This window comes from Pseudomonas sp. GW822-FHT05A08, from assembly GCF_058800485.1.
Genome location: NZ_CM179511.1, coordinates 6682268 through 6738287, shown reverse-complemented (window position 1 = coordinate 6738287; position 56020 = coordinate 6682268). Strand labels below are relative to the sequence as shown.

General features: G+C 62.9%; 50 protein-coding genes and 2 pseudogenes (2 of these 52 cut by a window edge). 33 read left to right on the top strand and 19 right to left on the bottom strand.

The annotated features are described in order from the left end of the window. Window positions 1-402, bottom strand: the 5' portion of a protein-coding gene (locus AC3RCP_RS30540) for a hypothetical protein (RefSeq protein WP_007928255.1). The gene continues 282 nt to the left of window position 1, outside the view; 402 of the gene's 684 nt are visible here — the first part of the coding sequence; the start codon lies at window positions 400-402; the stop codon falls past the left edge of the window. Window positions 403-786: 384 nt separating this feature from the next. Continuing rightward, complete coding sequence (locus tag AC3RCP_RS30535; protein ID WP_492570600.1) at window positions 787-1929, bottom strand: DegT/DnrJ/EryC1/StrS family aminotransferase; 1143 nt, start codon at window positions 1927-1929, stop codon at window positions 787-789. A gap of 174 nt (window positions 1930-2103) precedes the next feature. On the opposite strand from AC3RCP_RS30535, the gene gcvP reads away from it, so the two are divergent. Beyond that, window positions 2104-4977, top strand: a complete 2874-nt coding sequence (gene gcvP, locus AC3RCP_RS30530; RefSeq protein WP_492570601.1) for an aminomethyl-transferring glycine dehydrogenase — start codon at window positions 2104-2106, stop codon at window positions 4975-4977. A gap of 77 nt (window positions 4978-5054) precedes the next feature. Here gcvP and AC3RCP_RS30525 read toward each other — a convergent pair whose 3' ends face one another. Then, entirely contained in the window at window positions 5055-5369 is a 315-nt protein-coding gene (locus AC3RCP_RS30525) for a DUF2388 domain-containing protein (RefSeq protein ID WP_007928261.1), read from the bottom strand. 155 nt (window positions 5370-5524) lie between these two features. Between AC3RCP_RS30525 and AC3RCP_RS30520 the strand changes: the two genes are divergently transcribed. Beyond that, a complete protein-coding gene (locus AC3RCP_RS30520; protein WP_492573461.1) occupies window positions 5525-6538 on the top strand; it encodes a hypothetical protein in 1014 nt (337 codons plus the stop codon). 56 nt (window positions 6539-6594) lie between these two features. Here AC3RCP_RS30520 and AC3RCP_RS30515 read toward each other — a convergent pair whose 3' ends face one another. The 4 genes and pseudogenes from AC3RCP_RS30515 to AC3RCP_RS30500 all read right to left on the bottom strand — a co-directional run bounded on the left by AC3RCP_RS30515 (window position 6595) and on the right by AC3RCP_RS30500 (window position 10500). Then, window positions 6595-7308, bottom strand: a complete 714-nt coding sequence (locus AC3RCP_RS30515) for a methyl-accepting chemotaxis protein (RefSeq protein WP_370686844.1) — start codon at window positions 7306-7308, stop codon at window positions 6595-6597. A gap of 141 nt (window positions 7309-7449) precedes the next feature. Continuing rightward, a pseudogene (locus tag AC3RCP_RS30510) lies at window positions 7450-7776 on the bottom strand (HAMP domain-containing protein); the annotation flags it as partial. A gap of 498 nt (window positions 7777-8274) precedes the next feature. Continuing rightward, a complete protein-coding gene (tfpB, locus tag AC3RCP_RS30505; protein WP_085532928.1) occupies window positions 8275-10053 on the bottom strand; it encodes a type IV pilus assembly ATPase TfpB in 1779 nt (592 codons plus the stop codon). 126 nt (window positions 10054-10179) lie between these two features. Next, on the bottom strand, window positions 10180-10500 hold the full coding sequence (locus AC3RCP_RS30500; RefSeq protein ID WP_009046101.1) for an ACT-like domain-containing protein: 321 nt from the start codon (window positions 10498-10500) through the stop codon (window positions 10180-10182). 124 nt (window positions 10501-10624) lie between these two features. On the opposite strand from AC3RCP_RS30500, the gene AC3RCP_RS30495 reads away from it, so the two are divergent. Next, window positions 10625-11095: an Lrp/AsnC family transcriptional regulator gene (locus AC3RCP_RS30495; protein WP_007928270.1), complete on the top strand. Its 471-nt coding sequence runs from the start codon at window positions 10625-10627 to the stop codon at window positions 11093-11095. A gap of 85 nt (window positions 11096-11180) precedes the next feature. On the opposite strand, the gene AC3RCP_RS30490 is transcribed toward AC3RCP_RS30495, so the two are convergent. After that, window positions 11181-12548: a CYTH domain-containing protein gene (locus AC3RCP_RS30490; RefSeq protein WP_101336229.1), complete on the bottom strand. Its 1368-nt coding sequence runs from the start codon at window positions 12546-12548 to the stop codon at window positions 11181-11183. Window positions 12549-12707: 159 nt separating this feature from the next. Here AC3RCP_RS30490 and argE point away from each other — a divergent pair, with 159 nt between their 5' ends. The 10 genes from argE (at window position 12708) to AC3RCP_RS30440 (ending at window position 23051) form a co-directional block, all read left to right on the top strand. Next, window positions 12708-13856, top strand: coding sequence for an acetylornithine deacetylase (gene argE, locus AC3RCP_RS30485; protein WP_492570690.1), 1149 nt, complete (start codon window positions 12708-12710; stop codon window positions 13854-13856). A gap of 145 nt (window positions 13857-14001) precedes the next feature. Further along, window positions 14002-15300 carry an amino-acid N-acetyltransferase gene (argA, locus tag AC3RCP_RS30480; RefSeq protein ID WP_009046098.1) on the top strand — a complete coding sequence of 433 codons (1299 nt, stop codon included), beginning with the start codon at window positions 14002-14004 and terminating at the stop codon, window positions 15298-15300. Between the two features lie 507 nt (window positions 15301-15807). Further along, window positions 15808-17181 carry an OprD family porin gene (locus tag AC3RCP_RS30475; protein ID WP_101336228.1) on the top strand — a complete coding sequence of 458 codons (1374 nt, stop codon included), beginning with the start codon at window positions 15808-15810 and terminating at the stop codon, window positions 17179-17181. Window positions 17182-17453: 272 nt separating this feature from the next. Then, window positions 17454-18092: a peroxiredoxin gene (locus AC3RCP_RS30470; RefSeq protein ID WP_492570603.1), complete on the top strand. Its 639-nt coding sequence runs from the start codon at window positions 17454-17456 to the stop codon at window positions 18090-18092. A 208-nt stretch (window positions 18093-18300) separates the two neighbouring features. Beyond that, window positions 18301-18894: an NADPH-dependent FMN reductase gene (gene ssuE, locus AC3RCP_RS30465; protein ID WP_007928287.1), complete on the top strand. Its 594-nt coding sequence runs from the start codon at window positions 18301-18303 to the stop codon at window positions 18892-18894. 89 nt (window positions 18895-18983) lie between these two features. Beyond that, window positions 18984-19952 carry a sulfonate ABC transporter substrate-binding protein gene (locus tag AC3RCP_RS30460; RefSeq protein ID WP_101336227.1) on the top strand — a complete coding sequence of 323 codons (969 nt, stop codon included), beginning with the start codon at window positions 18984-18986 and terminating at the stop codon, window positions 19950-19952. Window positions 19953-19977: 25 nt separating this feature from the next. Beyond that, on the top strand, window positions 19978-21126 hold the full coding sequence (gene ssuD, locus AC3RCP_RS30455) for an FMNH2-dependent alkanesulfonate monooxygenase (protein WP_492570604.1): 1149 nt from the start codon (window positions 19978-19980) through the stop codon (window positions 21124-21126). Window positions 21127-21135: 9 nt separating this feature from the next. Next, on the top strand, window positions 21136-21924 hold the full coding sequence (ssuC, locus tag AC3RCP_RS30450) for an aliphatic sulfonate ABC transporter permease SsuC (protein ID WP_007928299.1): 789 nt from the start codon (window positions 21136-21138) through the stop codon (window positions 21922-21924). Further along, the gene (gene ssuB, locus AC3RCP_RS30445) at window positions 21921-22727 is read left to right on the top strand and encodes an aliphatic sulfonates ABC transporter ATP-binding protein (RefSeq protein ID WP_007928301.1); all 807 of its coding nucleotides are present in this window, start codon (window positions 21921-21923) and stop codon (window positions 22725-22727) included. The genes ssuC and ssuB overlap by 4 nt, the downstream gene beginning before the upstream one ends. A 108-nt stretch (window positions 22728-22835) precedes the next feature. Continuing rightward, complete coding sequence (locus AC3RCP_RS30440; RefSeq protein WP_007928303.1) at window positions 22836-23051, top strand: TOBE domain-containing protein; 216 nt, start codon at window positions 22836-22838, stop codon at window positions 23049-23051. Between the two features lie 65 nt (window positions 23052-23116). Here AC3RCP_RS30440 and AC3RCP_RS30435 read toward each other — a convergent pair whose 3' ends face one another. Next, window positions 23117-23752, bottom strand: a complete 636-nt coding sequence (locus AC3RCP_RS30435) for a TetR/AcrR family transcriptional regulator (protein WP_101336225.1) — start codon at window positions 23750-23752, stop codon at window positions 23117-23119. Between the two features lie 211 nt (window positions 23753-23963). Further along, a complete protein-coding gene (locus AC3RCP_RS30430; protein ID WP_007928314.1) occupies window positions 23964-25340 on the bottom strand; it encodes a glutamine synthetase family protein in 1377 nt (458 codons plus the stop codon). Window positions 25341-25608: 268 nt separating this feature from the next. Between AC3RCP_RS30430 and AC3RCP_RS30425 the strand changes: the two genes are divergently transcribed. The 8 genes from AC3RCP_RS30425 to AC3RCP_RS30390 all read left to right on the top strand — a co-directional run bounded on the left by AC3RCP_RS30425 (window position 25609) and on the right by AC3RCP_RS30390 (window position 34797). Then, the gene (locus AC3RCP_RS30425; RefSeq protein WP_007928316.1) at window positions 25609-26406 is read left to right on the top strand and encodes a gamma-glutamyl-gamma-aminobutyrate hydrolase family protein; all 798 of its coding nucleotides are present in this window, start codon (window positions 25609-25611) and stop codon (window positions 26404-26406) included. 30 nt (window positions 26407-26436) lie between these two features. Next, entirely contained in the window at window positions 26437-27795 is a 1359-nt protein-coding gene (locus AC3RCP_RS30420) for a glutamine synthetase family protein (protein ID WP_007928318.1), read from the top strand. Between the two features lie 57 nt (window positions 27796-27852). Next, a complete protein-coding gene (locus AC3RCP_RS30415; protein ID WP_053263035.1) occupies window positions 27853-29217 on the top strand; it encodes an aspartate aminotransferase family protein in 1365 nt (454 codons plus the stop codon). Window positions 29218-29403: 186 nt separating this feature from the next. Further along, entirely contained in the window at window positions 29404-30498 is a 1095-nt protein-coding gene (locus AC3RCP_RS30410; protein ID WP_492570691.1) for a polyamine ABC transporter substrate-binding protein, read from the top strand. Window positions 30499-30684: 186 nt separating this feature from the next. Continuing rightward, window positions 30685-31779 (top strand): polyamine ABC transporter substrate-binding protein, encoded by a 1095-nt coding sequence (locus tag AC3RCP_RS30405; protein ID WP_009051375.1) that lies wholly within the window; start codon window positions 30685-30687, stop codon window positions 31777-31779. A 71-nt stretch (window positions 31780-31850) separates the two neighbouring features. Continuing rightward, window positions 31851-32993 carry an ABC transporter ATP-binding protein gene (locus AC3RCP_RS30400; protein WP_007928322.1) on the top strand — a complete coding sequence of 381 codons (1143 nt, stop codon included), beginning with the start codon at window positions 31851-31853 and terminating at the stop codon, window positions 32991-32993. 35 nt (window positions 32994-33028) lie between these two features. Next, window positions 33029-33910 carry an ABC transporter permease subunit gene (locus AC3RCP_RS30395; protein ID WP_169916015.1) on the top strand — a complete coding sequence of 294 codons (882 nt, stop codon included), beginning with the start codon at window positions 33029-33031 and terminating at the stop codon, window positions 33908-33910. Then, window positions 33907-34797 carry an ABC transporter permease subunit gene (locus AC3RCP_RS30390; protein WP_023967929.1) on the top strand — a complete coding sequence of 297 codons (891 nt, stop codon included), beginning with the start codon at window positions 33907-33909 and terminating at the stop codon, window positions 34795-34797. Before AC3RCP_RS30395 ends, AC3RCP_RS30390 begins: the two co-directional genes overlap by 4 nt. A 143-nt stretch (window positions 34798-34940) precedes the next feature. Here AC3RCP_RS30390 and AC3RCP_RS30385 read toward each other — a convergent pair. The 3 genes and pseudogenes from AC3RCP_RS30385 to AC3RCP_RS30375 form a co-directional block, all read right to left on the bottom strand. Further along, a pseudogene (locus AC3RCP_RS30385) lies at window positions 34941-35126 on the bottom strand (hypothetical protein); the annotation flags it as partial. 44 nt (window positions 35127-35170) lie between these two features. Continuing rightward, entirely contained in the window at window positions 35171-37582 is a 2412-nt protein-coding gene (locus AC3RCP_RS30380; protein ID WP_492570605.1) for a penicillin acylase family protein, read from the bottom strand. A gap of 106 nt (window positions 37583-37688) precedes the next feature. Further along, window positions 37689-38267, bottom strand: a complete 579-nt coding sequence (locus AC3RCP_RS30375; RefSeq protein WP_053263031.1) for a DUF6436 domain-containing protein — start codon at window positions 38265-38267, stop codon at window positions 37689-37691. Between the two features lie 108 nt (window positions 38268-38375). Here AC3RCP_RS30375 and bipL point away from each other — a divergent pair, with 108 nt between their 5' ends. Then, entirely contained in the window at window positions 38376-39299 is a 924-nt protein-coding gene (gene bipL, locus AC3RCP_RS30370) for a phospholipase BipL (protein WP_492570606.1), read from the top strand. A 136-nt stretch (window positions 39300-39435) separates the two neighbouring features. Here the strand turns inward: bipL and AC3RCP_RS30365 are convergent, their stop codons facing one another. Then, window positions 39436-40188: a DUF2059 domain-containing protein gene (locus AC3RCP_RS30365; protein ID WP_053263029.1), complete on the bottom strand. Its 753-nt coding sequence runs from the start codon at window positions 40186-40188 to the stop codon at window positions 39436-39438. A 171-nt stretch (window positions 40189-40359) separates the two neighbouring features. On the opposite strand from AC3RCP_RS30365, the gene AC3RCP_RS30360 reads away from it, so the two are divergent. Next, window positions 40360-40992, top strand: coding sequence for a 2OG-Fe(II) oxygenase (locus AC3RCP_RS30360; RefSeq protein ID WP_037034054.1), 633 nt, complete (start codon window positions 40360-40362; stop codon window positions 40990-40992). Between the two features lie 2 nt (window positions 40993-40994). Further along, window positions 40995-41477 carry a 2-thiouracil desulfurase family protein gene (locus AC3RCP_RS30355; RefSeq protein ID WP_277589802.1) on the top strand — a complete coding sequence of 161 codons (483 nt, stop codon included), beginning with the start codon at window positions 40995-40997 and terminating at the stop codon, window positions 41475-41477. 109 nt (window positions 41478-41586) lie between these two features. Here AC3RCP_RS30355 and AC3RCP_RS30350 read toward each other — a convergent pair whose 3' ends face one another. Further along, the gene (locus tag AC3RCP_RS30350; protein ID WP_007932862.1) at window positions 41587-42360 is read right to left on the bottom strand and encodes a transporter substrate-binding domain-containing protein; all 774 of its coding nucleotides are present in this window, start codon (window positions 42358-42360) and stop codon (window positions 41587-41589) included. A gap of 133 nt (window positions 42361-42493) precedes the next feature. Between AC3RCP_RS30350 and AC3RCP_RS30345 the strand changes: the two genes are divergently transcribed. After that, window positions 42494-42928, top strand: coding sequence for a DUF4399 domain-containing protein (locus AC3RCP_RS30345; RefSeq protein WP_492570607.1), 435 nt, complete (start codon window positions 42494-42496; stop codon window positions 42926-42928). A gap of 89 nt (window positions 42929-43017) precedes the next feature. On the opposite strand, the gene serA is transcribed toward AC3RCP_RS30345, so the two are convergent. Next, complete coding sequence (gene serA / locus AC3RCP_RS30340; protein WP_007932850.1) at window positions 43018-44247, bottom strand: phosphoglycerate dehydrogenase; 1230 nt, start codon at window positions 44245-44247, stop codon at window positions 43018-43020. Window positions 44248-44451: 204 nt separating this feature from the next. On the opposite strand from serA, the gene AC3RCP_RS30335 reads away from it, so the two are divergent. From AC3RCP_RS30335 to AC3RCP_RS30320, 4 genes are all read left to right on the top strand, one after another. Then, window positions 44452-45846 carry an FAD-binding oxidoreductase gene (locus AC3RCP_RS30335; RefSeq protein WP_492570608.1) on the top strand — a complete coding sequence of 465 codons (1395 nt, stop codon included), beginning with the start codon at window positions 44452-44454 and terminating at the stop codon, window positions 45844-45846. A 55-nt stretch (window positions 45847-45901) separates the two neighbouring features. Continuing rightward, the gene (locus tag AC3RCP_RS30330; RefSeq protein ID WP_492570609.1) at window positions 45902-46567 is read left to right on the top strand and encodes a fumarylacetoacetate hydrolase family protein; all 666 of its coding nucleotides are present in this window, start codon (window positions 45902-45904) and stop codon (window positions 46565-46567) included. 188 nt (window positions 46568-46755) lie between these two features. After that, window positions 46756-47685, top strand: coding sequence for an SdiA-regulated domain-containing protein (locus tag AC3RCP_RS30325; RefSeq protein ID WP_101336218.1), 930 nt, complete (start codon window positions 46756-46758; stop codon window positions 47683-47685). A 115-nt stretch (window positions 47686-47800) separates the two neighbouring features. Beyond that, window positions 47801-48712: an SdiA-regulated domain-containing protein gene (locus AC3RCP_RS30320; RefSeq protein WP_492570610.1), complete on the top strand. Its 912-nt coding sequence runs from the start codon at window positions 47801-47803 to the stop codon at window positions 48710-48712. Window positions 48713-48894: 182 nt separating this feature from the next. Here the strand turns inward: AC3RCP_RS30320 and AC3RCP_RS30315 are convergent, their stop codons facing one another. Both AC3RCP_RS30315 and rpiA read right to left on the bottom strand, forming a co-directional pair. Continuing rightward, a complete protein-coding gene (locus AC3RCP_RS30315; protein WP_492570611.1) occupies window positions 48895-50847 on the bottom strand; it encodes an autotransporter domain-containing protein in 1953 nt (650 codons plus the stop codon). A gap of 297 nt (window positions 50848-51144) precedes the next feature. Further along, on the bottom strand, window positions 51145-51816 hold the full coding sequence (gene rpiA / locus AC3RCP_RS30310) for a ribose-5-phosphate isomerase RpiA (protein ID WP_087092479.1): 672 nt from the start codon (window positions 51814-51816) through the stop codon (window positions 51145-51147). A gap of 286 nt (window positions 51817-52102) precedes the next feature. Here rpiA and ilvA point away from each other — a divergent pair, with 286 nt between their 5' ends. Together ilvA and AC3RCP_RS30300 are read left to right on the top strand one after the other, a co-directional pair. Then, a complete protein-coding gene (gene ilvA / locus AC3RCP_RS30305; RefSeq protein ID WP_101336215.1) occupies window positions 52103-53617 on the top strand; it encodes a threonine ammonia-lyase, biosynthetic in 1515 nt (504 codons plus the stop codon). Window positions 53618-53657: 40 nt separating this feature from the next. Further along, window positions 53658-54086: a DUF2269 family protein gene (locus tag AC3RCP_RS30300; RefSeq protein WP_007927342.1), complete on the top strand. Its 429-nt coding sequence runs from the start codon at window positions 53658-53660 to the stop codon at window positions 54084-54086. A 49-nt stretch (window positions 54087-54135) separates the two neighbouring features. Here the strand turns inward: AC3RCP_RS30300 and AC3RCP_RS30295 are convergent, their stop codons facing one another. Further along, the gene (locus tag AC3RCP_RS30295) at window positions 54136-54792 is read right to left on the bottom strand and encodes a histidinol-phosphatase (RefSeq protein WP_492570612.1); all 657 of its coding nucleotides are present in this window, start codon (window positions 54790-54792) and stop codon (window positions 54136-54138) included. 143 nt (window positions 54793-54935) lie between these two features. On the opposite strand from AC3RCP_RS30295, the gene AC3RCP_RS30290 reads away from it, so the two are divergent. Both AC3RCP_RS30290 and ptsP read left to right on the top strand, forming a co-directional pair. Further along, window positions 54936-55415, top strand: coding sequence for an RNA pyrophosphohydrolase (locus tag AC3RCP_RS30290; RefSeq protein ID WP_007927344.1), 480 nt, complete (start codon window positions 54936-54938; stop codon window positions 55413-55415). Between the two features lie 22 nt (window positions 55416-55437). Beyond that, window positions 55438-56020, top strand: partial view of a phosphoenolpyruvate--protein phosphotransferase gene (gene ptsP / locus AC3RCP_RS30285; RefSeq protein ID WP_007927345.1) — the beginning only. It continues 1697 nt past the right edge of the window; the window shows 583 of its 2280 coding nt (coding positions 1-583); its start codon is at window positions 55438-55440; its stop codon lies beyond the right edge, outside the window.

Below are 56020 nucleotides of genomic sequence, written 5' to 3'. Positions count from 1 at the left end.
GGAGTCCAGGAGGATTTGATGTGGATTGCCTTGCAGCAAGTTGTTGATCAGCACGTCCGAGGGTACGCCGCCATTCTTGGCCGGGGTGAACACACCATTGGCATCGAGGGTGGTGATCTGGCCGGTACTGATCGGCAGGTTCTTGCCGCCGGAGGTGAAGGTGACATCGCCACTGCTGACCGGGTCATTGGTGTAGTTGACCATGAACGACGGGGTGGTGACATCGAAAGTGTTTCTATATTGGTAACTAGGGTTGTTGACGGTGGCAATAGGTCCTTTTGATTGCCAGATGACAGTGAAGTCATTGTTTACTTTCTTGGCCAGATAAAGGCTGTAGTTGTTGTTTTTTTGTGCAATCAACTGCTGTTCTTCGATGTATAGAATTATTTGTTGGCTGCTCATTTCTTGAACTCCATTTCGAATAGATTGAAACATGGATTTTGTAACGGTCTTTGCAACTACGTAGTGGCCTTTTGTCTCAACTGCGCAGTCATCAGTAAACATAGCATGCAAAAAATTGAACTATAGAACTATTGGCTATTGTCTTTGGTGCTGTCTGTATTGCGGAAATTCAATGTTTTGAATCGTGCTGGCTTATCATGTGTTTATGTGCGCAGTTAGACAAAGTTCTGTCGGGAGTCTGGTTTTTGGCACAAGGAAGTTGGCCGGTGGCGCTGATATATAGCGATTGGCAACTATCTTTATCGCTGAAATAAAAACGCCCAATGCAGGGCATTGAGCGTCTTGAATAGTGCAAGGGCTGGCCGTTCAGGGGCCGGTATCTGTTTATGCCTCTTGCAAGACCGCCTTCACCGCCGCTACCGAGCGTTCGACATCACCCTTGCTCATGGCCGTGAACATCGGCAACGAGACGATCAGGCGTCCCACCCGTTCCGCCACCGGGAACATCCCCTCCTTGAAACCGCGCTCGCGGTACAGGCTCAGCAGGTGAATCGGCGGGTAGTGATAGCCGATGCCGATCCCGCGCTCCTGCATCTGCTCCATAAAGGTCGCCCGCGCCGGTTTGCCGTCATGCCGCTCCGGCAGTACCAGCTGGAACAGGTGCCAGTTGCTGTTGCTGAAGTCCGCCGGGGGCAGCTGGGCGCCGTAGCGGGTTTCGAAGTCGCTGCCCAGGCATTCGAAGTAATGCCGGGCCAATTCGCGGCGATGAGCGGTGAGGGTTTCGAGGTGGGCGAACTGGCCCAGGCCGATGGCGGCCGCGACGTCGGTCATGTTGAATTTGCCGCCCAGCACGTCCACGTCCAGGCCGTCGAAGCCGTGGCGGGTCACGCCCTGCAGTCGATACTTCTCCGCCAGGCGAGCCTCTTCGGCGGTGTTCAGCACCAGGGCGCCGCCTTCGCTGCAGGTGACGTTCTTGTTGGCCTGGAAACTGAAAGAGACCAGGTCGCCGCCAGCGCCGATGCGCTCGCCATTCCAGCTTGAGCCCAACGCCTGGGCGGCGTCTTCCACGACCCGCAGGCCGTGCTTGCGCGCCAGGGCGTAGAGGCGTGCCATATCGACCGGCAGGCCGGCGAGAAACACCGGGATGATGGCCTTGGTCCGGGGCGTGATGGCGGCTTCCACCTGGGCCAGGTCGATGTTGCGGGTGATCGGGTCGATGTCGGCGAACACCGGGGTGGCGCCGACTTCGAGAATCACGTTGGCCGTGGCCACCCAGGAGATCGGCGTGGTGATGACTTCATCGCCAGGGCCGATGCCGGCGATACGCAGGGCGATCTCCATGGTGCAGGTGCCGGAATTGAAGGTGCGCACCGGGCGCCCGCCGCAGTACTGCGAGAGTTGCGCCTCGAAGGCCTGGACCTTGGGCCCGCTGGTGATCCAGCCCGAACGCAGCACTTCGCCGACGCTGGCGATGGTGGCTTCATCGATGGTGGGTTTGGAAAACGGCAGGAAAGGCAGCTGGCTCATGACGATGGGATACCCGATAAACAGTGGTCGAGGCAGGGCGGCGGGCCGCGCCGGAGTCGAGCATCATGCTACCGGTTCGCCCGGGGTGCCATACCGTCGGCGTGCGGGATCGGCTGCTATGCTGCTTTGACCGTGTTCCATCGACGCCGAGCGCCGCCTGAGAGAGAGCCCGTCATGTCCCAGTTGCCGTCCTTGAGTCAGTTACGCGATCCCAATGCCTTTCTGCGGCGTCACCTCGGGCCCGACGCCGCCGAGCAGCAAGCGATGCTCGACAGCCTGGGCCTGGGCAGCCGGGTCGAGCTGATCGAACAGACCGTGCCGCCGGGCATCCGTTTCAACCGTCCGCTGGACCTGCCGCCAGCGCTGGACGAGCAGGCCGCCCTGGCCAAATTGCACGGTTACGCCGAGCAGAACCAGGTCTGGACCAGCCTGATCGGCATGGGTTATCACGGCACCCTGACCCCCACGGTGATCCTGCGCAACGTGCTGGAAAACCCCGGCTGGTACACCGCCTACACGCCCTACCAACCGGAAATCGCCCAAGGCCGGCTCGAAGCCCTGCTCAATTTCCAGCAACTGACCATCGACCTCACCGGCCTGGAACTGGCCAACGCCTCGCTGCTGGACGAAGCCACGGCCGCCGCCGAAGCCATGGCCCTGGCCAAGCGCGTGGCCAAGTCGAAAAGCAATCTGTTCTTCGTCGACCAGAACTGCCATCCGCAGACCCTCTCGGTGGTGCAGACCCGCGCCGAAGGGTTCGGCTTCGAACTGGTGGTCGACAGCCTGGACAACCTCAAGCGGCACCAGGTGTTCGGCGCCTTGTTGCAATACCCGGACACCCACGGCGAGATTCGCGACCTGCGGCCGCTGATCGATCACCTGCACGCGCAGCAGGCGCTGGCCTGCGTGGCGGCCGATCTGTTGAGCCTGTTGCTGCTGACGCCGCCGGGCGAGCTGGGGGCCGACGTGGTGTTCGGTTCGTCCCAGCGCTTTGGCGTGCCCATGGGCTATGGCGGGCCCCACGCGGCGTTCTTCGCCAGTCGCGAGGAGTACAAGCGGGCGATTCCGGGACGGATCATCGGCGTGTCCAAGGATGCCCGGGGCAACGTGGCGCTGCGCATGGCCCTGCAGACCCGCGAACAGCATATCCGTCGCGAGAAAGCCAACTCGAACATCTGCACCGCCCAGGTGCTGCTGGCCAATATCGCCAGTTTCTACGCGGTCTATCACGGCCCGGAAGGCTTGCGGCGCATCGCCCAGCGCGTCCATCGCCTGACCTGCATCCTCGCCGCCGGCCTTGAACGCAAGGGCATCGAGCGGCTGAACCGGCAGTTCTTCGACACCCTGACGCTGGAGGTCGGCGGTAGCCAGACGGCCATCATCGAGAGCGCCAAGGCCGCGCAGATCAATCTGCGGATCCTCGGACGCGGGCACCTGGGCCTGAGCCTGGATGAAACCTGCAACGAGAGCACCGTCGCCCGGCTGTTCGATGTGTTCCTCGGCGCCGACCACGGGCTGGACGTCGCGCAACTGGATGCTGAAACCCTGGTCCCGGGCATCCCCCAGGACCTGCTGCGCAGCACGTCTTACCTGAGCCATCCGGTGTTCAACAGCCATCACAGCGAAACCGAGATGCTGCGCTATCTCAAGCAACTGGAGAACAAGGACCTGGCGCTGAACCAGTCGATGATCCCGCTGGGCTCCTGCACCATGAAGCTCAATGCCAGCAGCGAGATGATCCCCATCACCTGGCCCGGCTTCGCCAACCTGCATCCCTTTGTCCCGCCGGAACAGGCCCTCGGCTATTCGCTGATGATCGAGGAGCTGGAGCGTTGGTTATGCGCCATTACCGGCTTCGATGCGATCTGCATGCAGCCCAACTCCGGGGCCCAGGGCGAGTACGCCGGGTTGCTGGCGATCCGCAAATACCACGAGAGCCGCCAGCAGGGAGAACGCAGTATCTGCCTGATTCCCGCCTCGGCCCACGGCACCAACCCGGCCTCGGCGCAGATGGCCGGCATGCAGGTGGTGATCGTCGATTGCGACGCCGCCGGCAACGTCGACCTGCAAGACCTCAAGGACAAGGCGCAGATTGCGGGCGGACACCTGGCGTGCCTGATGGCCACTTATCCTTCGACCCACGGGGTGTACGAAGAGGGCATCAGTGAGATCTGTGAGGTGATCCACAGTCACGGCGGCCAGGTGTACATGGACGGCGCCAACCTCAATGCCCAGGTCGGGCTGACGCGGCCGGCCGATATCGGCGCCGACGTTTCCCACATGAACCTGCACAAGACCTTCTGCATTCCCCACGGCGGCGGTGGCCCGGGCATGGGGCCGATCGGCGTGCGGGAGCACCTGGCGCCGTTCGTGGCCAACCACCCGGTGGTGGCCATCGACGGGCCGCTGCCGCAGAACGGCGCGGTCAGCGCGGCGCCCTGGGGCAGCGCGAGCATCCTGCCGATCAGCTGGATGTACATCGCCCTGATGGGCCCGCAGCTGGCGGATGCCAGCGAGGTGGCGATCCTCTCGGCGAACTACCTGGCCGAACACCTGAGCGGGGCCTTCCCGGTGCTCTACAGCGGGCGCAACGGCCGGGTCGCCCACGAATGCATTCTCGACCTGCGGCCGCTCAAGGCGCAGACCGGCATCAGCGAAGAGGACGTGGCCAAGCGCCTGATGGACTACGGTTTCCACGCGCCGACCATGTCGTTCCCGGTGCCGGGCACGCTGATGGTGGAGCCCACCGAAAGCGAGTCCAAGGCCGAGCTGGACCGTTTTATCGAGGCCATGCTGAGCATTCGCGCCGAAATCGCCCAGGTCCAGGAAGGCAACTGGCCGGCCGAAGACAACCCGCTCAAGCGCTCGCCCCATACCCTGGCGGACATCGCCGGGGTCTGGGAGCGGCCCTACAGCATCGAGCAGGCAGTGATCCCCAGCCCCCACGCCAGGGCGCACAAGTACTGGCCGACGGTGAACCGGGTCGACAATGTCTACGGCGACCGCAACCTGTTCTGCGCCTGCGTACCGGTGGATGCCTATCGCTGAGCTCGAACGACGGGCAAAAAAATGCCGCTCTCGTGAGCGGCATTTTTCGTTGCGTCAGCCTGGCTACAGGCTGGAGGTCACTGGGCGACGGCGTTTTTCGCCAGGATCGCGTTGGCCAGCTCCATGTCGGTGGCCTGCAGGCCCGGGTTGTCGGCACGGACTTTCTGCATCGCGGCTTCCAGGTACGGACCGCGGATGTTGCCTTCGCTGGCGACGAAGCTGCTGGCGTCGTCCTGGGCGGCGCCGATCAGCTTGTGATCCTTGGAAGTCAGGTAGGTGGACGCGGTGGTGGCGCCGGTGGAAAGGATGTTACGCCAGAAGCTGTCGGCCATTGCCGAACCTACAGGCAGGGAAAGCAGGGCCAGGGTGGCGACAGCTGTTTTGAGACGCATGGTGGGTGACTCCAACTAGGGGGGAAAAACTGAGCCCTTTGATAGGCGTTGGCCCGATTGAGTTCCCTGCTGCTCCAACAAGCTTTCGCCTGTGTGGACGGGGGCTGAGCGGTACTTCGGCGTTGAGTCGGCGCACTGGAACGCAGCAGTCGCATTTGTCACCATGGGCGACTTTCTCGACTGCACGGATGCTTGCCTTGATTTTTGGCGCGATGATGTATGGAACCCTGCTGAACCTGGTGTTGCTGTCCTTTATCGGACTTCCCTTGCCGTTGATTGCCTTGCTCATTCCGGCCTGCCGACACCGGATGCGTCGTCAACCCCTGCACTTCGGTGTGCTTGCAGGGGTATGCGTAATCATCGTGGTTTGCGTACTGTGGAAAATCCACCGGGACAATCAACTGAATGAGGCGCACCACCCGCAACTTGAGCAGGACGTACAGCTTGATGGCCTGCAATTGCCCGCAGGTGCCAAGCTGAATCTGAGAACACTTGAACCCCTGGATGCGCAAGGCCGGCCGCAACCCTATGGACTGCGCAGCCTCTTTTACGCCGAATTCGCTGCACCACACAGGATCAACGGCGTAGAGGTTACAGAGTTGCAGATGTACGGCAGCGGCCCTTTCTCAAAGATGCTGCTGAGCCGTGACCAGGTCGTTGCGGGCTGGCCCTGCGCCGGCGGCACCTGGGTAACGCTGGACATTGCCGACGCGGACCGCTTGCAGCCCAGTCGCTGGCGCTTCTCTGCCTGCACCCTGGTGACCGGGGCCGATGTGGCCGGGGTGAAGTGGCCGGACTCCAGCGAGGTCAGGCAGTACGACGGCAGGTTCAGCATCGACACCATCGGTTTGGCTTCACCTGCGGTGGTTATCCAGGGGATAGCGCTGTCGGACCTGAGCCTGGACCTCGACGAGCAGCAGCAACCCGGACGTTGGCGTGGGCAACTGGCGCAAGACCTGACCCTGGGCGATTGGCACTACCCCCGCGGCATGAGGGTTCGCCAGGACACGCCGGGGACCTTGATGTTCAGCCCGAGCAAGTCGGACTGCGCGCAGAACCTGCGTACGGGGGAAACGCTCGACGCCGGGCGCTCGATACAGCAACGCCGTGATAACGGAGCGGTGCTGTGGATCAAGCCCAATGCCGGTTTGGGTGTCGCCGACTGGTAGCGGGCCGCTGCGGGCTGTCGTCGGCGGTATCTTTTCACGGGTGGCCCGGGCCCTTCTTACAACTGAAAACGCGTCACCGAGGTCTGCAGGGTGGCGACGGAGCGCTCCATGTGTTCGACCGTCGTCGCCAGTTCATGCATGGCCTGGCTGTTGCGTTGCGCAACCTGATTGATCATCTCCACCTGTTGCGCCACTTCACTGCTGGCCTTGGACTGCTCGCCGATGGTGTGGGAAATCTCCTCGACCATCAGCGCCGAGCGTTGCGCGCCTTCGCGGATTTCGTTGATCGAGGTGCCGGCCTGCTGGGCCATGCTCACCCCGTCGTTCACCCGACTGACCCCGGTTTGCATGCTGCGCACCGCCTGGCTGGTGGTTTCGCGGATGCGCTCGATCATGCCGGTGATTTCCCGGGTCGATTGCGCCGTGCGCCCGGCCAGGCTGCGCACTTCGTCGGCGACCACGGCGAACCCGCGCCCGGCCTCGCCGGCGCGGGCTGCCTCGATCGCGGCGTTCAGGGCCAGCAGGTTGGTCTGCTCGGCGATGCTGTTGATCACCTGGATGATCGAGTGGATTTCCTCCGAGGATTGGCCAAGGGCGGTGATGCTTTGCGACGACTGATTGACCGCCTCGGCAATGTGGGCCATGCCATCGACCACCCCAAGGATGACCTGGCCGCCGCTGCCGGCGAGGGATTCCGACTGTGCCGAGATGTCCTGAGCGTTACGCGCATGCTCGGCCACCTGGGCGATATTGCTGATCATCTGCTCCATGGCCGCGGCCATGCTGTTCGCGCCCTGGGCTTGCTCGCTGGCCCCGCTGGCAATGCCCTGGGAGGTCTGGCTCAGGTTGTGGGAGGTGCCTTGCAGGCCTTCGCTTTCGCGGCGAATGGTGGTGATCATGTCCCGCAGGTTGCTCTGCATCTCGCCCAGGGCTTTTTGCAACTGCCCGGCCTCGTCGTCGCTGTCGACGCTGATCGGCAGGCTGAGGTTGCCCTGGGCGATGGCCCGGGCCGTGGCGACCGATTTTTCCAGGGGGCGCAGTACCGAGTGCAATAACCGGCGAGTCAGCAGGCAGAGCGCCAATACGGCCAGCAGGCTGCCGCCAACCAGCCACCAGCCGGCCTGGCGCACGGCTTTTTCGCTGGCTTCGCGAGCCTGCGCGGTACTGGTTTCGATCTTGCTGCTCAGGGCCTCGTTGCGGCTTTCCACCTCGCTGAAGCTCTTGGCGAACGCTGGCATTGCCGCGCGGGCGGCGACAGGGTCGCGCAGCGCCTGTTCGGCAATCTGTTGCGCGGCGCCAATGTAGTTTTCCAGCACCGGCTGCAGCTCGCCGATGGCCTGGCGAATGTCCGGCGCCAGGGGCAGCCCGGCATTTTCCGCGAGGGCCTTGCGGAACCATTCGCCATGTTCGCGCAGGTCGCTTCTGATCTGCTCGCCCTCGCTGGCCGCGCCGGGCGGGCTGGCGAAGGCGGCCAGCACATCGGCCCGCAGCGCGTCGTGCATCATGTCGGCTTCCAGGTGATTGCGCAGCGCGCTGGCATTGAGCTGGCTGTCCGCCAGCGCTTGCGCCAGTCGCACCTGGCCCCACCAGCCGATGCTGGAGACGAGTGCGATGGCCAGTACACTGACCGCTCCGGAGACGATCATTTTCTGACGGATGTTCATGCCCGTTCCCTGCTCGCTTGGACGTGTGGCTAAGCGTAGTCCAGAGGCACGGGAAGCCACTGACGAGGGGCCTTATCGCTGCTCGCTTTGTGGGGTGACCCGCAATATTTCCTCGAGGGTGGTCAGCCCGGCCGCGACTTTCTGCGCCCCGGACAGGCGCAGGCTGCGCATGCCTTCCAAGAAGGCCTGGCGGCGTATGGCGAGCAGGTCGGCGTCGGCGCTGATCAGGGCTTTGAGGCTGTCGCTCAACTGCATGATTTCATATACCCCGGCGCGGCCCCGGTAGCCGGTATCGCGGCATTCCAGGCAGCCGGTGGCGCCGTGGGCATGGCTGGGCAGCGGTGCCTGCCAGGGCCGGGTCAGGCTTTGCCAGTCGCCTTCGTCCAGGGTCAGCGGGGTCTTGCAGTGCGGGCACAGGGTGCGCACCAGGCGCTGGGCCATGACTCCCAGCAGCGTGGCCTTGATCAGGTAAGGCGCGACGCCCAGTTCCAGCAGGCGGCTGATGGCGCCGGGCGCGTCGTTGGTGTGCAGGGTCGACAGCACCAGGTGGCCGGTGAGCGCGGCCTGGATCGCCATCTCCGCGGTTTCCAGGTCGCGGATCTCGCCGATCATGATGATGTCCGGGTCCTGGCGCATCAGCGCACGCACGCCGCTGGCGAAGGTCAGCTCGATGTTGTGCTGGACCTGCATCTGGTTGAACGCCGGCTCGACCATCTCGATCGGGTCCTCGATGGTGCAGAGGTTGACCTCCGGCGTCGCCAGTTTCTTCAGGGTGGTGTACAGGGTGGTGGTCTTGCCCGAACCGGTGGGGCCGGTGACCAGGATGATGCCGTTGGGCTGGCGGGTCATTTCCTGCCAGCGCCGCAGGTCGTCGCTGGAGAACCCCAACTGGTCGAAGTCCTTGAGCAGCACCTCGGGGTCGAAGATGCGCATGACCATTTTTTCGCCGAAGGCGGTGGGCAGGGTCGACAGGCGCAATTCCACTTCGCCGCCTTCCGGGGTCTTGGTCTTGACCCGGCCGTCCTGGGGTTTGCGTTTTTCCGCGACGTTCATCCGGCCCAGGCTTTTCAGGCGGCTGACCACGGCCATGGTGACCTGGGGCGGGAACTGATAGACGTTGTGCAGCACCCCGTCGATGCGAAAGCGCACGGTGCCTTGTTCGCGGCGCGGCTCGATGTGGATATCGCTGGCCCGTTGCTGGAACGCGTACTGGAACAGCCAGTCGACGATGTTGACGATGTGCGCGTCGTTGGCGTCGGGCTCCTGATCGCTGGCGCCGAGGTTGAGCAGTTGTTCGAAGTTGCCCGGGGCGTGGCTTTTCTGGTCCGCGCTGGCGCCGGTGACCGACTTGGCCAGGCGGAAGAACTCCACGGTCAGGCGCTGGATTTCCACCGGGTTGGCCACCACCCGCTTGATCGGCAGTTTCAACACGTGGGTCAGGTCGGCTTCCCAGGCACTGACATAAGGCTGGGCGCTGGCCACCGTGATCGCCTCGGCGTCGATCGACACCGCGAGGATCTTGTGGCGCTGGGCGAAGGCGTAGGACATCAGCGGCGTCACGGCGGCAACGTCGATTTTCAGCGGGTCGATGCGCAGGTACGGCTGGCCGGCCTGTTGCGCCAGCCACAGGGTCAGGCTTTCCAGGTCCAGGCGCCTGCCGGGCCGGCTGAGGTCGTCCAGGTGCTGGCTGGCGAGAAACTCCAGCGGATGCAGCTGGCTGTTGGCGGCATTACGACGGGTGGTCAGGGCGTGTTCGGCCGAGTCCTGGCTGATGAAACCCTGGGCGACCAGGTCGCGCAGCAGGTCGTTGAGATCCAGCCAGTGGTCCTGGGTAACGAGAGGAACGGACATGCGGGCTCCTTGTGAACAATCCGGCAGCAGGCGGGTTAGATGCGCCTCTGACCACGCAATGCCAAGAATAGTCCCGGGATGGCGACCGCCAGTCGCCCAAGCGTTGCAGGGTTTTGCCTGGCGCCCTCAGCCGGCGGCCTGCAGCGGCTCGCGCTCGGCCAGTTGCAGCTGTACCGAACACACGCTGATCAGGTTGCGCAGTTTTTCCGCGATGACCTGGGCGCGGTGCCAGCTCAGGCCGTCGAGCAGCACTTCCATCAGCAGCGAGCCGTCCTGTTGTTGCACCTGGACCTGCTGCGGCAACAGGGACTGCAGGGCGAAATGATTGAGCACCCGGCACAGCACATCGGCTTCGGCGTCGGTGACCAGTTGGTAATGCACCCGGCAATGGGTGTTGGCGACATTCCACACATCGGCGCGGGAACTGACGGCTTCGAGAGAGGGCATGGGGTTCTCCAGATCAATGGAGAAATTTTTACATTCGGTTGCGGGTATTTCTTATCTAAGATGAACGTATTTTCCGGATTATCGAATTGGATGATTCGTCCTTAAAGATTATTGAGGGTTTTCTATGCATAGCGAGCTGGACGCTTACGACCGCCGCATTCTGGCGCTGCTGCAAGAGGATGCTTCGCTGTCCAGCGCGCAGATCGCCGAGCAGGTGGGGCTGTCGCAGTCACCGTGCTGGCGGCGGATCCAGCGGCTCAAGGAGGAGGGGGTGATCCGTGGCCAGGTGACCTTGCTCGACCGCAAGAAGATCGGCCTCAACACGCAGATCTTCGCCGAGGTCAAACTCAACGCCCACGGCCGTTCCAACTTCACCGAATTCACCGAGGCGATCCGCGGTTTTCCGGAGGTGCTGGAGTGTTATGTGCTGATGGGGGCGGTGGATTTCCTGTTGCGCATCGTCACGGCGGACATCGAGGCGTATGAGCGTTTCTTCTTCGAGAAACTGTCGATGGTGCCGGGGATCCAGGAAGTGAATTCGATCGTGGCGCTGTCGGAGATCAAGTCCACGACCAGCCTGCCCGTCCTGCGTTGATGCAGTTGGCGCTATCGCGAGCAAGCTCGCTCCTACAAGGGATTACCGCCAACCTGTAGGAGCGAGCTTGCTCGCAATCAGGCCGTTACATGCGCAGCAAGGTCTTCCACGCGCGGTTCTGGAACACCGTGATCGCCTGTTGCTTGCGGGCATCCAGGGTTTCGTCGGTGATCGGCTCGTTGGCCAGTTGCGCCAGCTTGTTCAACTCGCCGTACAGGCGATCCAGCTCTGGGATTTCCAGCACGTTGCGCGCGTGATGCAACCAGGACTGGATGCGTTCGATGCGCGGCAGTTGCTCGGCCAGGTCTTCTGGCTGTTGCTGGTAGCGTGGCAGTTGCAGGGCGCTGGCTTCGTCGGCCAGCAGGCGCGGCAACCAGCTGCCCAGTTGCGCCGCACCCTGACGGTTGCCACGGGTATTGCGCTCGGCGGTCCAACTGCGGGCCAGCAACCAGCGCGAGGTGTTCAGCGAGAACAGGCCCCAGCGCACGTCCTGCAGCTCTTCGATGAACTGTTCGGGCGCGGCCTTGCGCACGTCTTCGTCGTCCAGGCCGGCTTGCACCAGCGGACGCCAGTCTTCCAGCAGGCCGTCCAGCGACGCGCGCAACTCGGCGGTCGCCTGGCGCGGCGCGGCCTGGCCCAGGCTGCTGACCAGGGCGCGCAGTTCCGCCAGGTTCTCGACCCAGTCCTGCAGCAGACGCCAGTGACCGTTGAAGCGATATTGCTCGGCCAGGCGCTGGCTGCTGCCCAGCAGGTGCCAGGTCAGCGCGGCGAAGGCGTCGTCCAGCGGCGTTTGCGCGCTCAGCTCCAGAGCGGGCAGGCTCAGGGAGTAGCTGTTGGCGTCGAACAGGCGGTAGCCGCGCTCGGCCTTGCTGATATCGCAGGGCATCAGTGGCAGGGTGGCGGCCAGTTCGGCGGCCAGTTCCAGCAGGGCGGCCGGTTCGCCTTCGCGCAGTTCCAGTTCCAGCTCGCAGATCTCTTCCTTCTGCTTGCCGGCGATCACGTGGCCCAGGTCCAGGGCGGCTTCGATCACCACCTTGGCCTTGCCGCGGCCCCAGGCGATTTCCGCGCGTTCGCGGACGAAGTCGGTGGTGAAGATCGGCTTGAGGGTTTTCTTGTCCAGCTCGGCCAGTTGCTCGGGCCAGCATTCGCCGTCGAGTTTCTTCAGGTCGAGCTTGGCTTTGGCCAGGTGCCAGTCGTACTCGTTGCGTTCCGACAGGCCGGCGACGCTCTGGCCGCGGGTCTTGAGGGTCTGGATCACTTCTTCGCCGTCGCGGCGCAGGCGCAGGGCGACCTTGGCGTGGGCCAGGTCGCGCTCGGGCGTGTCGAAGTACTGGTTCATCAGTTCGCGGTGTTCCCAGCCACTTTTGTTGCGTTTTTTCAGGAGCGGGTGCTCACGCAGGGCGGCGAGGGTTTCGCGGCTGACGCGGAGTTTGATTTCGGTTTCTTTCTGCATGGCCGGAAAATCCAGGATCGGGAGCGCAGCCGGGGGAAATGTGTGGCTGCCAAGGCCGTGCAGTGTACAGGACTCGCCGCGTCGAGGTGCCGTGGCGGTTTATTCCTGTCGCAGGATGGCTCTATGATGGACTTCATCTTGGAGCCCGGGAGCCAGCGCATGCCATTGCCGTCCATGAAAGAGCAGTTCGCTGCGCTGATTGCCACACCTTCGGTCAGCTGTACCCAGCCGGCGCTGGATCAGTCCAATCGTGCGGTCATAGACCTGTTGGCGAGCTGGCTCGGCGACCTGGGTTTTGCCTGCGACATCCAGCAGGTCAGCCCCGGCAAGTTCAATCTGCTCGCCAGCTTCGGCAGCGGCCCCGGCGGCCTGGTGCTGGCCGGACACAGCGACACCGTGCCCTACGACGGCGCGTTGTGGCAGACCGACCCGCTGAAGCTCACCGAGGTCGACGGACGCTGGGTCGGCCTCGGCAGCTGCGACATGAAAGGCTTTTTCGCCCTGGTCATCGAGGCGGTCCGGCCGCTGCTGGACCAGCCTTTCAAGCAGCCATTGCTGATCCTCGCCACCTGTGACGAGGAAAGCTCCATGGCCGGCGCCCGGGCCCTGGCCGAAGCCGGCCGGCCACTGGGGCGCGCCGCGGTGATTGGCGAGCCGACCGGGCTGCGGCCGATCCGCATGCACAAAGGCGTGATGATGGAGCGCATCGATATTCTCGGGCGCAGCGGCCATTCCTCCGACCCGAGCCTGGGCCATAGCGCCCTGGAAGCCATGCACGATGCCATCGGCGAACTGCGCGGCCTGCGCCTGGCGTGGCAGCGCGAATTCCGCAATCCGCAGTTCAGCGTGCCGCAGCCGACCCTGAACCTTGGGTGTATCCACGGTGGCGACAACCCGAACCGGATCTGCGGTCAGTGCTCGCTGGAGTTCGACCTGCGGCCGTTGCCGGGCATGGACCCGCAGGCGCTGCGCGCGGCCATTCGGCAGAAGCTGGTGCCCGTGGCCGAGTGGCATCAGGTGAAGATCGACTATGCGCCGCTGTTCCCCGAAGCACCGGCCTTCGAGCAGGCCGAAGACTGCGAACTGGTGCGGGTGGCCGAACGCCTGACCGGCCATCGCGCCGAAGCAGTGGCGTTCGGCACCGAAGCGCCTTATCTTCAGCGCCTTGGCTGCGAGACAGTGGTGCTGGGCCCGGGCGACATCGCCTGTGCTCACCAGCCGGGGGAATACCTCGAAATGTCACGCTTGCAGCCTACCGTGCATCTACTACGTGAACTGATTAACCATTACTGCCTGACGCCGGCCTGATTTCTACTAAATCACCGACGGCCAAGCCCGTACCTCAAGGAGAGCGAGCGTGTCGCCAAGCCTGTTCCGACGATAACCACCAGCCCGCTGTGCGTTTTCCCGTTTCGTCCTTTTATAGGCTGCTTCTTATTTACAGGCTCAGGTTATGCCCGATTACGTCAATTGGCTTCGTCACGCTTCTCCTTATATCAATGCCCACCGCGACTGCACCTTCGTGGTCATGCTGCCCGGCGACGGCGTAGAACATCCGAACTTCGGCAACATCGTCCACGACCTGGTGCTGCTGCACAGCATGGGTGTGCGCCTGGTGCTGGTGCACGGCTCGCGTCCACAGATCGAAGCCCGCCTGGCCGCCCGTGGCCTGACCCCGCATTACCACCACGGCATGCGCATCACCGATGCGGCGACCCTGGAGTGCGTGATCGACGCCGTCGGCCAGTTGCGCATCGCCATCGAAGCGCGGCTGTCCATGGACATGGCGTCCTCGCCGATGCAGGGTTCGCGGCTGCGGGTCGCCAGCGGCAACCTGGTGACCGCCCGGCCGATCGGCGTGCTCGAAGGTGTCGACTATCACCACACCGGCGAAGTGCGCCGGGTCGATCGCAAGGGCATCAACCGCCTGCTGGACGAGCGCTCGATCGTACTGCTGTCGCCCTTGGGCTACTCGCCGACCGGGGAAATCTTCAACCTCGCCTGCGAAGACGTCGCCACCCGCGCGGCCATCGACCTGGCTGCCGACAAACTGCTGCTGTTCGGCGCCGAGCGTGGCCTGCTGGATGAAAGCGGCAACCTGGTGCGCGAACTGCGTCCGCAGCAGGTGCCGGCGCATTTGCAGCGTCTGGGCGGCAACTATCAGGCGGAACTGCTGGATGCCGCGGCCGAAGCCTGTCGGGGCGGAGTAGGGCGCAGCCATATCGTCAGCTACGCCGAAGACGGCGCGCTGCTGACCGAGCTGTTCACCCGTGACGGTGGCGGTACGCTGGTGGCCCAGGAGCAGTTTGAACTGGTCCGCGAGGCGGCCATCGAGGACGTCGGCGGTCTGCTGGATCTGATCAGCCCGCTGGAAGAACAGGGGATTCTGGTGCGGCGTTCCCGCGAGGTGCTGGAGCGTGAGATCGAACAGTTCAGCGTGGTCGAGCGCGAGGGGATGATCATCGCCTGTGCCGCGCTCTACCAGATCGCCGACTCCGACGCCGGGGAGCTGGCCTGCCTGGCGGTGAACCCGGAATACCGCCACGGCGGTCGCGGCGACGAACTGTTGGAAAGGATCGAAACCCGGGCCCGGGCCCAGGGCCTGAAAACCCTGTTTGTCCTCACCACCCGTACCGCCCACTGGTTCCGCGAACGCGGTTTCGCACCTAGCAGTGTCGAGCGCCTGCCTTCTGCGCGGGCCTCGCTGTACAACTACCAGCGCAACTCGAAGATCTTCGAAAAAGCCCTCTGAGCATTACTCCCTTCGGCAACCCGCTCTTGACAGGAGTGGGTTTTTGCTGCACCCGCTGTAAGCGATTTGTGTTTCAGAAAAATAAATTCGAGTGACACAAAAACTGTAACAAATTGACGCGACCATCGGCGCGAAGCCATTATTGCGTCGCCTTTTTGATACTGGTTGACGTATCTGGCTTATGTTTTAACTGATCGATCTAAAGATCAGCGGGGAAATACCATTCAGGAATCAGACGGTACGCCGATACCTTGTGCCACGGCTTAAGCAGGCATATCTACTGATATTCCAGAACGGTATGAAAAAGAATGAAATAATTCTTTTTGGGATTATGGAAAACTCATTACCCTGCAAGGAGCAAATCATCGCGATTAGACCTTGGTCGTAGACACAGTTGGTTGCGATTGACTTATGAGTCACGGTCTGGCGCTAATCGCCCACCGATGGACCCGGGGCATCAGACCCTGGGCCTGAGTACACAAGAATTAGAAACGAGAGGAGCGAAACATGAACAAGTCCACCTTGGCCCTGGCTGTGGCCGTTGGGGTTCTGGCGCAGCAGGCAGGCGCCGCCGGTTTCATCGAAGACAGCAAGGCCACTCTGGGTCTGCGTAACTTCTATATCAATACTGACAACCGCGATGCCGATACCAAGGCGTCCGGCGCGCAGAGCAAGCAGGAAGAGTGGGGCCAAGGCTTTCAGCTCAACTTCATTTCCGGTTACACCGAAGGCACCGTTGGTTTCGGTCTCGACGCCATCGGCCTGCTGGGTATCAAGCTGGACTCGGGCGGCGGCACCAACGGCGCCTCTGCTACTTCTTACGGCGGCACCGTCTTCCCGAGCGAGTCCAACGGCAAAGCAGTCGATAACTACTCCAGCCTGGGCCTGACTGCCAAAGCCAAGATCTCTCAGACTGAGCTGAAGCTCGGTACCCTGCAGCCAAAACTGCCCGTCATCGTGACCAACGATGGCCGTATGCTGCCGCAAACCTTCCAGGGCGGTCAGATCACCTCGAACGACATCAAGGACCTGACACTGGTTGGCGGTCAGATCGAGCATGCCAAGGGTCGTAACTCCAGCAACAACGAAGAACTGTCGATTGCCGGCGCCAACGCGCACACCGCTGCTGGTCGCGACAGCAACAAGTTCATCTACGGTGGTGGTGACTACAAGATCACTAAAGATCTGACCGCTCAGTACTACTACGGCAACCTGAAAGACTTCTACAAGCAGCACTTCGTTGGCCTGCTGCACAACTGGGCTATCGGCCCGGGCGTATTGAAGTCTGACCTGCGCTACTTCAACAGCCGCGACGACGGTGCCAACGGCCATGACTCGGCCTACTACACCACCGGTGACTACGGTACCGGCATCACCAAGGGCAAGGTTGATAACAACCTGATCAGCGGCCTGTTCCTGTACTCGGTTGCCGGTCATACCTTCGGTGGTGGCTACCAGGTCAGTAACGGTGACAGCGATTTCCCTTGGCTGAACCAGGGTGACGGTTCGTCGGCTTACCTGACTACCGACATGCAGATCGCCAAGTTCGCCCGTGCTGGCGAACGTACCTGGCAAGCTCGCTACTCCTACGATTTCGCCAAGGTAGGCGTGCCCGGCTTGACCGCTGGTGTGATCTATCTGCGTGGCGACAACATCGATACGACTGGCCGAGAGGGTTCCGTTACCCCTCAGCGTTCCGTTTCGGTTACCAACGCCAGCGAGTGGGAACGCGACCTGACCGTGGCCTACGTGATTCCGGAAGGTCCACTGAAAAACCTCGGCCTGACCTGGAAAAACGCCATGTGGCGTAACGACATTCCGGGCCAGCGCTCGCAGGACGAAAACCGCCTGATCGTCAGCTACTCGATCCCGCTGTTGTAATCCGACGTTAAAACCTCGCCCGGCGCAATGCCGGGCGAGGTGTTGTCATCCAGGTCGGACCCACCCCCGCAGGTCCTCCCCGAAACCCCTCTTTACAGCTACTCAAGGCCTTCTCGAACCTTGTCGAGGATGGTGTGCCCTGGGCGTGCGCGAATCCAGTGAAGAGATTTTTAATATTCATTTTCGATCTAAATAAATCGATATTTATTCTTTTTAAATATTCCCAGGCGCAGGCACAGTAGGGCTCATAACGCACTCACAGGAGCAGCAACATGAGCCTCAGACTTGGCGACATCGCCCCCGACTTCGAACAGGATTCCAGTGCCGGCAAGATTCGCTTCCACGAGTGGCTCGGCGACAGTTGGGGCGTGCTGTTTTCCCATCCGGCGGACTTCACCCCGGTGTGCACCACTGAGCTGGGGTTTACCGCCAAGCTCAAGGAGCAGTTCGCCGAGCGCGGCGTGAAAGCCATTGCCCTGTCGGTGGACCCGGTGGACTCGCACCACAAGTGGATCGAGGACATCAACGAAACTCAGAACACCCTCGTCAACTTCCCGATCCTGGCTGACGCCGACCGCAAGGTCTCGGACCTGTACGACCTGATCCACCCGAATGCCAACGACACCCTGACCGTGCGTTCGCTGTTCGTCATCGATCCGAACAAGAAGGTGCGCCTGACCATCACCTACCCGGCCAGTACCGGGCGCAACTTCCACGAGATCCTGCGGGTGATCGACTCGCTGCAGCTCACCGACAACTACAAGGTGGCCACCCCGGCCAACTGGCAGGACGGTGATGAAGTGGTGATCGTGCCGTCGCTCAAGGACGAAGAGGAAATCAAGAAACGCTTCCCCAAAGGTTATCGCGCGGTCAAACCCTACCTGCGCCTGACTCCACAGCCGAATCGCTGACCCAAGACCGTATTCACAAAGCAGGGGTTTTAAGGCCGTTTCGACGGCCTATTTTTTTGCCTGGAAAATGGCTTTTCTTATATTCATTTAAAGAATAAACAAATGAAAAAATAAGATTTATGGATATATAAATAGGCTGTTAAGGTCTGCTCAGCTCAGCGAGATCGCAAACCGCGAATCGCCCATTACCGCTAAAGGAAACCTCTGCATGCTGGTCGTCTCACTCGGTGGCAGTCCCAGCCAACGCTCCCGCTCCGGGGTGCTGCTGGAACACGCCAAACGCTGGTTGCAGCAACAAGGTGTGGAAGTGGTCGACTATCAGGTCCGGGATTTCCCGGCCGAGGACCTGCTCCATGCGCGCTTCGACAGCCCGATGGTGATCGACCTGTTGCAACAGATCGAACAGGCCGATGGCCTGCTGATCGCCACCCCGGTCTACAAGGCATCGTTTTCCGGCGCGCTGAAAACCGTGCTCGACCTGCTGCCGGAACGCGCCCTGAACCACAAGGTGGTGCTGCCGATGGCCACGGGCGGCAGCATCGCCCACATGCTGGCGGTGGACTACGCACTCAAGCCGGTGCTGTCGGCCCTGAAGGCCCAGGAGATGCTCCAGGGCATCTTCGCCGAAGACAGCCAGATCGCCTACGGCGAAGGCAGCGCCCAGGCGCAGCTGGCACCGGCGCTGGAGCAGCGTTTGCGCGAAGCCCTGGAACAGTTCCACAGCGCCATGGCGCGGCGTCCCAAGCCGCTGGACCCGAATCTGTTGAATGACCGTTTGTTGAGTGCTCGCTGGAGCATTTGAGTCCTACCCGATTCTGAAGTACTGGCCTTACTTAGCCGCCAACGGCCTAGCAGGTGCAGCCAAAACCCAACAGCAAAAAGGAGAGCGCCATGCGCCCTGTGATTTTGCGTCGTGGTCTGGTCGCTCTGTTTGCTGCGGCTGTGTCCTTCGGCGCCATCGTTCAAGCCCAAGCGGCCGAAACCCTGCGTATCGGCTATCAGAAATACGGCACCCTGGTGCTGCTCAAGGCCAAGGGCTCGCTGGAGAAGCGCCTGGCGGAGCAGGGCGTGCAGGTGCAATGGACTGAGTTCCCCGGTGGCCCGCAGTTGCTGGAAGGGCTGAACGTCGGCTCCATCGACTTCGGCGTCACCGGCGAGACCCCGCCCGTATTCGCCCAGGCCGCCGGTGCCGACCTGTTGTACGTGGCCTACGAGCCACCGGCGCCGACCAGCGAAGCGATCCTGGTCCCCAAGGATTCGCCGATCAAGTCGGTGGCGGAGCTCAAGGGCAAGAAGGTGGTCCTCAACAAGGGCTCCAACGTGCACTACCTGCTGGTCCGCGCCCTCGAAGACGCCGGCCTCAAGTACAGCGACATCCAGACCGTATTCCTGCCGCCCGCCGATGCCCGCGCCGCCTTCGAGCGTGGCAGCGTCGATGCCTGGGTGATCTGGGACCCCTATCAGGCGGCGGCCGAGCAGCAGCTGCAAGCCCGCACCCTGCGTGACGGCAGCGGCATCGTCGACAACCACCAGTTCTACCTGGCAACCAGACCCTACGCGCAACAGCACCCCGAGGTGATCAAGACCCTGGTGGAAGAAGTGCGCGCGGTGGGCGAATGGTCCAAGGCCAACCCGGACGAGGTGACCCAGCAGGTGGCGCCACTGCTCGGCCTGCCGGCGGACATCACCCTGACCTCGGTGAAACGCCAGGGCTATGGCGCGCACTTCCTGACCCCGGACGTGGTGGCGGCCCAGCAGAAAATCGCCGACAGCTTCCACCAGCTCAAGCTGATTCCCAAACCCCTGAGCATCAAAGACGTGATCTGGACGCCTCCAGCCGCCGTTGCCAAAGCGCCGTAACTCGATCCCATTAGGAGACAACTCCATGAGCCTCAATATTTTCTGGTTCCTGCCTACCCACGGCGACGGCCATTACCTTGGCACCGCCGAAGGCGCTCGCGCCGTCGACCACGGCTATCTGCAGCAGATCGCCCAGGCGGCCGACCGCCTCGGTTTCGGCGGCGTGCTGATTCCCACCGGACGTTCCTGCGAGGATTCCTGGCTGGTGGCGGCCTCGCTGATCCCGGTGACCCAGCGCCTGAAGTTCCTGGTCGCCCTGCGCCCCGGGATCATTTCCCCGACGGTGGCGGCACGCCAGGCGGCAACCCTGGATCGCCTGTCTGGTGGCCGGGCGCTGTTCAACCTGGTGACCGGCGGCGATCCGGACGAACTGGCCGGCGACGGCCTGTTCCTCAGCCATGAAGAGCGCTACCAGGCTTCGGTGGAGTTCACCCGCATCTGGCGCCGGGTGCTGGAAGGCGAGACCGTCGATTACGACGGCCAACACATCAGCGTGAAGGGCGCCAAGCTGCTCTATCCGCCGATCCAGCAACGGCGTCCACCGCTGTACTTCGGCGGCTCTTCGGAAGCCGCGCAGGACCTGGCCGCCGAGCAGGTGGACATGGTCCTGACCTGGGGCGAACCACCGGCCGCGGTGGCCGAGAAGATCGAGCAGGTCCGGGCCAAGGCCGCCAAGCAGGGGCGCAGCGTGCGCTTCGGCATTCGCCTGCATGTGATCGTGCGTGAAACCAACGCCGAGGCCTGGCAGGCGGCCGAGCGCCTGATCTCCCATCTGGACGACGACACCATCGCCCGCGCCCAGGCGTCACTGGCGCGTTTCGACTCGGTCGGCCAGCAACGCATGGCGGCCCTGCACGGCGGGCGTCGCGACAAGCTGGAAGTCAGCCCCAACCTCTGGGCCGGCGTCGGCCTGGTACGGGGCGGCGCGGGCACCGCGCTGGTCGGCGATGGCCCGACCGTGGCGGCGCGGATGCAGGAGTATGCGGACCTCGGTATCGATACCTTTATCTTCTCCGGTTACCCCCATCTGGAAGAGTCGTACCGGGTGGCCGAGCTGCTGTTCCCGCACCTGGATATCGAACGTCCCGAGCTGCCCAAGGGCGCCGGCTACGTCAGCCCGTTCGGCGAAATGGTCGCCAACGACATCATCCCCAAAGCTGCGTCCCAGAGCTGAGGCGCGGCCATGAACAGACAAACCTTGTTCCATCGCCTGGCACCCTGGGCCCTGCCGCTGCTGTTACTGGCGGTGTGGCAGTTGTCGGTCTCGGCCGGCTGGCTGTCGACGCGAATCCTGCCGGCACCCAGCGCGGTGATCGAAGCCGGGGTCGGCCTGGTGCGCAGCGGCGAAATCTGGACCCACCTGGCTATCAGCGGCTGGCGCGCGGCGATCGGTTTCCTGATCGGCGGCGGCATCGGCCTGGCCCTGGGCTTTATCACCGGCCTGTCGAAGTGGGGCGAGCGCCTGCTGGACAGCTCGGTGCAGATGATCCGCAACGTGCCGCACCTGGCGCTGATTCCCCTGGTGATCCTGTGGTTCGGCATCGATGAGTCGGCGAAGATTTTCCTGGTGGCCCTGGGCACCCTGTTCCCGATCTACCTGAACACCTACCACGGCATCCGCAACGTCGATCCGGCGCTGGTGGAAATGGCGCGCAGCTATGGCCTGTCCGGCTTCGCCCTGTTCCGTCAGGTGATCCTGCCGGGCGCCTTGCCTTCGATCCTGGTAGGCGTGCGGTTTGCCCTGGGCTTTATGTGGCTGACGCTGATCGTCGCGGAAACCATCTCCGCCAGCTCCGGCATCGGTTATCTGGCGATGAACGCCCGGGAGTTCCTGCAGACCGACGTGGTGGTGCTGGCCATCGTCCTGTATGCCGTGCTCGGCAAACTGGCGGACCTCGCCGCGCGCGGCCTGGAGCGTGCCTGGCTGCGTTGGCATCCGGCCTATCAAGTGGCCAGGGGAGGTGCGCAATGACGGCTCAACAACCTCCACGCCTGCTGCGCGGTATTCCGCTGGCGGTGCGCAAGCTGCAAAAGACCTTCGGTTCGCGCCAGGTGTTGCGTGAGATCGACCTGCATATTCCGGCCGGGCAATTCGTTGCGGTGGTCGGCCGTAGCGGTTGCGGCAAGAGCACCTTGCTGCGCTTGCTGGCCGGCCTCGACAAACCCACCGGCGGTGAACTGCTGGCCGGTGCCGCGCCGCTGAGCCAGGCCATCGAGGACACCCGCCTGATGTTCCAGGAGGCGCGCCTGCTGCCCTGGAAGAAGGTCATCGACAACGTCGGCCTGGGCCTCAAGGGCGATTGGCGCCCCCAGGCCCTGGAAGCCCTGGAGGCGGTGGGCCTGGCCGATCGCGCCAACGAGTGGCCGGCCGCCTTGTCCGGTGGCCAGAAGCAGCGGGTGGCCCTGGCCCGGGCGCTGATTCACCAGCCACGCCTGTTGCTGCTGGACGAGCCTCTGGGCGCGCTGGATGCCCTGACCCGGATCGAGATGCAGCAACTGATCGAGCGCCTGTGGCAGCAGCATGGCTTCACCGTCCTGCTGGTGACCCACGATGTCAGCGAAGCGGTGGCGGTGGCCGACCGGGTGATCCTGATCGAAGAAGGCGAGGTTGGTCTCGATCTGCTGGTGGAGCTGCCGCGCCCACGGGTGCGTGGCTCCCATCGATTGGCGGCGCTGGAAGCCGAAGTACTCAACCGCGTGTTGTCGCTGCCCGGGTCGCCGCCCGAGCCGGAACCCGTTTCACCCTTGCCCACGCAGTTGCGTTGGGCGCAATAAAAAGCAGCGGCAAGCTTTGAGCTGCAAGCTGCAAGAAGGAGTCGAGTGCTTTGACTTGCAGCTTGCCGCTTGAAACTTGCCGCTTATTTCGACCCGAGGAGAAATCGTATGACTATCAAGGCCATCAACGTTCGCAACCAGTTCAAAGGCACCATCAAGGAAATCGTCGAAGGCGACGTGCTCTCGGAAATCGACGTGCAGACCGCCTCCGGCATCGTCACGTCGGTGATCACCACCCGTTCGGTCCGGGAGCTGGAACTGGCGATCGGCAGCGAAGTGATCGCGTTCGTGAAATCCACCGAGGTATCGATCGCCAAGTTGTGATCGGTGCGCGACAACCGGCCCCGGATGGCGTGAGCCCTTCGGGGCTTTTTTGTGGGCGCTGACGGCTACAGGGCAGGGCGCTTTGGCAGGTAAGGCGGCAAGTACAGCCCCAGGTAGGCATCGAACACCCGCATGCCTTCCTCGGCCATGCGCTCAGTGATCTGCCCATGCTGCTGGACCGAGCGCGCGTAGACGCGGTCGCCCAGCTCCATGGCCAGGGCGAACACATCGACGTCCGCGGGCAGTACCGGCAGCTGGAAGTGCTGGTCGAACAGCTTGTGCATCAGGTCGCCCAGTTCGATGTCGTGCTGGCGGTCGGCCTGGGTGACCTCGGTGAGGCCATGCTGGGCCAGGATCAACTGGCGGGCCGCGGCGTCGGCGCTGTAGATGGCGAGCATGCGCTGTTCGACCAGGCGCGACAGGTCGTGCCAGCTGCTCAGGGCGGCGTGGTCGATGGGCTCTTGCAGGCAGGCGCGGAACGCGGCGTGGACGTCGGCGGTCAGGGCTTCGAGCAGGGCGGGAACGCTAGCGAAGAAGTGGTAGACCGAGGAGGGAGGAATCTCCGCGCGCTCGGCCACGCTGTAGATCGACAGGCTGGCCACGCCCTCGGCGGCAAGCAGGGTGCGGGCGGCATCGAGTATCGAGTCGATCCGGGCCTGGCTGCGTGCGCGGGGTTTGCGGGGGGTGGCTACGCGTGTCATGGGAGTCTCCTGCGGGGCAGTGGGCATTGTACGAGGCGTGTCGGGTGTTGTCTGCCAGGACGCCTTCGCGGGCAAGCCTCGCTCCTGCAAGATGGAAATGGCATACGCTCCGATCCTGTAGGAGCGAGGCTTGCCCGCGATCCGCCGCAAGGCGGCCATAAAAAAACGCCACGGGCCTTTGCGGCCGGTGGCGTTTTTTTGCTGCAGCCGCTTACACGGTGTGCAGGTACCAGTTGTACTCGAGGTCGGAGATTGAGTGCTCGAACTCCTCCAGCTCGCTTTCTTTACAGGCCACGAAGATATCGATGTATTTCGGATCGATGTACTTGGCCATGACTTCGCTGTCGTCCAGCTCGCGCAATGCATCGCGCAGGTTGTTCGGCAGGCTCTGCTCGTTCTGCTCGTAGGAGTTGCCTTCGGTTGGCGCGCCCGGTTCGACCTTGTTGACCAGACCGTGGTGCACGCCCGCCAGCACCGAAGCCATCAGCAGGTACGGGTTGGCATCGGCACCGGCGACACGGTGTTCGATGCGCACGGCATCGGAAGAACCGGTCGGTACGCGGATGGCCACGGTACGGTTGTCCAGGCCCCAGCTCGGCGAGTTCGGCACATAGAACTGCGCGCCGAAACGACGGTAGGAGTTGACGTTCGGGCAGAGGAAAGCCATCTGCGCCGGTAGGGTCTCGAGCACACCGCCGATCGCGTGACGCAGTGCGGCGTTCTGCTCGGGATCCTCGCTGGCAAAAATATTCTTGCCGTCTTTGTCCAGGACCGAAATGTGGACGTGCAGACCATTACCCGCCTGGCCTGGGTAAGGCTTGGCCATGAAGGTGGTGTCCATCTCATGGTCGTAGGCGATGTTCTTGATCAGACGCTTGAGCAGTACCGCATAGTCGCAAGCCTTGATCGGGTCGGCGACGTGGTGCAGGTTCACTTCGAACTGCGCCGGAGCACTTTCCTTGACGATGGCGTCGGCCGGGATGCCTTGTTCTTTCGCGCCTTCGAGAATGTCCTGCAGGCAGTCGACGTACTCGTCGAGGTCATCGATCAGGTAGACCTGGGTCGAATGCGGGCGCTTGCCGGAGATTGGCGAGCGTGGCGGCTGTGGCCGGCCATTCACGTTCTCCTGGTCGATCAGGTAGAACTCCAGCTCGAAAGCCGCGCAGATAGTCAGGCCCAGCTCGTCGAACTTGGCAACGACTTGACGCAGCACTTCGCGCGGGTCGGCGAAGAAAGGGTCGCCTTCGAGTTCGTGCATGGTCATCAGCAGTTGCGCGGTGGGGCGCTTCTGCCAGGGTTCATTGCACAGGGTATCGGGGATTGGATAGCAGATTCGATCGGCGTCGCCGATGTCCAGGCCCAGGCCGGTGCTTTCCACCGTCGAGCCATTGATATCCAGAGCAAATAAAGAGGCCGGCAGGTTGATGCCTTTCTCGTAAACCTTGTGGAGGCTGGTGCGTTCGATGCGCTTGCCGCGCACCACACCATTCATATCCGCAATCAGAAGGTCAACGTACAGAACCTCAGGATGTTCCTTAAGGAACGCGTTCGCTTCGTTAAGCTGAACGGCACGCGGGGGTACCGACATGATGCAACACCTTTGTTGTTAAAAATATCAATCATTGATCTTTTCAGGTTTCAGTCAACCCGAACGGCATGCCGAAGTCAAGCGAGGCCTTTTTTGCCCTAAAAAAGCGCCTATGGGGCATTTTTGGGGCGCTTTTCTGGCTTCGGAGGGCTTGGCCGCCGCAGCCTTGAGCGGGCCGTGTTGTATTTTTTACGGGGGTGTTGTGTAAAAAAATGAACAAGGCTAAGCTCGATTTAAACCCATAACAGCAATAATACCGGGGTGTTTCATGTCTCGCCTGCCGTTAATCGGCGTCACCGCCTGCTCCAGGCAGATCGGTCTGCATGCTTATCACATCAGTGGCGACAAGTACGTCCGCGCAGTGGCAATAGCAGCCAAGGGCGTGCCCATGATCCTCCCGTCCCTGGCCGATATTCTGAGCCCGTCCGATATTCTGGACGGTCTGGATGGCCTCCTCTTTACCGGTTCACCCTCCAATATCGAACCTTTTCACTATAGCGGTCCCGCCAGCGCGCCGGGAACCGCGCACGACCCTGCCCGTGATGCCAGCACCCTGCCGCTGATCCGCGCCGCGGTGGCGGCCGGGGTTCCGGTACTGGGGATCTGCCGCGGTTTTCAGGAAATGAACGTGGCCTTCGGCGGCAGCCTGCATCAGCGGGTCCACGAAGCCGGTCCGTTCATGGACCACCGCGAGGACGATAGCCAGCCAGTGGAAGTGCAATACGCTCCGGCCCATGCGCTGCATGTGCAGCCGGGCGGGGTGCTGGCCGGCCTCGGCCTGCCGGCGCAGATTGAAGTCAATTCGATTCATGGCCAAGGCGTTGAACGTCTGGCGCCGGGCCTGAAGATAGAGGCCCTGGCACCCGATGGGTTGATCGAAGCCTTCTCTGTCGAGGGGGCGCCGATCGAGGGAGGCAAGGCTTTTGCTTTGGGGGTGCAATGGCACCCCGAATGGCAGGTAAGCTCTAACCCTCACTACCTCGCTATCTTCCAGGCATTTGGCGATGCCTGTCGCAAGCGGGTCATTCAACGCGACGCCAATGCGTCACAAAAACCTGGCTTATAAGAGCCAGGAAACTCACGCCTAGAGGCATTTATGAGTAACAACCTCGACCAGCTCACCGATTGGTTGAAAGACCACAAGATCACAGAAGTCGAATGCATGATTGGCGACCTGACCGGGATTACCCGGGGCAAGATCTCGCCGACCAACAAGTTCATCGCCGAAAAAGGCATGCGCCTGCCCGAGAGCGTGCTGTTGCAGACGGTGACCGGCGACTATGTCGAAGACGACATCTATTACGAACTGCTGGACCCGGCCGACATCGACATGGTCTGCCGCCCGGACCAGAACGCGGTATTCCTCGTGCCCTGGGCCATCGAGCCGACCGCCCAGGTGATCCACGACACCTACGACAAGCAGGGCAACCCGATCGAGCTGTCGCCGCGCAACGTGCTCAAGAAGGTCCTGAAACTCTACGCCGACCACGGCTGGCAGCCGATCGTGGCGCCGGAGATGGAGTTCTACCTGACCAAGCGCAGCGACGACCCGGACTACCCATTGCAGCCACCGGTCGGCCGCTCCGGTCGCCCGGAAACCGGTCGCCAGTCGTTCTCCATTGAAGCGGCCAACGAATTCGACCCGCTGTTCGAGGACGTCTACGACTGGTGCGAACTGCAGGAGCTGGACCTCGACACGCTGATCCACGAAGACGGCACGGCGCAGATGGAAATCAACTTCCGTCACGGCGACGCCCTGTCCCTGGCCGACCAGATCCTGGTGTTCAAGCGCACCATGCGCGAAGCCGCGCTCAAGCACGAGGTGGCCGCCACCTTCATGGCCAAGCCGATGACCGGCGAGCCGGGCAGCGCCATGCACCTGCACCAGAGCATCATCGACATCGAGACCGGCAAGAACGTCTTCTCCAATGAAGACGGGACCATGAGCCAGCTGTTCCTCAACCACATCGGCGGCCTGCAGAAGTTCATCCCCGAGCTGTTGCCGCTGTTCGCGCCCAACGTCAACTCGTTCCGCCGCTTCCTGCCGGACACCTCGGCACCGGTGAACGTGGAGTGGGGCGAAGAGAACCGCACCGTGGGCCTGCGCGTGCCGGATGCCGGGCCGCAGAACCGCCGGGTGGAAAACCGCCTGCCGGGCGCCGACGCCAACCCTTACCTGGCCATCGCCGCCAGCCTGCTGTGCGGGTTCATCGGCATGGTCGAAGGCCACAACCCGAGCGCGCCGGTGGTCGGCCGCGGTTACGAGCGCCGCAACCTGCGCCTGCCGTTGACCATCGAGGACGCCCTGGAGCGCATGGAAAACAGCAAGACCATCGAGAAGTACCTGGGCAAGAAATTCATCACTGGCTACGTCGCGGTCAAGCGGGCCGAGCATGAAAACTTCAAGCGCGTCATCAGTTCGTGGGAGCGGGAATTCCTGCTCTTCGCCGTCTGATGCGCGGGGCGCCGCCGTCACTGGCGGCGCCCTCACCGGAAAATCAGGAGAGTTCCAATGACCAGCAACAACCCGCAAACCCGTGAGTGGCAAACCCTCAGCAGCGAGCACCACCTGGCCCCGTTCAGCGACTTCAAGCAATTGAAGGAGAAGGGCCCGCGGATCATCACCAACGCCGAGGGCGTTTATCTCTGGGACAGCGAGGGCAACAAGATCCTCGACGGCATGGCCGGGCTGTGGTGCGTGGCCATCGGTTATGGCCGCGAAGAACTGGCCGACGCCGCCAGCAAGCAGATGCGCGAGCTGCCGTACTACAACCTGTTCTTCCAGACCGCCCACCCGCCGGCGCTGGAACTGGCCAAGGCCATCTCCGATGTGGCCCCCAAGGGCATGAACCATGTGTTCTTCACCGGTTCCGGTTCCGAAGGCAACGACACCATGCTGCGCATGGTTCGCCACTACTGGGCGATCAAGGGCCAGCCGAAGAAGAAAACCATCATCAGCCGGGTCAACGGCTATCACGGCTCCACCGTGGCCGGCGCGAGCCTGGGCGGCATGACCTATATGCACGAACAGGGCGACTTGCCGATCCCGGGCATCGTGCATATCCCGCAGCCTTACTGGTTCGGCGAAGGCGGCGACATGACCCCGGACGAGTTCGGGATCTGGGCGGCCAACCAGCTGGAAGAGAAGATTCTCGAAGTCGGCGTCGATAACGTCGGTGCCTTCATCGCCGAGCCGATCCAGGGCGCGGGCGGCGTAATCGTGCCGCCAGAAAGCTACTGGCCGCGGATCAAGGAAATCCTCGCCAAGTACGACATCCTGTTCGTCGCCGACGAGGTGATCTGTGGGTTCGGGCGTACCGGTGAGTGGTTCGGTAGCGATTTCTACGACCTCAAGCCGGACATGATGACTATCGCCAAGGGCCTGACCTCCGGCTACATCCCCATGGGTGGCCTGATCGTGCGCGATGAAGTGGTAGCGGTGCTCAACGAGGGCGGCGATTTCAACCACGGTTTCACCTATTCCGGGCACCCGGTGGCCGCCGCCGTGGCCCTGGAAAACATCCGCATCATGCGCGACGAAAAAATTATCGAGCGCGTCAAGGCCGAAACGGCACCGTATTTGCAGAAACGCCTGCGGGAACTGAACGATCACCCGCTGGTGGGTGAGGTTCGCGGAGTCGGCCTGTTGGGCGCCATCGAGCTGGTTCAGGACAAGGCCACCCGTGCGCGGTATGTCGGAAAAGGCGTCGGCATGATCTGCCGGCAGTTCTGCTTCGACAATGGCCTGATCATGCGCGCCGTGGGCGACACCATGATCATCGCTCCGCCCCTGGTGATCACCAAGGAGGAGATCGATGAGCTGGTGAGCAAGGCCCGCAAGTGCCTGGACCTGACCTTGAGTGCGTTACAGGGCTAAGTGCTAGGCTCTGAGCGGAGTACCCCGCGGTACTTCGCTCGGGGCGGCCATAAAGGATGGGGTCTTCTGTTGAAAGCCCGCCTTGGAACTTGCCAGACTACCGCCTGTTTTTAGTTGCCTGGCAACCGGTCGCTGAACACAAGGTTAAAAAGAATAATTGGAGCATGACGCATGAAGGCAATAGGTATGAAGAAAGCTGGCAAGACCCTCCTCGCCATGTCCCTGATGGGCGCGATGGCGGCAGTGGCCCAGGCAGACGACAAGGTGCTGCACGTTTACAACTGGTCCGACTACATCGCACCTGACACCATCGCGAACTTCGAGAAAGAGTCCGGGATCAAGGTGGTCTACGACGTTTTCGATAGCAACGAGACCCTGGAAGCCAAACTGCTGGCAGGCAAGTCCGGTTACGACGTGGTCGTGCCGTCGAACAACTTCCTGGCCAAGCAGATCAAGGCCGGTGTTTATCAGGAGCTGGACGTCTCCAAGTTGCCCAACTGGAAAAACCTGAACCAGGATCTGCTCAAGGCGGTTTCGGTCAGTGACCCGGGCAACAAGCACGCTTTCCCATACATGTGGGGTTCCATCGGCATCGGCTACAACCCGGAGAAGGTCAAGGCTGCGCTGGGCGTCGACAAGATCGATTCCTGGGACACCCTGCTCAAGCCCGAGAACATCGCCAAACTCAAGGGCTGCGGCGTGAGCTTCCTCGACTCGCCAACCGAAATGATCCCGGTCGCGCTGCATTACCTGGGCCTGCCGACCGACAGCCAGAAGAAAGACGACATCAAGAAAGCCGAAGAGCTGTTCCTCAAGATCCGTCCTTCGATCACCTACTTCCACTCCTCCAAGTACATCTCGGACCTGGCCAACGGCAACATCTGCGTAGCGGTCGGCTACTCGGGTGACGTGCAGCAGGCCAAGTCCCGTGCCGCCGAAGCCGGCGACAAGGTGAAAGTCAGCTACGCCATTCCGAAAGAAGGCGCCGGCAGCTTCTACGACATGGTCGCTATCCCCAAGGATGCGGAAAACGTCGAGGGCGCCTACAAGTTCATGACCTTCCTGCAGAAGCCTGAAGTCATGGCCGGCATCACCAACGCCGTGCGTTTCCCGAACGGTAACGCCGCCGCAACGGCACTGGTAGAAAAAGACATCACCAGCGATCCGGGCATCTACCCACCAGCAGACGTGCAGGCCAAGCTGTATGCGATCGCCGATCTGCCGGCCGCCACCCAGCGTGAGTTGACCCGCAGCTGGACCAAGATCAAATCTGGCAAATAAGCCGGTTTGAGGCAGCAACCGCTGGCTGTCGTCCCCGCGAGGGCGGTCAGCGGTGCAATTAAATGACAGAAAGTTTTGCTGGATCGGTTTATCGAAGGTAAGTTGCGCGCCGGTTTTGTTGCTGGGCAGCTCTTGGCTGTCATGTAGTGCGGGCAACTCAGGCCCAATTGTTGAGAGGACCTCCACTTGCCTATTTCTTTATTTCGCAAAGCCATGCTGGTGGGCGCCGGGCTGACGCTGGCCGTCAGCGCTTATGCCGCGCCGACCGTGCATATTTATAACTGGTCTGACTATATCGGTCAGAGCACATTGGCGGACTTCGAAAAGGCCACCGGCATCAAGCCGCTGTACGACGTGTTCGATTCCAACGAAACCCTGGAAGGCAAGTTGCTCGCCGGTCGTACCGGTTATGACGTGGTCGTGCCGTCCAACCACTTCCTGGGCAAGCAGATCAAGGCCGGGGCGTTCCAGAAGCTCGACAAGGCGCAGCTGCCCAACTATTCCAATCTCGATCCGGTGCTGCTCAAGCGCCTGGAGAAGAACGACCCGGGCAACCAGTACGCCGTGCCTTACCTGTGGGGCACCAACGGCATCGGCTACAACGTCGAGAAGGTCAAGGCCGCGCTGGGCGTGGACAAGATCGACTCCTGGGCCATGCTGTTCGAGCCGGAAAACATCAAGAAGCTGTCGAGCTGCGGCGTGGCCTTCCTCGACTCCGCCGATGAAATGCTCCCGGCGGTGCTCAACTACATGGGCCTGGACCCCAACAGCCAGAACCCCGACGACTACAAGAAGGCCGAAGCCAAGTTGCTGGCGGTGCGGCCTTACGTGACCTACTTCAACTCCTCGAAATACATCTCCGACCTGGCCAATGGCGAAATCTGCGTGGCCGCGGGCTTCTCCGGCGATGTGTTCCAGGCCAAGGCGCGCGCCGCCGAAGCCGGCAAGGGCATCGAAATCGCCTATGTGATTCCCAAGGAAGGCGGCAACCTCTGGTTCGACATGCTGGCCATTCCCAAGGACGCCGGTAACGTCAAGCAGGCCCATGCCTTCATCAATTACCTGCTCAAGCCTGAGGTGATCGCCCAGGTCAGCGATTCCGTCGGTTATGCCAACCCGAACCCCAAGGCGGGCGAGCTGATGGACCAGTCGGTCCGCAAGGACGAAGCCGTTTACCCGGCGCAGGAGATTGTCGACAAGCTGTACGTCAACTCAGAGTTGCCGCCCAAGATCCAACGACTCATGACCCGCAGCTGGACCAAGGTCAAGTCGGGCAAATAGCGTCAACCGCTCAAACTATCCAGAGTTCGCCCGCATGGGGCGAACTGCAAATTCTGTTGGGAGTTTCGTAAATGGCAGTTGCCTCCGGCGCCTACAAGAAAGCCCTCGAGGGCGACCAGACACCGAAGCAGGTGTTGGTCAAAATCGACCGGGTCACGAAGAAGTTCGACGAGACGATTGCCGTGGACGATGTGTCCCTGGAAATCAAGAAAGGCGAGATCTTCGCCCTGCTCGGCGGTTCTGGCTCGGGTAAGTCCACCCTGCTGCGGATGCTCGCGGGGTTCGAACGGCCCACGGAGGGGCGCATCTACCTGGACGGTGTGGACATCACTGACATGCCGCCCTACGAGCGGCCGATCAACATGATGTTCCAGTCCTATGCCTTGTTCCCGCACATGACCGTGGCGCAGAACATCGCTTTCGGCCTGCAGCAGGACAAGATTCCCAAGGCCGAGATCGATGCCCGCGTGGCCGAGATGCTCAAGCTGGTGCAGATGAGCCAGTACGCCAAGCGCAAGCCGCACCAGCTCTCCGGCGGCCAGCGCCAGCGCGTGGCCCTGGCCCGCTCCCTGGCCAAGCGGCCGAAGCTGCTGCTGCTTGATGAACCCATGGGCGCCCTGGATAAAAAGCTGCGCTCGCAGATGCAACTGGAACTGGTGGAGATCATCGAGCGGGTCGGCGTGACCTGCGTGATGGTGACTCACGACCAGGAAGAAGCCATGACCATGGCCGAGCGCATCGCGATCATGCACCTGGGCTGGATCGCCCAGATCGGCAGCCCGATCGACATCTACGAAACCCCGACCAGCCGCCTGGTCTGCGAGTTCATCGGCAACGTCAACATCTTCGAGGGCGAAGTGATCGACGACGCCGAAGGCCACGCGACCATCACCTGCAAGGACCTGGACCGCAACATCTACGTGGGCCACGGCATCAGCACCTCGGTGCAGGACAAGTCGGTGACCTACGCCATCCGCCCGGAAAAACTCCTGGTGACCCCGGACATGCCGACCTGCGAATACAACTGGTCGAGCGGCAAGGTGCATGACATCGCCTACCTGGGCGGCCACTCGGTGTTCTACGTCGAGCTGCCGAGCGGCAAGCTGGTGCAGTCGTTCGTGGCCAACGCCGAGCGTCGCGGCGCGCGTCCAACCTGGGGTGACCAGGTGTACGTCTGGTGGGAAGACGACAGCGGCGTGGTACTGCGCTCATGAACATGCGAAAGCTCAAGCGCCGCCTCAATCGAATAATTCCCGGTGGCCGTCAGATGGTCATCGGGGTTCCGTTCCTCTGGCTGTTCCTGTTCTTCATGCTGCCGTTCTTCATCGTCCTGAAGATCAGCTTCGCCGAAGCGGACGTGGCCATTCCGCCGTACACCGAGATCTACAGCTTCATCGACCAGAAGCTGCAGGTGCTGCTCAACCTGGGCAACTACGCGATGCTCGGCGACGATGAACTGTACATCGCCGCCTACCTCGGCTCGCTGAAGATGGCGTTCTTCAGCACCCTGCTGTGCCTGCTGATCGGCTACCCGATGGCCTATGCCATCGCCAGCGCCCGCAAAGAGCTGCAGACCGTGCTGGTGCTGCTGATCATGATGCCGACCTGGACCGCGATCCTGATCCGCGTCTATGCCTGGATGGGCATCCTCAGCAACAACGGCCTGCTCAACGGCTTCCTGATGAGCATGGGCTTGATCGACGAGCCGCTGCAGATCCTCAACACCAACCTGGCGGTGTACATCGGCGTGGTCTATTCGTACCTGCCGTTCATGATCCTGCCGCTCTACGCCAACCTGGTGAAGCACGATACCAGCCTGCTGGAAGCCGCCTCGGACCTGGGTTCGAGCACTTTCAACAGCTTCTGGAAGATCACCGTGCCGCTGTCGAAGAACGGCATCATCGCCGGCTGCATGCTGGTGTTCATCCCGGTGGTGGGCGAGTTCGTGATCCCGGAACTGCTCGGCGGTCCGGAAACCCTGATGATCGGTAAAGTGCTCTGGCAAGAGTTCTTCAACAACCGTGACTGGCCGGTGGCATCGGCCCTGGCAGTGGTGATGCTGGCGATCCTGATTGTGCCGATCATCCTCTTCAACCGCAGTCAGGCCAAAGAAATGGAGGGCAAGGAATGAAGCGCTTCAGTTTCTCGAACCTGATGCTGGTGGTGGGTCTGCTGTTCATCTACCTGCCGATGCTGATCCTGGTGATCTACTCGTTCAACGCCTCCAAGCTGGTGACGGTCTGGGGCGGCTGGTCGGTGAAGTGGTACGTCGGGCTGCTGGACAACTCGCAACTGATGGGCTCGGTGGTGCGCTCCCTGGAGATCGCCTGCTACACCGCGATCGCCGCGGTGGCCCTGGGTACCCTGGCGGCCTTCGTGCTGACCCGTATCACCCACTTCAAGGGCCGTACGCTGTTCGGCGGCCTGGTCACCGCGCCGCTGGTGATGCCGGAAGTGATCACCGGCCTGTCGCTGTTGCTGCTGTTCGTGGCCATGGCGCAGATGATCGGCTGGCCGCAGGAGCGCGGCATCGTCACCATCTGGATCGCCCACACCACGTTCTGCGCGGCCTATGTGGCGGTGGTGGTGTCGGCGCGTCTGCGTGAGCTGGACCTGTCCATCGAAGAGGCGGCCATGGACCTGGGCGCGCGGCCGTGGAAGGTGTTCTTCCTGATCACCATCCCGATGATCGCGCCATCGCTGGCGGCCGGCGGCATGATGTCCTTCGCCCTGTCCCTGGACGACCTGGTGCTGGCGAGCTTCGTCTCCGGCCCGGGCTCCACCACCTTGCCAATGGAAGTGTTCTCGGCGGTGCGCCTGGGGGTGAAACCGGAGATCAACGCCGTGGCCAGCCTGATCCTGCTGGCGGTGTCGCTGGTGACCTTCCTGGTCTGGTACTTCAGCCGCCAGGCCGAAGAGCGGCGCAAGCGCGCCATCCAGCAAGCCATCGAAGAGGCCGCGGCCGATTCCTGGAAGCAGCCGGACGTGCGCCGCGCACAGGCCCCGGAAGCGGCCTGATACGCGACAGTCGCAAGGCGTTGACCGCGACAAGACATCGCCCCTGTTCAGGGGCGATGTCGTTTTCGGGGGTGGCCGCTGCCGCAGGCTGCGATCGACCGGAACGGTCGCAGCGGTCTCAAGGTCGCCGAGGTCCTTCGGACCTATCGCAGCCTGCGGCAGCGGCTACAGCAGAAAACGCCTCGGCTCTTCAGCGAGTCGTATGCCGCCAGGGCGTGCAGTGAATAGACATAGGCCGTTCCGGCATTCAGTGAGATGGCGGTGGCCAGGGTGGCGGCAATCTCTTCACGGGTGGCCCCGGCCTTGAGTGCCGCGTCGACTGGATCGCCAGCCAAGCTGGCTGCTGCGGGTCAGGCGTCGTTCACCAGAGGGGTTACTGCGCCGTCCGCGCCGGCAACAGCTTCAGGGTGCTGTGGGTATTGGCCGTGACCTCTTCTTCGTTGAAGTGCGCCTGCTGGTACACCCCTTCGATATAGGCCTCGGCCTGATCCTGATAGTGCTTGTCGAACAGCACGCCGCTTTGCCCGACCGGGTTGACGCTCAGGCTGTGGGCCGGATCGGCGAAGTCGATCAGGCGCCGGGTGGACGGACCATAGGTCACTGGCCAGGGCGCGGGGCCGATCTTGGCCGATTGATTGTTCGGCACTTCGTGGGTGCCGGACGCGGCGAACGGGCCGACGTTGAACACCCGGTCCAGGGGCTTCTGCAGGCCCAGCGGATGACCGTGGGTCAGGGTATGCGCCTGGCCCCACAGCCACTTCGTCGAGTCGTCGCCAAAGGTCGCCTTGAGATGAGCGAGGCTGGCGCGCCAGGCGACCCTGACGGTGTCGGCGCGGCTTTCCTGGCTCAGGGTGTTGCGGTTGTCCCACCACGGCGAGTCGGCGGAGGCGGCCAGGCGTGGCAGCGCGGCGTCGATCACCCGGGTGGACAGCAGGGTGTCGAAGAAGGCGTCGCCCAGCTCGTCATGGAAAGCGGCATCGGTGAGGTTGAACAGGAACTGGTTGAACAGGGTGGCGCTGGTGGAGTCCAGCGGGTAGTCGCCTTTCCACTGCGCCAGTTGCTCCACCAGCTTGAGCTCCTGCGGGTCGCTCACTACTTCGCGCAGGACTGGCAGCAGCGGCGCCAGCAGGCGCGGGCCATAGGCGGTGGTGGTGCCCAGCTGGAGTTTCTGGCTGGCGTCGATATCCCATTTCACGCTCTTGTCGCTGAGCTGGCGGTCCAGTTGCTGGCCACGGTCGGCGAGGTTGTAGTAGCCGGGAATCTCCATGCCGGTGGGTGAGACCGGCTGGAAGTTGGCCGAAACGATATAGCCGCGCGCCGGGTTTTCTTCCTGGGGGTTGGCGCTGAATGGGTGGAAGCCCTCTTTGTCCGCCAGCGAAGTGCTGCCGTCGAGGATGAACGTGCCCTTGGCGCCGATCGGGCGTTTCGGCAACAGCGCCGCGGCCCACCAGCCGATGTCGCCCTTGGCATTGGCCCAGACGATGTTCAAGCCCGGCGCCTGGACCTTGGACGCGGCACTGCGGGCCTTGGCCAGGGTGTCGGCGCGGTTGAGCTGGTAGAAGCCGTCGAGGATCGGGTTCGGCGTCTCGAGGAAGGCCCACCACATGGCGATCGGCGTCTTGCCGGCATTGGCCCCGAGCACGTCGTTGACGATCGGTCCGTGGGGCGACTGGCGCAGGATCTGGGTGACCGGCGGCTGGCCCTTCACCGCGATCCGCTGCTCGCTGTTGACCAGGTCGACCCACTTGCCGCGGTACCAGACCTGGTTGGCGTTGTTCGGGTTGACCTTCTCGGCGATCAGGTCCAGATCGTCGTTCTGGAACATGGTCAGGCTCCAGCCGAAGTCCAGGTTGTGGCCGAGAAAGGCGAAGGGCACCAGCGCCTGGTGATGACCGTAGAGTTCGAAGCCCGGTGCCGACAGCTGGGCCTCGTACCACACCGACGGCACCGCGAAGCGGATGTGCGGGTCACCGGCCAGCAACGGCTTGCCGCTCTTGGTGCGGGTGCCGGACACCGCCCAGGCGTTGCTGCCCTCGAATTGCGGCAGGCCGGCGTCGGCCAGGGCCTGCTCGCTCAGCCGGGCGATGGCGCCCAGGTCCTGCCAGTCGCTGGCGGCCAGGCTTGGCGCCAGCGGGCCACGGCCCTTGGCCAGGGCGCCCTTGGGCTGCCAGTCGAGGTCGAAGACTTTCAGGTAGTCGCTGCCGAGCTGGTCGCGCACGTAGGTCAGCAGCGGCTCGGTGCGGAAGGCCGCGGCGAAGCTGTAGGCCATGTAGCCGGCGACGCTGATGCTGTCTTCGGCGGTGAAGGAACGCTTGGGAATCCCCAGGACATCAAATTCGATCGGTTGCGGATGGCTGTTCTGATACTGGTTGACCCCGTCCAGGTAGGCTTGCAGGCCCTTCCAGGCAGGGGACTGGCGATCCAGCCCGGCGACGTAGCTGTCGGCGCGCTCGCGGATGCGCAGGCTGCGGAACAGTTTGTCGGTGTCGAGCAGTTTGGGGCCGAGTATCTCGGCCAGCTCGCCGCGGGCCAGGCGCCGCATGACTTCCATCTGGAACAGCCGGTCCTGGGCGTGGACATAACCCAGCGCGCGGTACAGGTCGGTTTCGTTTTCCGCGCGGATATGCGGCACGCCGCGCTCGTCGTAGCGCACCGTGACCGAGCCCTGCAGGCGCTCCAGTTCGACCTGGCCCTGGCGCGACGGCTGCTTGCTGTACAGGTACCAGCCCCCTCCCGCGGCAAGGGCAAGGATCAGGACGACGAGTACGGTCAGGCTGCGTTTCATGGTGACTCCTTGTTCTTTCTGCGATTTGCCTGCCGTGGGCAAGGCAAACATTTAGCACAGGCCTTCTGTGCCGGGCATCCGTTGTCTGCGAAAAGTCAGGAATGCCTTAATCCGTCTGTTTCGGCCATGGACAATAACAGCCCACCGCCAAGGTGTGGGTGGCGCTGACCGCGCGGCCTTCGTGCAGGGCCTGGAGGATAGGTTCGATAAAGCTGTTGCTGGAATTGCAGGTCAGGCCTTCGCTGTAGGGGCCGAAATAGGCCAGGGTGCCATTGCGGTCCCAGATCGCCACGGCCGGGCTGGCGGGGATCTGCTCCGAGCCGGGCAAGCCGTCGAGGATTTTCAGACGGCTCAGGGTGGCGGGCAACTGGCCGTGGCTGCCGGCCTTCTGTACCGAGTAGAACTCCACGCCCTGCGGGCCGTAGTGTTCGATCAGCTCGGCCAGATGCTGCTGGTTGCCGACATTGCACGGGCAGGCCGGGTCCCAGAAATGCACCAGGCGGATGGCGCCTTTGCCGGCCAGCCCGGGCGGCAGTTGCAGCGGGTCGCCGGAAAACACCGCGGTGTGTTCGCTGAAGGTGCGCAGAAAACGTCCCTGGAACCAGTCGTAGGCGACCCACAGCACCCCGGCGCACAGGAGGGCGAGCAGGCTGGCAAGCAGGGTCGTGCGGTAGGGCAGACGCATACGGATCATTCCTCGAAGGTCGCGTAGCTTGCCATGCTTGCCCCGACAGATGAATATCGCAGGCCGATAAAGCCTGTTTCGCGTTCCGCGCCACCCTGGGAAACCCTTATGTCTGCGACCTTCGACCCCGACCTTCTGCGCGCCAGCCTGCGGCCCTTGGCCGAGGCGCAGCCGCTCTCGGCCCAGGCGCAGGCCTATCAGCGTTTCTATGGGCTGGATCTGCCGGTCAAGCGTGGGCTGGGGCGTTTCGCGGTCGGCGGTTTTGAGGTGGTCGGCCAGGTCTGGTGGCCCGAGCAGCCGGTGGCGACCTTGTTTCTGTTGCACGGTTTCTACGATCACATGGGCTTGTACCGGCATGTGATCGAGTGGGCGCTGGAGCGGCAGTGGGTGGTGATTGCCTGCGACCTGCCGGGTCATGGCCTGTCCAGCGGCGAGCGCGCCAGCATCGATGATTTCGCGGTGTACCAGGCGGTGCTGCAAGGCTTGTTCGACGAAGCCCGGTCCCTCGATCTGCCCCAGCCCTGGCACCTGTGCGGGCAAAGCACGGGCGGGGCGATCGTGATCGATCACTTGCTCAACCAGGGCGCGCAGAGCCCGGCCCAGGGCCAGGTGATCCTGCTCTCGCCGCTGGTGCGCCCGCGTGCCTGGGGCTGGTCGAAGCTCAGCTATTACATGCTCCGGCCTTTCGTCAAAGGCATCGCCCGGCGCTTCAGCGAGAACTCCACCGACCCCGATTTCCTGCCGTTCCTGCAGCGCGACCCGTTGCAACCCCTGCGCCTGCCGACCGCCTGGGTCGGCGCGTTGGCGCAGTGGATCAAGCGAATCGAACTGGCCCCGCGCAGTAGCCGGCAGCCGCTGATCGTTCAGGGGCAGGCGGACATGACAGTGGATTGGCAGCACAACCTGCAGGTGATCCGGCAGAAGTTCCAGCAGCCCCAGGTGCTGATGCTGCCCGAGGCGCGGCATCACCTGGCGAACGAGGCGGCGTGCATTCGCCAGGAATACTTCGCCTTCCTGAACCAGCATCTTTGAATGGATTTACGCGCCTGTAGCCGCTGCCGAAGGCTGCGACAGGTCCGCAGGACCTCAGTGGTCGCAAGATCGGCGCGACCGTACCGGTGATCGTCCGAACGCGGCCCGAGCCTGCGGCAGCGGCTACAAGGGGCGCCTAGGGCGCGAGGCTGGAAGTGCTCTGGCCGACGGCCAGCCCGGCGCGGATCGCGGCGAGGGCGGCTTGATAGTAGGCCTTGCCTTCGGCGGACTCGGCGAAGTTGGCGAACTCTTCCAGCTCAGGGTCGGACAGGTCGCGATAGACGTACAGCAGGGTGTTGTTCAGGTCATTGCCGATCTGCACCATCAGCCGCTGGCGCTGGCCGTTGAGCATGTTCTGCGCCTGGCCGGCCCCCAGCAGGCCGGGGATCATCTGGCTCAGGCTGTCGGCAGCCACGCCGGCGATGGCCAGGCTGACTTCCGCGCCGGCTTCACGGGCCGGCAGCGCCTGGGCCAGGTGGCCGATAATCAATTGACGGGTATCGCTGGCCTGCATCTTCGGCAGGCCCTGGGCATTCTTCGCCAGTTGGTCGCGGCGGGTCGCCAGCAGTTCGGCGGCAACGATCTTGCGCCCCAGCGGCGACTGGAAAAACGCCAGGGCCGGTTTCGGATCGGCGAGGTTCTGCCGCAGCTGCGCCTGGGCGCGGCGGTCCATGGCCTGCGGCGCGAAGCGCTGGTTGCTGTTATTGACCAGGGCCTGATAGACCGCTGGCGGCAGGCTATTCTGGTAACGCTGCTGGGCGGCGGTGAGGGCATCGTTGAAATGCGCGCGTTGTTCCGGCCAGCCGGCGACCTTGTACAACTGGTCGTGGCCGTCTGCCCAGGCGGGCAACACACAGAACATCAACAGTGAAAAAAGCAAACGGCGCATAAGGACTCCTGTCGGCAGCCCACTATTCTCCGGGGCGAGGCGATGGTTGTCGAGAATTCGTATCAGGTTCAGTACGCAAACTGTCCGATCGAACGACGAACAGAGGCAGCGCCAGGCTGCTTGGTCAGAATTATCTCGCGGATCTGTCGGATTCATCTGGGTGTGGATACTATGCGCGCCATGCAAATACCCTCTGATCACCCCCTGCTGTTACGCATTGTCGATGACCTGGCCACCCGTGGCTGGTCGCAGCAGAACATCTTCCTGCCAGAAGCCCTGACCCTGGAGCTGGCGGCCGAGTGCCGCAAGCGCGCGGCCGAAGGCGAGCTGGCGCCAGCGGCGGTTGGCCGTGGCCCGGCGCAGGAGATTCGCGAGGGGATCCGTGGCGATCATATCCAGTGGCTCGAGCCCGGCCAGGCCGACTGCTGCGATACCTACCTGGGCTTGATGGACAGCCTGCGCGAGGCGCTGAACCGCGGGCTGTTCCTCGGCCTGGAAGACTTCGAAAGCCATTTCGCGCTGTACCCGCCAGGGGCGTTCTACCTCAAGCACGTCGACCGTTTCCGCGACGATGACCGGCGCATGGTGTCGGCGGTGATCTACCTCAATCAGGACTGGCTGCCGGAGCAGGGCGGGCAACTGCGCATGTACTTCGATGGCGAGACCGAATACGACGTGGATCCCGCCGGCGGCCGGCTGGTGGTGTTCCTCTCCGGCGAGGTGCCCCACGAAGTCCTGCCCGCGACCCGGGAGCGCCTGTCCTTGACGGGCTGGTTCCGCCGGCGCGGCAACGAGCCGTTCTGATCATGCACAAGATCCTGGTCAGTCGCTGCCTGTTGGGCCACCGCGTGCGTTACGACGGTGGCGCCAGCGGGCCGTTCGATCAACTGGCGAACTGGCAGGCCGAAGGCCGGGTGGTCGCACTGTGTCCGGAAGTCGCCGGCGGCTTGCCGACGCCACGGGCGGCCGCGGAAATACCCGGCGGGCAGGGCGGTGAAGTGCTCGATGGCCTGGCGCGGGTCATCACCACCGAGGGCGAGGATGTCAGCGCCGAGTTCCTCAGCGGCGCCCGGCAGGCGCTGGAGCTGGTACGCGAGCATGGGATTCGCATCGCCGTGCTCAAGGCCAACAGCCCGTCCTGCGGCAACCTGCTGACCTATGACGGCAGCTTCAGCGGGGTCAAGGTCAGCGGCGAGGGCGTCACCGCCGCCTTGCTCAAGCGCGCCGGGGTGCAAGTGTTCAGCGAGCTGGAACTGGCCGAGGCCGCCGCAGCCCTGGCGGCGCTCTAACGCTTCTGTAGCCGCTGCCGCAGGCTGCGATCGGCCGGTACGGCCGTGGCGAACGTGATATCGCTGAGGTCCTGCGGACCTTTCGCAGCCTGCGGCAGCGACTACAACATCAAGGCTTGGGCGGCTTGCTCGCATCCATGCCGAACCATTTCTCCGACAACGCCATCAGCCGGCCATCGGCCTTGATGCGTTGCAGCGCGCCATCGAGGCTCGCCTGGAACGCCGGGTTACCTTTCTGAAACGGGATCGCCAGGCTCAGGGTCGGCCCGACCTTGGCGCCTTCCTTCACCGGCAAGCGGCTGTCGCGAATGGCGTAGGGGATCAGCAGGCGGTCGCTGATGGCCGCGTCGAGCTGCTTGTCGGCCACATCCTTGATGGGTTGCTGGGCGTTCGGGTAGCTGCGCAGGTCGATGCCTTCAACGGTGCGTGCCTGCTCGGCGAACTGGCTGCCCTGGGCCACGCCGAGGGCTTGGCCCTGGAGCGCTTGCAGGCTGCCCAGCGTGCGCTCTTCTTCCTTGCGTACGATCAATTGTGCGCTGGAATAACTGTAAGGCTCGCTGAAGTCGAAACGATCCTTGAGTTCCGGGGTCATTGCTACGTGATTGATGGCGATGTCGTAGCGGCCGCTTTCGACGCCAGGTAGCAGGTCGGCAGCGTCGGCGACCACGAAGTCCGCCCGCACATCCAGTTCCCGGGCGAGCAGTTGGCCCAGCTCGACTTCGAAACCGGTGAGTTTGCCGTCGTCCTTGAAGTTGAAGGGCGGGGTATTGGCCTCCAGCGCGATACGCAGTTCCCCGCGATCGTTCACATCGTCGATCAGTTCGGCTTGAGCGTAAGTGCTCACAAGAGGTAGCAAAAGTATCAGGCCAGGCAGGAAACGCATGGTCACTCCTTGAATTTATATGTGCGATGCGCTGTTCAGGCTCGCTTTGCTATGGTGTTGATTGCCCTTCGACAACGATATGCCACGAAGTTGTCATAACCGTACCGATTTTGCGGAAAAACTGGAGAATAGAATGAAAATCTTTATATCTCGTGCTGCGTTGACCGGCCTGCTGCTGGGGGCCTCGATGCTGGCTTCTGCGGATATGCCTCGCACCAAGGCGCCGGAAGGTGCTTCTGTATTTATCGTCACCCCGGTCAATGGCGATACCGTGGCCAAGACCTTCAAGGTCAAGTTCGGCGTCAGCGACATTTCCCTGGCTCCCGCCGGCGACCAGACTCCGCACACCGGGCACCACCACCTGCTGGTCGACGTCGACAAGCTGCCAGCCGAAAACATGCCGATCCCGGCCGACGCCCAGCATATCCACTTCGGCAAGGCCCAGACCGAAACCGAGCTGACCCTGGCCCCGGGCAAGCACACCCTGCAGCTGGAGCTGGGCGACAAGAACCACGTGCCGTTCGACCCGCCAATCGTTTCGGAAAAGATCACCATCACCGTCAAGTAAGCGCGGACGGTAAAAACTGCCTGTAAACGAAACTGCCTGTAAACAAAAAGGGAGGCCCCAGGGCCTCCCTTTTTATTGCCAGCGAGTGCTTAGAACAGCACGCGGCTGCGGATGGTGCCGTTGACGTGTTGCAGCTTCTCTTGCGCCAGCTCCGAGTATTCGGCGTCGACGTCGATCACCACGTAGCCCACCTTCTCGTTGGTCTGCAGGAACTGACCGGAGATGTTGATGCCGTTTTCGGCGAAGACCTTGTTGATCTCGCTCATCACACCCGGGATGTTCTCGTGGATGTGCAGCAGACGGTGCTTGCCAGGGTGAGCCGGCAGGGCCACTTCCGGGAAGTTCACGGACGATACCGAAGTACCGTTGTCGCTGTACTTGACCAGCTTCTCCGCTACTTCCAGGCCGATGTTGGCCTGGGCTTCGGCGGTCGAGCCGCCGATGTGCGGGGTCAGGATCACGTTGTCCAGGCCGCGCAGCGGGCTTTCGAACTCTTCGTCGTTGGAGCGTGGCTCCACCGGGAACACGTCGATGGCGGCGCCGATCAGGTGCTTGTCCTTGATCGCTGCGGCCAGGTGGTCCAGTTCGACCACGGTGCCGCGGGCGGCGTTGATCAGGATGCCGCCTTTCTTGATGGCGCGGATTTCCTTCTCGCCGATCATCCACTGGGTGGCAGCGGTTTCCGGAACGTGCAGGGTGACGATGTCGGACATGCCTAGCAGCTCGTGCAGGTTGCCGACCTGGGTGGCGTTACCCAGTGGCAGCTTGGTCACGGTGTCGTAGAAGAACACCTGCATGCCCAGGCCTTCGGCCAGGACCGACAGTTGGGTGCCGATCGAGCCGTAGCCGACGATGCCCAGTTTCTTGCCACGGATCTCGAAGGAGTTGGCCGCGCTCTTGATCCAGCCGCCACGGTGGCAGGAGGCGTTCTTCTCTGGGATACCGCGCAGCAGCAGGATCGCTTCGGCCAGCACCAGTTCGGCTACGGAACGGGTGTTGGAGTACGGTGCGTTGAACACCGCGATACCGCGCTCGCGAGCCGCGTCGAGGTCGACCTGGTTGGTGCCGATGCAGAAGCAGCCAACAGCGACGAGCTTCTTCGCGTGATCGAAGATTTCTTCAGTCAGTTGGGTGCGGGAGCGAATGCCGATGAAGTGCGCATCGGCGATCTTTTCCTTCAGCTGGGCTTCCGGCAGAGAACCGGTGAGGTACTCGATACTGGTGTAGCCCGCGGCCTTGAGGACGTCGACAGCCGATTGGTGGACGCCTTCGAGAAGAAGGAACTTGATCTTGCTCTTATCGAGAGAAGTCTTGCTCATCTGCGTAAACCTGTGTCCCGGAGAAAAATGGCAGGAAATGGTCAACAGATGCTGACCCGGACGGCAGGAAAGCCGTCGCCGCAGAACGCCCTTCGGCACTATTCTGCGGGGGGTCGTATGCTAGCATACGGACCCCGCGAAACACTCGTTCCTGCGACGTGAAGCGTTCTCAGGATGACCATGAATTGTTCGAGAGTTCTGTCGATGACCAATCCTGCGCTGATTGCTGAGCTGAAGACCCTGGTCGAGGCTGGCAAGGTCCTGACCGATGCCGACTCCCTGAATGCTTACGGCAAGGATTGGACCAAACACTTCGCCCCGGCGCCGAGCGCCATCGTCTTTCCCAAGAGCATCGAGCAGGTCCAGGCCATCGTGCGTTGGGCCAACCGGCACCAGGTCGCGCTGGTGCCGTCCGGCGGCCGTACCGGCCTGTCGGCTGCCGCCGTGGCGGCCAATGGCGAAGTGGTGGTGTCTTTCGACTACATGAACCAGATCCTCGACCTGAACCTGACCGACCGCACCGCGGTCTGCCAGCCGGGCGTGGTGACCGAGCAGTTGCAGAACCGCGCCGAAGAAAGCGGCCTGTATTACCCGGTGGACTTCGCTTCCGCCGGTTCCAGCCAGATTGGCGGCAATATCGCCACCAACGCCGGCGGGATCAAGGTGATTCGCTACGGCATGACCCGCAACTGGGTGGCCGGCCTGAAAGTGGTCACCGGCAAGGGCGACCTGCTGGAGCTGAACAAGGACCTGGTCAAGAACGCCACCGGCTATGACCTGCGCCAACTGTTCATCGGCGCCGAGGGCACCCTGGGCTTCGTGGTCGAGGCCACCATGCGCCTGGAGCGCGCGCCGAACAACCTTACGGCGATGGTGCTCGGTACGCCGGATTTCGACTCGATCATGCCGGTGCTGCATGCCTTCCAGGGCAAGCTCGACCTGACCGCCTTCGAATTTTTCTCCGACAAGGCCCTGGCCAAGATCCTCGGCCGCGGCGACGTCCCGGCGCCGTTCGAGACCGACTGCCCGTTCTATGTGTTGCTGGAGTTCGAAGCCAGCAACGAGGACGTGGCCAACGACGCCCTGGCCACCTTCGAGCATTGCGTGGAGCAGGGCTGGGTGCTGGACGGCGTGATGAGCCAGAGCGAGCAGCAACTGCAGAACCTGTGGAAATTGCGCGAGTACATCTCCGAGACCATCTCGCACTGGACCCCGTACAAGAACGACATTTCGGTCACGGTATCGAAGGTGCCGGCTTTCCTGAAGGATATTGACGCGATCGTCGCGAAAAACTACCCGGACTTCGAAGTGGTCTGGTATGGCCACATCGGCGACGGCAACCTGCACCTGAACATCCTCAAGCCGGACGACCTGAGCAAGGACGAGTTCTTCGCCAAGTGCGCCACCGTCAACAAGTGGGTGTTCGAGACTGTCGAGAAGTACAACGGCTCGATTTCCGCCGAGCACGGGGTGGGCATGACCAAGCGCGATTACCTGACCTACAGCCGTTCGCCGGTGGAAATCGACTACATGAAGGCGGTCAAGGCGGTGTTCGACCCGAACGGCATCATGAACCCGGGCAAGATTTTCGCTGTTTGACCTAAGGGTCACTCAAGCAGCGGTACCTGATGAACCAAACGAGCAGGAGTCGGTAATGAGCTATCAGCACCAGTATGTCGATGGTACCCGTATTCATTTCCCGGTCGGCAAGATCGTGTGCATCGGGCGCAACTATGCCGAGCACGCCAAGGAACTGGACAATCCGGTGCCGAGCGAGCCGCTGCTGTTTATCAAGCCGGGCAGTTGCGTGGTGCCGCTGGAAGGCGGTTTTGCCATCCCCACCGAGCGTGGCTCCGTGCATTACGAGGCGGAAATCGCGGTATTGATCGGCAAGCCACTGTCGACCCAGCCCAGCCGCGAAGAAGTGCTGGATGCCATCTCCGGTTTCGCCCCGGCCCTGGACCTGACCCTGCGCGACAAGCAGGCCGAGCTCAAGGCCAAGGGCCTGCCGTGGGAAATCTCCAAGTGCTTCGACGGCGCCTGCGTGCTGGCGCCCTTTGTGGTCGGCAGTACGTTCCCGGACCTGACCGACATCAATATTCGCCTGACCATCAACGGCGAGGTCCGTCAGGACGGCAACAGCAGCATCATGCTCAACCCGATCGTACCGATGATCCAGTACATGGCCGGCTGCTTCTCCCTGCAGGCGGGCGACGTGATCCTGACCGGTACGCCGGTGGGCGTCGCTCCGCTGAACGTGGGCGACGAGCTGGTGCTGGAGCTGCCGGGCGTCAGCCGCTTCGAAAGTCGCGTTAGCTGATCCAGCGGTTTTCGACGCGAGGCTCGCCTGCAATGGGCGGGCCTCTTCAGCGAAAGTGCCGGCGCCTGGGGCATTTCCGACCTTTTGCCGTTTTTTTCACATCCGTTCTGGATAATTTTCCGATTACAGACGTCTGAGTCTGCCCCGATGTGCTATTACCCATAGCTGGTTTTCTGGAACGCGCTCCCATGTCCGTGCCTCACACCCCCGAGCTTCAAACTGTTCGCCGCCGCGGATTGTTCGCCATGCGCTGGTATTCCTGGCTGTTGCTGGCGGGCATCGTGAGCTATGGCATCGCGATCGCCATGCACTGGGACGACCGTGGCCTGCTCTGGGTGCTGGAGCGTTTCGAAACCCCGGCCGAGCGCCAGGAAAGTGTCTGGCTGCCGGATTACCGCGCGGTCATCGACGCCAAGGTACTGCCGGGCATGGAGAAGGACGAGGCCTCCGACCTGGCCTACAACCCGCAGACCAAGACCCTGTTTGCGGTGATGGGCAAGAACCCGTTCCTGGTCGAACTGAACCTGCAGGGCGATGTGCTGCGCAAGATGCCGCTGGTGGGCTGGAGCAACCCGGAAGGGGTGACGGTCATGGGGAACGGCCTGCTGGGGATTGTCGACGAGCGCGATCACCTGCTGACCATCGTCAAGGTGGATGCCAATACCCGCGAGCTGAATATTTCCGACTTCCCGAAATACGACCTGGGGCCTTCGCAGGACCAGAACAAGGCGTTCGAAGCCGTGGCCTGGGATGCGCGCAAGCAGCAGTTGCTGCTGGGCGAGGAGCGTCCGCCGGCGCTGTTCACCTGGAACAGCGACGGCAGCCAGACCCTCAAGGGTGACAAGCAGAAACTGGAAAGCGATGAGCTGGACCTGCGCAACCTGTCCGCCCTGAGCATCGACCCACGCACCGGTCATACCCTGGTGCTGTCCGCCGATTCGCACATGTTGCTGGAACTGGACGAAACCGGCGAGCAAGTCAGCTTCATGACCTTGCTGGGCGGTTTCAATGGCCTCAAAGACACCATTCCGCGGGCCGAGGGCGTGGCCATGGATGAGCAGGGCAACCTGTACATGGTCAGCGAACCCAATCTGTTCTATCGCTTTGAGAAGCACTGATTCAGAGGTTTCTGGCGGCAAAAGGCCATAATCCGGCATACGCCCGCTGCGATTAAGTTTAAATTCATCCGGCTGTGATATTTCATCCGCCTGATTTGTATTTGAGCTTGCCAGCATGCGTCGACTCGCCTATCCCAAACCGCTGTTCCTCCTCCTGTGTTTTATCGTGCTGGTGCTGCTGGGCATTGCCGGGCAGCACCACCGCTACTTCGAGCGCCTGTGGTTCAACTGGCGGGTCATGTCGCAGCCGGCCAACACCGACGCCATTGGCCTTGATGGCTATCGGGTGACTCTCGAAGCACAAAAGATCGAAGGCCTGGATGACGTCTCGGCGCTGACCTACGATCCGGTGCGCAAAAGCCTGTTCACCGTGACCAACAAGAATGCCGAGCTGATCGAGCTGTCGCTCGACGGGCGCACCCTGCGGCGCATTGCCCTGACCGGGTTTGGCGACCCGGAAGCGGTCGAGTTCATCAGCGCCGACACCTATGTGATCACCGACGAGCGCCAGCAGCGGCTGATCAAGATCCATCTGGAGGAGGACACGGTGTTCCTCGACGCGGCGGACGCCGAGCAGATGACCCTGGGTGTGCACATGAGCGGCAACAAGGGCTTCGAGGGCCTGGCCTACGATTCGGTGGGCAAGCGCCTGTTCGTCGCCAAGGAACGCGACCCGATGCTGATCTACGAGGTCAAGGGGTTCCCGCATTACGACCCGGAGAAGTCCTACGCGGTGCATGTGGTCAACAACCCCAAGCGCGATGCCGGGTTGTTCGTGCGTGACCTGTCCAGCCTGCAATACGACGAGCGCACCGGGCATCTGCTGGCGCTGTCGGATGAGTCGTGGCTGGTGCTGGAACTGGACGTGGATGGTCGGCCCCTGAGCACCATGTCGCTGCGCAAGGGCCGGCAAGGCTTGCAGGCCACGGTGCCGCAGGCCGAAGGCATTGCCATGGACGACGACGGTACCCTGTACCTGGTCAGTGAGCCGAACCTGTTCTACGTCTTCAAGAAGCCCGCCCCGTAACCCCGTAGCCCTGTAGCCGCTGCCGAGCCCGCGAGGCTGCGCCCGGGCGCGCAGCGGCCGTAAAACCAGGCGACCTTTCTATTCAGGCAATTCGCATACCCCCGAACCTGCGAGGACTGCGTCGCAATGCCGCCCACCTCGTACGCGGCCTCGCAGGCTCGCCAGCGGCTACACAAGTGCGTTCAAAACTGCCACTGCACGCCGAGGGAGTAGCCGGTCTGGCTGCCCTCGGCGTGGCCGATCCGGCCGTTGACCTCGGCGTACAGCCCCAGCTGCGGGGTGATCGCCAGCTGGCTGCCGAGTTGGGCGCGGCCGAAGCTCTTGTCCACGCCGCCCAGGCGAGCCACGCGCACTTGACCATCGGCGCGGCTGGTCAGGTCCAGGTCGTCCAGGCGGCCATCCGCCAACTCCTTGACCCAGGCCAGGTCGCCATAAGGCAGCAGGTTCATGCCGTAAGGCAGGGCCATGGCGCCGCGAATGCGCCAGCCGAGGCTGGCTTCCAGCGAATCGAATGACTGCTCCTCATAACTCAGCGCTGTGCGCAGGTCCTGCTTCTCGTGGAAGCGGTCGATGCGGTAGTGGGTGTAATCCAGGCCGGCGAAGGGGCCGCTCTTGATCGCACCGAAGTCCAGGTCGTAACCGCCGAGCACGCGGGCGCCCAGGGTCAGGGCGTCGGTATCGCCCGTCAGTTTCTGGTTCAGCAGCACCGGGCCGTCGTTGGCCTGGATCACCAGGTTGCGCTTGGATTCGAAGCGGGTGCGACCGACGCTCAGGTCGCCGGCCAGCCATTGCGGGCCGCCATCATTGAGCAAGGCGTAGACCGCCGCCTGCCAGGTATCGCTGTCGAGCTTGCCGCGGTGCTCGAGTTTGTCGCGACCGTTCTGGTAGCTGAGGCTGGCGCCGACATTCAGGCTCGAATTGAGCTGGTAGTCGCCCAAGGCATGCACCCCCAGCCGACGCGCCTCGGGATTGGGCGCGCTGTCGAAGCCGCTGTCGGGGCTGTATTCGCCGTCGATGCCGATCTCGCCATCGAAACTGCCGACTTCCCGGCCCATCGCCTGCAAGGTCAGCCAGCGCCGGTCGTGCAGCCGGACCATGGCCTGATGCTGGCGTTGCAGATGATCCTGCTGGTTGTGCGCCACAGCGCCGCCGGAAGCGGTGGAGGCCAGCAGGTCGGCGTTGGTCAGCTCCAGGACCAGGCGGCTGAGCAGGCGCGAGTAATCGCGCAGGCGCTGGTCGATGCGTTCCTGGCCGAAGGCGTTGGTCAGCACCGCCTTATTGTCCTCGGCGGGATCGTGCCAGGTGGAGCCGCCGGGGATGGCCGGGTTGGTGGTCTGGGTGTAGCCGTCCAGGTCGCCGATTTCCCAGTTGGTGGCCTCGATGTAGAGAATCGGGATGTTCAGCCCTTCGAAGGCTTCGCCGTCGCTGCAGCAGCCGGTGCCCGCGGGGTATGCCGGGTCGAGGCCGGGGTTGGTGAACAGATTGATCTGCAGTTCCCTGGCGATCTGCAGGGTATGTTCGCGCAACGAGGCCAGGGCCGGGTTGGCGCTGCTGTTCTGTCCGGCGTGGGCATACATCATGTCGCCAGTGATCAGGCTGTCGAGGTTGATCATGGCCAGCATGTTGGCGCGCTGGCTGGCGCTGAGGGAATCGACGAACGCCCTGGAGCCGCGCAGGCCTTCCTCCTCGGCGCCGAAGCCGACCACCTGCAAGCCGTTTTCCAGCGGCAGCCCGCCGAGGTTGCGGGCGATTTCGGTCAGCACGCTGGCGCCGGAGCCGTTGTCGTCCAGGCCTTGCAGGGTCGGGCGGCCGAAATAGGTATCGAAGTGTGCGCCGACCACCACGTATTGCGGCTTGGTCCCGGCGGCGTAGGCCACCACGTTTTGCGAGCTGCGGCTGTTGCCGCCGGCGGTCCAGGAAAAGTCCTGGCGGCTGATGCCGTAGGCGCTGCCCATCTGGCTCTGCATCCAGTCGGCGGCACCGGCGAAGTTGGCGGTGCCACGGTAGCGGCCGGGGTAGTCGTTGATCAGTTTGTCGAGGGTGGTGGCGGCGTGTTCGCCGTATTCATAGGCGAAGGCCTGGGTGGACAGCAGAACGCTGGCGAGACTGACGGCAAGCGTGAGGGGCTTGAGCACGGTGATCTTCCTTGAGGGATGAAAAAACGGGGGCAGTTGCACAATGCGCGCCTCATTCCTTGGGCGACCTTGTATTGGCGCATTGCTTAAACCGAACGTCGCCTGGCGTTAATTTGTAACGGATTTGATACCGGAAGTCGTGGGCCGCACTGAGACCTGGTGCGCGAATCCGGATATTTCTGCGGCTAAATGCAGCGAAAAGTAGCAGTAGTGGCGAGGTTGGTGCGGGAGGGCAGGGCGGGGCTGGATGGGAGAGCTTTCGCCCCCGCCATTGCGGCAGGGGCGAAATCGGCGGCATCAGGCGGTGAGGGTCTTCACGCCGTCGCTGGTGCCCAGCAGCAGCACGTCGGCCGGGCGGGCGGCGAACAGGCCGTTGGTGACCACGCCGACAATCGCGTTGATCTGCGCTTCCAGCTCCACCGGATTGGTGATCTGCATGTTGTGCACGTCAAGAATGATGTTGCCGTTGTCGGTGATCACGCCTTCGCGGTAGACCGGGTCGCCACCGAGCTTCACCAGCTCGCGGGCCACGTGGCTGCGGGCCATGGGGATCACTTCCACTGGCAGGGGGAAGGCGCCCAGCACCGGCACCAGCTTGCTGGCGTCGGCGATGCAGATAAAGGTCTTGGCTACCGCCGCGACGATTTTCTCGCGGGTCAGGGCCGCGCCGCCGCCCTTGATCAGGTTCAGGTGTTCGTCGCTTTCGTCGGCGCCGTCGATGTAGAACTCCAGATCGCTGACGGTGTTCAGTTCGTACACCGGGATGCCGTGGCCCTTGAGGCGCGCCGCGGTGGCTTCGGAGCTGGCGACCGCGCCGTCGAAGGCGGCCTTGTGCTGGGCCAGGGCGTCGATGAAGCAGTTGGCGGTGGAGCCGGTGCCGACCCCGACGATGCTCTTGTCATCGAGTTTCGGCAGGATGAGGTCGACGGCAGCCTGGGCCACGGCCTGTTTGAGTTGATCCTGGGTCATGCGGGCTCCGGAAGCGGGCAAGGGGGGAACGGAAAGGCCGGCATTATAGGCCGGTGTCCTGAGCAGGTCATTGCCCGTTTGGCGAACCGCTTTTTGTAGCCGCTGCCGAAGGCTGCGATCGACCGTCAGGTCGTGACAGACGAGAGTGGCCGGAGGACCTGCAGACCTATCGCAGCCACCGGCAGGGGCTAGGGGGCTTTTAAAACCTCTGGATTCGTGTGGTCGCCCGGGTAAACGCTGGGTTAGACTCGCTGGCCCTGCCCAACCCGCTCAGTGATGCTTTCCGATGCTCGAACAGTACGTCAAAAAGATCCTCACCTCGCGCGTTTACGACGTTGCCGTAGAAACCCCGTTGCAGACTGCCCGCCAGCTCTCCGAGCGGCTGGGCAATCAGATCTGGCTCAAGCGCGAAGACTTGCAGCCGGTGTTCTCGTTCAAGATTCGCGGCGCCTACAACAAGCTGACCCAGCTCAGCGATGCCGAGCGCGCCCGTGGCGTGGTCACCGCCTCGGCCGGCAACCATGCCCAGGGCCTGGCCCTGGCGGCCAAGGTGCTGGGGGTGAAGGCGACCATCGTGATGCCCAAGACCACCCCGGAGATCAAGGTTGAAGGCGTGCGTTCGCGCGGCGGCAAAGTGGTGCTGCACGGTGATACTTTCCCGGAAGCCCTGGCCTACTCGCTGAAGCTGGTGGACGAAAAAGGCTACGTCTATATCCACCCGTACGACGATCCACACACCATTGCCGGGCAGGGCACCGTGGCGATGGAAATTTTGCGCCAGCATCCGGGGCGCCTGGACGCGATCTTCGTGCCGGTCGGCGGTGGCGGCCTGATTGCCGGAATCGCGGCCTACGTCAAATACCTGCGGCCGGAAATCAAGATCATCGGCGTCGAGCCGGACGACTCCAACTGCCTGCAAGCGGCCATGGCCGCCGGCGAACGCGTGGTACTGCCGACTGTGGGCATCTTCGCCGACGGTGTCGCGGTGGCGCAGATCGGCCAGCACACCTTCGATATCTGCAAGGACTACGTGGATGAAGTGATCACCGTCAGCACCGACGAGATCTGCGCGGCGATCAAGGACATCTACGACGACACCCGCTCCATCACCGAGCCGGCTGGCGCCCTGGGCGTGGCCGGGATCAAGAAATACGTCGAGCAGCGTGGCGTCAGCGGGCAGACCCTGGTGGCCATCGATTCCGGCGCCAACGTCAACTTCGACCGCCTGCGCCATGTCGCCGAGCGCGCCGAGCTGGGCGAGGGCCGCGAAGCCATCATCGCCGTGACCATTCCGGAGAAGCCGGGCAGCTTCAAGGCCTTCTGCGAAGCGATCGGCAAGCGCCAGATCACCGAATTCAACTACCGCTACAACACCGGCAGCGAAGCGCACATCTTCGTGGGCGTGCAGACCCACCCGGAAAACGATCCACGCAGCGCGCTGATCGCCAGCCTGTCCGAACAGGGCTTCCCGGTGACCGACCTGACCGACAACGAACTGGCCAAGCTGCATATCCGTCACATGGTCGGTGGCCATGCCGCGCGGGTCAGCGATGAAGTGGTGTTGCGCTTCGAGTTCCCGGAACGCCCGGGCGCGCTGTTCAACTTCCTCAACAAGCTCGGCGGGCGCTGGAACATCTCGATGTTCCACTACCGCAACCATGGCGCGGCCGATGGCCGGGTGGTCGCCGGCCTGCAAGTACCGGCGAGCGAACGCCATCTGGTACCGGCGGCGCTGGCGCAGATCGGTTACCCGTACTGGGACGAGAGTGATAACCCGGCGTATCAGCTGTTCCTCGGCTGAACGGCTACGCTGGTGGGCAAGGCCTCAAGGAGTTAATGACATGGAAACGCTGACCGTCCTAAAAACCGTCCATATCCTGGCCACCGTGTTGCTGCTGGGCAGCGCGCTGGGGCTGGCGATCTGGGTCTGGCGCGCTCGTAGCAAGGGTGACGCAAGCATCTACAGCCGGCTGTTGCGCCGGCCGCTGGTGTTCGTCTGGCTGTTGCTGGTGATCTGCCTGGCCAGCCTGCCGTTCAGTGGCTGGTGGCTGGTGCATCTGCTGGGCTGGTCGCTGGGGCAGACCTGGATCCTGGCCTCCAGCCTGATCTACACCGTGGGTGCCCTGAGCTGTTTCTGGCTGTTGGCGCGGCTCAACCGCGTGCGGATCGCCTCGGGAGTAGGAAGTCCGAAGTTCACCCTGGCGCTGGCGGTGTTCAGCTTCGTGTGTTTCTTCGCCATTGCCGGGTTGATGGGCGCCAAGCCTGTTTGACGGCCTGATCGCGAGCTCGCTTCTATAGGGCGAGCTCGCGCTAGCTTTCTCAGTCGCGCAGGCTGATCACCGGCCAGCCACGCTGCTGGGCCAGGGCCCGCAGGTTCGGGTCCGGGTCCACGGCGATCGGGTTCGCCACCAGATCCAGCAACGGCAAGTCATTCATCGAATCGCTATAGAAGTAGCTGTCTTCCAGGCTATGGCCGGTTTCCTCGAGCCAGCGCGTCAGGCGGGTGACCTTGCCTTCGCGAAAGCACGGGACGTCGGTGCTGCGACCGGTGTAGCGGCCATTCTGCATCTCGCACTCGGTGGCGATCAGGGTTTCCACGCCCAGGCGCTCGGCGATCGGCGCGGTGACGAAGCGGTTGGTGGCGGTGATGATCACCAGCTTGTCGCCGGCGGCCTTGTGCTTGGCCAGCAGTTGCGCGGCCTTGGGCAGCAGCAGCGGCTCGATGCAGTCACGCATGTAGTCGCGGTGCCATTGGTCGAGCACGTCCATCTCGGTGCGGCCGAGAACCTCCAGGCAGAAGTTCAGGTACGCGGCATTGTCGAGCTTGCCGGCCAGGTAGTCCTGGTAGAACTCGTCGTTGCGGGCCTTGTAGGTGACGGCGTCGAGGAAGCCCCGTTCGCACAGGTAATCGCCCCAGGCGTGGTCACTGTCGCCGCCCAGAAGGGTGTTGTCCAAGTCGAATAAAGCCAGGCGCATCACGGTTACTCGCTGATAAGTCTGAAAAAAGGCGATCAGAATACGGTCTTTTCACAAGAGTGCACATAAGGTAGGAAGCCTCGTTGCTGCTTTCACAACCTTTGTGGAACAATGCGGCGACATGCGTTTGCGAGGTTGTTGCCGTGATCGACCCCGATGGTTTTCGCCCCAATGTCGGGATCATTCTGACGAATGATGCCGGCCAGGTGCTATGGGCTCGCCGTATCAATCAAGACGCCTGGCAGTTTCCGCAAGGGGGGATCAACCCCGAAGAGACGCCGGAAGACGCTCTGTATCGCGAGTTGAACGAAGAAGTAGGCCTGGAACGCGAAGATGTGCAAATTCTCGCCTGCACCCGGGGCTGGTTGCGCTATCGTTTGCCGCAACGCCTGGTCCGTACCCACAGCCAGCCGCTGTGCATCGGCCAGAAACAGAAATGGTTTCTCCTGCGCCTGATCTCCAACGAGCAGCGGGTGCGGATGGATTTGACCGGTAAACCGGAGTTCGATGGCTGGCGCTGGGTCAGTTATTGGTATCCGTTGGGCCAGGTGGTGACATTCAAGCGCGAGGTTTACCGCCGCGCTCTCAAAGAGCTTGCCCCGCGCCTTCTAGCGCGCGACTGACGACGGAGTTCGACCCCGAGCCATGCTCAATACGCTGCGCAAGATCGTCCAGGAAGTTAACTCCGCCAAGGATCTCAAGGCGGCGTTGGGGATTATTGTGTTGCGCGTCAAAGAGGCCATGGGCAGCCAGGTCTGCTCGGTCTATCTGCTGGATCCGGAGACCAACCGTTTTGTCCTGATGGCCACCGAGGGCTTGAACAAGCGCTCGATCGGCAAGGTCAGCATGGCACCCAACGAAGGTCTGGTCGGCCTGGTCGGTACGCGCGAAGAACCGCTGAACCTCGAAAACGCCGCCGATCACCCGCGTTATCGCTACTTCGCCGAGACCGGCGAGGAGCGTTATGCCTCCTTCCTCGGTGCACCGATCATTCACCACCGCCGGGTCGTCGGCGTCCTGGTCATCCAGCAAAAGGAGCGTCGTCAGTTCGACGAGGGCGAAGAAGCCTTCCTGGTGACCATGAGCGCGCAGCTGGCGGGCGTTATCGCCCATGCCGAAGCCACCGGCTCGATCCGTGGCCTGGGCCGCCAGGGCAAGGGCATCCAGGAAGCCAAGTTCGTCGGCGTGCCCGGCTCGCCTGGCGCGGCGGTCGGTACCGCGGTGGTCA

What these genes read in the sequence shown, in the direction of transcription:
- serA (WP_007932850.1), bottom strand. Translation starts at nt 44,247, where the DNA reads ATGAGCAAGACTTCTCTCGATAAGAGCAAGATCAAGTTCCTTCTTCTC.
- ssuC (WP_007928299.1), top strand. Translation starts at nt 21,136, where the DNA reads ATGAACAGACAAACCTTGTTCCATCGCCTGGCACCCTGGGCCCTGCCG.
- bipL (WP_492570606.1), top strand. Translation starts at nt 38,376, where the DNA reads ATGTCTGCGACCTTCGACCCCGACCTTCTGCGCGCCAGCCTGCGGCCC.
- gcvP (WP_492570601.1), top strand. Translation starts at nt 2,104, where the DNA reads ATGTCCCAGTTGCCGTCCTTGAGTCAGTTACGCGATCCCAATGCCTTT.
- ssuE (WP_007928287.1), top strand. Translation starts at nt 18,301, where the DNA reads ATGCTGGTCGTCTCACTCGGTGGCAGTCCCAGCCAACGCTCCCGCTCC.
- AC3RCP_RS30320 (WP_492570610.1), top strand. Translation starts at nt 47,801, where the DNA reads ATGCGTCGACTCGCCTATCCCAAACCGCTGTTCCTCCTCCTGTGTTTT.
- AC3RCP_RS30300 (WP_007927342.1), top strand. Translation starts at nt 53,658, where the DNA reads ATGGAAACGCTGACCGTCCTAAAAACCGTCCATATCCTGGCCACCGTG.
- ssuD (WP_492570604.1), top strand. Translation starts at nt 19,978, where the DNA reads ATGAGCCTCAATATTTTCTGGTTCCTGCCTACCCACGGCGACGGCCAT.
- AC3RCP_RS30345 (WP_492570607.1), top strand. Translation starts at nt 42,494, where the DNA reads ATGAAAATCTTTATATCTCGTGCTGCGTTGACCGGCCTGCTGCTGGGG.
- AC3RCP_RS30415 (WP_053263035.1), top strand. Translation starts at nt 27,853, where the DNA reads ATGACCAGCAACAACCCGCAAACCCGTGAGTGGCAAACCCTCAGCAGC.
- AC3RCP_RS30365 (WP_053263029.1), bottom strand. Translation starts at nt 40,188, where the DNA reads ATGCGCCGTTTGCTTTTTTCACTGTTGATGTTCTGTGTGTTGCCCGCC.
- argE (WP_492570690.1), top strand. Translation starts at nt 12,708, where the DNA reads ATGCCATTGCCGTCCATGAAAGAGCAGTTCGCTGCGCTGATTGCCACA.
- AC3RCP_RS30410 (WP_492570691.1), top strand. Translation starts at nt 29,404, where the DNA reads ATGAAGAAAGCTGGCAAGACCCTCCTCGCCATGTCCCTGATGGGCGCG.
- AC3RCP_RS30515 (WP_370686844.1), bottom strand. Translation starts at nt 7,308, where the DNA reads ATGGAGCAGATGATCAGCAATATCGCCCAGGTGGCCGAGCATGCGCGT.
- AC3RCP_RS30380 (WP_492570605.1), bottom strand. Translation starts at nt 37,582, where the DNA reads ATGAAACGCAGCCTGACCGTACTCGTCGTCCTGATCCTTGCCCTTGCC.
- ilvA (WP_101336215.1), top strand. Translation starts at nt 52,103, where the DNA reads ATGCTCGAACAGTACGTCAAAAAGATCCTCACCTCGCGCGTTTACGAC.
- AC3RCP_RS30295 (WP_492570612.1), bottom strand. Translation starts at nt 54,792, where the DNA reads ATGCGCCTGGCTTTATTCGACTTGGACAACACCCTTCTGGGCGGCGAC.
- AC3RCP_RS30350 (WP_007932862.1), bottom strand. Translation starts at nt 42,360, where the DNA reads ATGCGTTTCCTGCCTGGCCTGATACTTTTGCTACCTCTTGTGAGCACT.
- AC3RCP_RS30490 (WP_101336229.1), bottom strand. Translation starts at nt 12,548, where the DNA reads ATGCAGAAAGAAACCGAAATCAAACTCCGCGTCAGCCGCGAAACCCTC.
- rpiA (WP_087092479.1), bottom strand. Translation starts at nt 51,816, where the DNA reads ATGACCCAGGATCAACTCAAACAGGCCGTGGCCCAGGCTGCCGTCGAC.
- AC3RCP_RS30435 (WP_101336225.1), bottom strand. Translation starts at nt 23,752, where the DNA reads ATGACACGCGTAGCCACCCCCCGCAAACCCCGCGCACGCAGCCAGGCC.
- AC3RCP_RS30425 (WP_007928316.1), top strand. Translation starts at nt 25,609, where the DNA reads ATGTCTCGCCTGCCGTTAATCGGCGTCACCGCCTGCTCCAGGCAGATC.
- AC3RCP_RS30325 (WP_101336218.1), top strand. Translation starts at nt 46,756, where the DNA reads ATGTCCGTGCCTCACACCCCCGAGCTTCAAACTGTTCGCCGCCGCGGA.
- AC3RCP_RS30335 (WP_492570608.1), top strand. Translation starts at nt 44,452, where the DNA reads ATGACCAATCCTGCGCTGATTGCTGAGCTGAAGACCCTGGTCGAGGCT.
- AC3RCP_RS30500 (WP_009046101.1), bottom strand. Translation starts at nt 10,500, where the DNA reads ATGCCCTCTCTCGAAGCCGTCAGTTCCCGCGCCGATGTGTGGAATGTC.
- ssuB (WP_007928301.1), top strand. Translation starts at nt 21,921, where the DNA reads ATGACGGCTCAACAACCTCCACGCCTGCTGCGCGGTATTCCGCTGGCG.
- AC3RCP_RS30525 (WP_007928261.1), bottom strand. Translation starts at nt 5,369, where the DNA reads ATGCGTCTCAAAACAGCTGTCGCCACCCTGGCCCTGCTTTCCCTGCCT.
- AC3RCP_RS30400 (WP_007928322.1), top strand. Translation starts at nt 31,851, where the DNA reads ATGGCAGTTGCCTCCGGCGCCTACAAGAAAGCCCTCGAGGGCGACCAG.
- AC3RCP_RS30375 (WP_053263031.1), bottom strand. Translation starts at nt 38,267, where the DNA reads ATGCGTCTGCCCTACCGCACGACCCTGCTTGCCAGCCTGCTCGCCCTC.
- AC3RCP_RS30390 (WP_023967929.1), top strand. Translation starts at nt 33,907, where the DNA reads ATGAAGCGCTTCAGTTTCTCGAACCTGATGCTGGTGGTGGGTCTGCTG.
- AC3RCP_RS30430 (WP_007928314.1), bottom strand. Translation starts at nt 25,340, where the DNA reads ATGTCGGTACCCCCGCGTGCCGTTCAGCTTAACGAAGCGAACGCGTTC.
- AC3RCP_RS30495 (WP_007928270.1), top strand. Translation starts at nt 10,625, where the DNA reads ATGCATAGCGAGCTGGACGCTTACGACCGCCGCATTCTGGCGCTGCTG.
- AC3RCP_RS30355 (WP_277589802.1), top strand. Translation starts at nt 40,995, where the DNA reads ATGCACAAGATCCTGGTCAGTCGCTGCCTGTTGGGCCACCGCGTGCGT.
- AC3RCP_RS30330 (WP_492570609.1), top strand. Translation starts at nt 45,902, where the DNA reads ATGAGCTATCAGCACCAGTATGTCGATGGTACCCGTATTCATTTCCCG.
- AC3RCP_RS30475 (WP_101336228.1), top strand. Translation starts at nt 15,808, where the DNA reads ATGAACAAGTCCACCTTGGCCCTGGCTGTGGCCGTTGGGGTTCTGGCG.
- AC3RCP_RS30440 (WP_007928303.1), top strand. Translation starts at nt 22,836, where the DNA reads ATGACTATCAAGGCCATCAACGTTCGCAACCAGTTCAAAGGCACCATC.
- AC3RCP_RS30420 (WP_007928318.1), top strand. Translation starts at nt 26,437, where the DNA reads ATGAGTAACAACCTCGACCAGCTCACCGATTGGTTGAAAGACCACAAG.
- AC3RCP_RS30470 (WP_492570603.1), top strand. Translation starts at nt 17,454, where the DNA reads ATGAGCCTCAGACTTGGCGACATCGCCCCCGACTTCGAACAGGATTCC.
- AC3RCP_RS30460 (WP_101336227.1), top strand. Translation starts at nt 18,984, where the DNA reads ATGCGCCCTGTGATTTTGCGTCGTGGTCTGGTCGCTCTGTTTGCTGCG.
- argA (WP_009046098.1), top strand. Translation starts at nt 14,002, where the DNA reads ATGCCCGATTACGTCAATTGGCTTCGTCACGCTTCTCCTTATATCAAT.
- tfpB (WP_085532928.1), bottom strand. Translation starts at nt 10,053, where the DNA reads ATGTCCGTTCCTCTCGTTACCCAGGACCACTGGCTGGATCTCAACGAC.
- AC3RCP_RS30535 (WP_492570600.1), bottom strand. Translation starts at nt 1,929, where the DNA reads ATGAGCCAGCTGCCTTTCCTGCCGTTTTCCAAACCCACCATCGATGAA.
- AC3RCP_RS30360 (WP_037034054.1), top strand. Translation starts at nt 40,360, where the DNA reads ATGCGCGCCATGCAAATACCCTCTGATCACCCCCTGCTGTTACGCATT.